General features: G+C 42.3%; 48 protein-coding genes (2 of these 48 cut by a window edge). 33 read left to right on the plus strand and 15 right to left on the minus strand.

Annotated features, from left to right (window positions below; translation table 11 throughout):
- From KCX82_RS15825 to KCX82_RS15860, 8 genes are all read left to right on the plus strand, one after another.
- On the plus strand, positions 1–1,079 hold the end of the coding sequence (locus KCX82_RS15825) for a translation factor GTPase family protein (RefSeq protein ID WP_227019462.1). Its footprint begins 1,597 nt before the window's first position; the window shows 1,079 of its 2,676 coding nt (coding positions 1,598–2,676); the start codon falls outside the window, past its left edge; the stop codon is at positions 1,077–1,079.
- Positions 1,069–2,571, plus strand: coding sequence for a glycosyl hydrolase family 18 protein (locus KCX82_RS15830; protein ID WP_227019463.1), 1,503 nt, complete (start codon positions 1,069–1,071; stop codon positions 2,569–2,571). Before KCX82_RS15825 ends, KCX82_RS15830 begins: the two co-directional genes overlap by 11 nt.
- 170 nt (positions 2,572–2,741) lie before the next feature.
- Positions 2,742–5,360, plus strand: a complete 2,619-nt coding sequence (locus KCX82_RS15835) for a sigma 54-interacting transcriptional regulator (protein ID WP_227019464.1) — start codon at positions 2,742–2,744, stop codon at positions 5,358–5,360.
- Between the two features lie 270 nt (positions 5,361–5,630).
- Positions 5,631–6,128 (plus strand): NADH-quinone oxidoreductase subunit NuoE family protein, encoded by a 498-nt coding sequence (locus KCX82_RS15840; protein WP_227019465.1) that lies wholly within the window; start codon positions 5,631–5,633, stop codon positions 6,126–6,128.
- Between the two features lie 27 nt (positions 6,129–6,155).
- Positions 6,156–9,248 (plus strand): NADH-quinone oxidoreductase subunit NuoF, encoded by a 3,093-nt coding sequence (nuoF, locus tag KCX82_RS23425; protein WP_227019466.1) that lies wholly within the window; start codon positions 6,156–6,158, stop codon positions 9,246–9,248.
- 12 nt (positions 9,249–9,260) lie between these two features.
- Positions 9,261–11,084 carry an NADH-dependent [FeFe] hydrogenase, group A6 gene (locus tag KCX82_RS15850; protein ID WP_227019467.1) on the plus strand — a complete coding sequence of 608 codons (1,824 nt, stop codon included), beginning with the start codon at positions 9,261–9,263 and terminating at the stop codon, positions 11,082–11,084.
- Between the two features lie 19 nt (positions 11,085–11,103).
- The gene (locus tag KCX82_RS15855) at positions 11,104–11,319 is read left to right on the plus strand and encodes a hypothetical protein (protein ID WP_227019468.1); all 216 of its coding nucleotides are present in this window, start codon (positions 11,104–11,106) and stop codon (positions 11,317–11,319) included.
- Positions 11,320–11,676: 357 nt separating this feature from the next.
- Positions 11,677–13,332: a family 10 glycosylhydrolase gene (locus KCX82_RS15860; RefSeq protein ID WP_227019469.1), complete on the plus strand. Its 1,656-nt coding sequence runs from the start codon at positions 11,677–11,679 to the stop codon at positions 13,330–13,332.
- 77 nt (positions 13,333–13,409) lie between these two features.
- Here the strand turns inward: KCX82_RS15860 and KCX82_RS15865 are convergent, their stop codons facing one another.
- Positions 13,410–13,703, minus strand: a complete 294-nt coding sequence (locus tag KCX82_RS15865; protein ID WP_227019470.1) for a hypothetical protein — start codon at positions 13,701–13,703, stop codon at positions 13,410–13,412.
- A gap of 466 nt (positions 13,704–14,169) precedes the next feature.
- Here KCX82_RS15865 and KCX82_RS15870 point away from each other — a divergent pair, with 466 nt between their 5' ends.
- The 5 genes from KCX82_RS15870 to KCX82_RS15890 all read left to right on the plus strand — a co-directional run bounded on the left by KCX82_RS15870 (position 14,170) and on the right by KCX82_RS15890 (position 18,615).
- Positions 14,170–14,604 (plus strand): MarR family winged helix-turn-helix transcriptional regulator, encoded by a 435-nt coding sequence (locus KCX82_RS15870; protein ID WP_227019471.1) that lies wholly within the window; start codon positions 14,170–14,172, stop codon positions 14,602–14,604.
- Between the two features lie 69 nt (positions 14,605–14,673).
- The gene (locus KCX82_RS15875) at positions 14,674–16,314 is read left to right on the plus strand and encodes an MDR family MFS transporter (protein WP_227019472.1); all 1,641 of its coding nucleotides are present in this window, start codon (positions 14,674–14,676) and stop codon (positions 16,312–16,314) included.
- Between the two features lie 174 nt (positions 16,315–16,488).
- Positions 16,489–17,256, plus strand: a complete 768-nt coding sequence (locus KCX82_RS15880) for a flavodoxin family protein (RefSeq protein ID WP_227019473.1) — start codon at positions 16,489–16,491, stop codon at positions 17,254–17,256.
- Positions 17,257–17,287: 31 nt separating this feature from the next.
- Entirely contained in the window at positions 17,288–17,875 is a 588-nt protein-coding gene (locus KCX82_RS15885; RefSeq protein WP_227019474.1) for a TetR/AcrR family transcriptional regulator, read from the plus strand.
- 62 nt (positions 17,876–17,937) lie between these two features.
- Positions 17,938–18,615 (plus strand): DUF998 domain-containing protein, encoded by a 678-nt coding sequence (locus tag KCX82_RS15890; RefSeq protein WP_227019475.1) that lies wholly within the window; start codon positions 17,938–17,940, stop codon positions 18,613–18,615.
- A gap of 75 nt (positions 18,616–18,690) precedes the next feature.
- Here the strand turns inward: KCX82_RS15890 and KCX82_RS15895 are convergent, their stop codons facing one another.
- Entirely contained in the window at positions 18,691–19,650 is a 960-nt protein-coding gene (locus tag KCX82_RS15895; RefSeq protein ID WP_227019476.1) for a P1 family peptidase, read from the minus strand.
- Between the two features lie 188 nt (positions 19,651–19,838).
- Between KCX82_RS15895 and KCX82_RS15900 the strand changes: the two genes are divergently transcribed.
- Positions 19,839–21,353 carry an arylsulfotransferase family protein gene (locus tag KCX82_RS15900; RefSeq protein ID WP_227019477.1) on the plus strand — a complete coding sequence of 505 codons (1,515 nt, stop codon included), beginning with the start codon at positions 19,839–19,841 and terminating at the stop codon, positions 21,351–21,353.
- 10 nt (positions 21,354–21,363) lie between these two features.
- On the opposite strand, the gene KCX82_RS15905 is transcribed toward KCX82_RS15900, so the two are convergent.
- Positions 21,364–21,963, minus strand: a complete 600-nt coding sequence (locus KCX82_RS15905) for a TetR/AcrR family transcriptional regulator (protein ID WP_227019478.1) — start codon at positions 21,961–21,963, stop codon at positions 21,364–21,366.
- A gap of 156 nt (positions 21,964–22,119) precedes the next feature.
- Between KCX82_RS15905 and KCX82_RS15910 the strand changes: the two genes are divergently transcribed.
- On the plus strand, positions 22,120–23,022 hold the full coding sequence (locus KCX82_RS15910) for an ABC transporter ATP-binding protein (protein ID WP_227019479.1): 903 nt from the start codon (positions 22,120–22,122) through the stop codon (positions 23,020–23,022).
- 2 nt (positions 23,023–23,024) lie between these two features.
- The gene (locus KCX82_RS15915) at positions 23,025–24,638 is read left to right on the plus strand and encodes an ABC transporter permease (RefSeq protein WP_227019480.1); all 1,614 of its coding nucleotides are present in this window, start codon (positions 23,025–23,027) and stop codon (positions 24,636–24,638) included.
- A gap of 49 nt (positions 24,639–24,687) precedes the next feature.
- Here KCX82_RS15915 and KCX82_RS15920 read toward each other — a convergent pair whose 3' ends face one another.
- The 3 genes from KCX82_RS15920 to KCX82_RS15930 are packed head-to-tail and all read right to left on the minus strand — an operon-like array spanning position 24,688 to position 27,539.
- Positions 24,688–25,101 carry a hypothetical protein gene (locus KCX82_RS15920; protein ID WP_227019481.1) on the minus strand — a complete coding sequence of 138 codons (414 nt, stop codon included), beginning with the start codon at positions 25,099–25,101 and terminating at the stop codon, positions 24,688–24,690.
- Positions 25,102–25,131: 30 nt separating this feature from the next.
- A complete protein-coding gene (locus KCX82_RS15925) occupies positions 25,132–25,845 on the minus strand; it encodes a response regulator transcription factor (RefSeq protein WP_227019482.1) in 714 nt (237 codons plus the stop codon).
- A 35-nt stretch (positions 25,846–25,880) separates the two neighbouring features.
- Positions 25,881–27,539 carry a sensor histidine kinase gene (locus tag KCX82_RS15930; protein ID WP_227019483.1) on the minus strand — a complete coding sequence of 553 codons (1,659 nt, stop codon included), beginning with the start codon at positions 27,537–27,539 and terminating at the stop codon, positions 25,881–25,883.
- Positions 27,540–27,701: 162 nt separating this feature from the next.
- Here KCX82_RS15930 and KCX82_RS15935 point away from each other — a divergent pair, with 162 nt between their 5' ends.
- The 11 genes from KCX82_RS15935 (at position 27,702) to KCX82_RS15985 (ending at position 39,957) form a co-directional block, all read left to right on the plus strand.
- A complete protein-coding gene (locus KCX82_RS15935; protein ID WP_227019484.1) occupies positions 27,702–29,168 on the plus strand; it encodes a sodium:solute symporter family protein in 1,467 nt (488 codons plus the stop codon).
- 261 nt (positions 29,169–29,429) lie between these two features.
- Positions 29,430–29,597: a hypothetical protein gene (locus tag KCX82_RS15940; protein ID WP_227019485.1), complete on the plus strand. Its 168-nt coding sequence runs from the start codon at positions 29,430–29,432 to the stop codon at positions 29,595–29,597.
- A complete protein-coding gene (locus KCX82_RS15945) occupies positions 29,594–31,174 on the plus strand; it encodes a sodium/proline symporter (protein ID WP_227019486.1) in 1,581 nt (526 codons plus the stop codon). The genes KCX82_RS15940 and KCX82_RS15945 overlap by 4 nt, the downstream gene beginning before the upstream one ends.
- Positions 31,167–31,670 carry a hypothetical protein gene (locus tag KCX82_RS15950; protein ID WP_227019487.1) on the plus strand — a complete coding sequence of 168 codons (504 nt, stop codon included), beginning with the start codon at positions 31,167–31,169 and terminating at the stop codon, positions 31,668–31,670. The genes KCX82_RS15945 and KCX82_RS15950 overlap by 8 nt, the downstream gene beginning before the upstream one ends.
- A gap of 496 nt (positions 31,671–32,166) precedes the next feature.
- Positions 32,167–32,901: an SAM-dependent methyltransferase gene (locus KCX82_RS15955; protein WP_227019488.1), complete on the plus strand. Its 735-nt coding sequence runs from the start codon at positions 32,167–32,169 to the stop codon at positions 32,899–32,901.
- Positions 32,902–33,004: 103 nt separating this feature from the next.
- Positions 33,005–34,684, plus strand: a complete 1,680-nt coding sequence (locus KCX82_RS15960) for a sigma-54 interaction domain-containing protein (RefSeq protein WP_227019489.1) — start codon at positions 33,005–33,007, stop codon at positions 34,682–34,684.
- Between the two features lie 366 nt (positions 34,685–35,050).
- Positions 35,051–36,259 carry a CaiB/BaiF CoA transferase family protein gene (locus tag KCX82_RS15965; protein ID WP_227019490.1) on the plus strand — a complete coding sequence of 403 codons (1,209 nt, stop codon included), beginning with the start codon at positions 35,051–35,053 and terminating at the stop codon, positions 36,257–36,259.
- A gap of 77 nt (positions 36,260–36,336) precedes the next feature.
- Positions 36,337–36,861, plus strand: a complete 525-nt coding sequence (locus KCX82_RS15970) for a hypothetical protein (RefSeq protein ID WP_227019491.1) — start codon at positions 36,337–36,339, stop codon at positions 36,859–36,861.
- A 48-nt stretch (positions 36,862–36,909) separates the two neighbouring features.
- Positions 36,910–38,067, plus strand: a complete 1,158-nt coding sequence (locus KCX82_RS15975; RefSeq protein ID WP_227019492.1) for a thiolase family protein — start codon at positions 36,910–36,912, stop codon at positions 38,065–38,067.
- Between the two features lie 124 nt (positions 38,068–38,191).
- Positions 38,192–38,935, plus strand: coding sequence for a 3-oxoacyl-ACP reductase FabG (gene fabG, locus KCX82_RS15980; RefSeq protein ID WP_405127704.1), 744 nt, complete (start codon positions 38,192–38,194; stop codon positions 38,933–38,935).
- Between the two features lie 131 nt (positions 38,936–39,066).
- A complete protein-coding gene (locus KCX82_RS15985) occupies positions 39,067–39,957 on the plus strand; it encodes a DMT family transporter (RefSeq protein WP_227019493.1) in 891 nt (296 codons plus the stop codon).
- A 6-nt stretch (positions 39,958–39,963) separates the two neighbouring features.
- Here the strand turns inward: KCX82_RS15985 and KCX82_RS15990 are convergent, their stop codons facing one another.
- Positions 39,964–40,548 (minus strand): TetR/AcrR family transcriptional regulator, encoded by a 585-nt coding sequence (locus KCX82_RS15990; protein ID WP_227019494.1) that lies wholly within the window; start codon positions 40,546–40,548, stop codon positions 39,964–39,966.
- Between the two features lie 146 nt (positions 40,549–40,694).
- On the opposite strand from KCX82_RS15990, the gene ppsA reads away from it, so the two are divergent.
- Positions 40,695–43,316, plus strand: a complete 2,622-nt coding sequence (gene ppsA, locus KCX82_RS15995) for a phosphoenolpyruvate synthase (protein ID WP_227019495.1) — start codon at positions 40,695–40,697, stop codon at positions 43,314–43,316.
- A 120-nt stretch (positions 43,317–43,436) separates the two neighbouring features.
- Here the strand turns inward: ppsA and KCX82_RS16000 are convergent, their stop codons facing one another.
- The 3 genes from KCX82_RS16000 to KCX82_RS16010 form a co-directional block, all read right to left on the minus strand.
- Complete coding sequence (locus KCX82_RS16000; RefSeq protein ID WP_227019496.1) at positions 43,437–43,574, minus strand: hypothetical protein; 138 nt, start codon at positions 43,572–43,574, stop codon at positions 43,437–43,439.
- Between the two features lie 79 nt (positions 43,575–43,653).
- Positions 43,654–44,898 carry an aminotransferase class III-fold pyridoxal phosphate-dependent enzyme gene (locus KCX82_RS16005; RefSeq protein ID WP_227019497.1) on the minus strand — a complete coding sequence of 415 codons (1,245 nt, stop codon included), beginning with the start codon at positions 44,896–44,898 and terminating at the stop codon, positions 43,654–43,656.
- A 13-nt stretch (positions 44,899–44,911) separates the two neighbouring features.
- A complete protein-coding gene (locus tag KCX82_RS16010; protein ID WP_227019498.1) occupies positions 44,912–45,682 on the minus strand; it encodes a hypothetical protein in 771 nt (256 codons plus the stop codon).
- Between the two features lie 210 nt (positions 45,683–45,892).
- Here KCX82_RS16010 and KCX82_RS16015 point away from each other — a divergent pair, with 210 nt between their 5' ends.
- A complete protein-coding gene (locus KCX82_RS16015; protein WP_227019499.1) occupies positions 45,893–46,711 on the plus strand; it encodes a helix-turn-helix domain-containing protein in 819 nt (272 codons plus the stop codon).
- 82 nt (positions 46,712–46,793) lie between these two features.
- On the opposite strand, the gene KCX82_RS16020 is transcribed toward KCX82_RS16015, so the two are convergent.
- Positions 46,794–47,693: a PLP-dependent cysteine synthase family protein gene (locus KCX82_RS16020; RefSeq protein WP_227019500.1), complete on the minus strand. Its 900-nt coding sequence runs from the start codon at positions 47,691–47,693 to the stop codon at positions 46,794–46,796.
- Positions 47,694–47,915: 222 nt separating this feature from the next.
- Between KCX82_RS16020 and KCX82_RS16025 the strand changes: the two genes are divergently transcribed.
- Positions 47,916–48,896, plus strand: a complete 981-nt coding sequence (locus KCX82_RS16025) for a M20/M25/M40 family metallo-hydrolase (protein WP_227019501.1) — start codon at positions 47,916–47,918, stop codon at positions 48,894–48,896.
- A gap of 119 nt (positions 48,897–49,015) precedes the next feature.
- Here the strand turns inward: KCX82_RS16025 and KCX82_RS16030 are convergent, their stop codons facing one another.
- Together KCX82_RS16030 and KCX82_RS16035 are read right to left on the minus strand one after the other, a co-directional pair.
- Positions 49,016–49,603 (minus strand): cell wall hydrolase, encoded by a 588-nt coding sequence (locus KCX82_RS16030; RefSeq protein ID WP_227019502.1) that lies wholly within the window; start codon positions 49,601–49,603, stop codon positions 49,016–49,018.
- A gap of 167 nt (positions 49,604–49,770) precedes the next feature.
- Positions 49,771–50,277: a DUF5698 domain-containing protein gene (locus tag KCX82_RS16035; protein ID WP_227019503.1), complete on the minus strand. Its 507-nt coding sequence runs from the start codon at positions 50,275–50,277 to the stop codon at positions 49,771–49,773.
- Positions 50,278–50,510: 233 nt separating this feature from the next.
- Here KCX82_RS16035 and KCX82_RS16040 point away from each other — a divergent pair, with 233 nt between their 5' ends.
- On the plus strand, positions 50,511–53,981 hold the full coding sequence (locus KCX82_RS16040; protein ID WP_227019504.1) for a hypothetical protein: 3,471 nt from the start codon (positions 50,511–50,513) through the stop codon (positions 53,979–53,981).
- Positions 53,982–54,112: 131 nt separating this feature from the next.
- On the opposite strand, the gene KCX82_RS16045 is transcribed toward KCX82_RS16040, so the two are convergent.
- The gene (locus KCX82_RS16045) at positions 54,113–54,406 is read right to left on the minus strand and encodes a YmaF family protein (protein ID WP_227019505.1); all 294 of its coding nucleotides are present in this window, start codon (positions 54,404–54,406) and stop codon (positions 54,113–54,115) included.
- A 90-nt stretch (positions 54,407–54,496) separates the two neighbouring features.
- Positions 54,497–55,969 (minus strand): glycoside hydrolase family 18 protein, encoded by a 1,473-nt coding sequence (locus KCX82_RS16050; RefSeq protein WP_227019506.1) that lies wholly within the window; start codon positions 55,967–55,969, stop codon positions 54,497–54,499.
- Between the two features lie 149 nt (positions 55,970–56,118).
- On the opposite strand from KCX82_RS16050, the gene KCX82_RS16055 reads away from it, so the two are divergent.
- Together KCX82_RS16055 and KCX82_RS16060 are read left to right on the plus strand one after the other, a co-directional pair.
- The gene (locus KCX82_RS16055) at positions 56,119–56,376 is read left to right on the plus strand and encodes an FAD-dependent oxidoreductase (RefSeq protein ID WP_227019507.1); all 258 of its coding nucleotides are present in this window, start codon (positions 56,119–56,121) and stop codon (positions 56,374–56,376) included.
- A 68-nt stretch (positions 56,377–56,444) separates the two neighbouring features.
- On the plus strand, positions 56,445–57,671 hold the 5' portion of the coding sequence (locus KCX82_RS16060) for a TolC family protein (protein WP_227019508.1). The gene runs 138 nt beyond the window's last position; 1,227 of the gene's 1,365 nt are visible here — the first part of the coding sequence; the start codon lies at positions 56,445–56,447; its stop codon lies off the right edge, out of view.

Below are 57,671 nucleotides of genomic sequence, written 5' to 3' on the forward strand. Positions count from 1 at the left end.
TGACCGACGTTGAGAAAATGCATGGCACAAGCGAAATCTCGCAGACTGACGGCGAGATGGCAATCCTGAAGGGAAGCGCACCTGTTAGTACCATGAGAAATTATCAGCAGGAGGTAACTGCCTATACGAGGGGCCTTGGCAGATTGTTTTGCAGCCTGAAAGGGTACGGACCATGCCATAATGAGGAAGAGGTCATAGCGAGTATCGGATATGATGCGGAAAATGATATGGGAAATCCGACAGGCTCTGTGTTCTGTGCCCAGGGTGCAGGGTTTTTGGTGGCTTGGGATGAAGTAAAGGACTATATGCATGTTGAAAGCTATCTTCAGAAAAAAGACGGTTTATCAGGAGAAACACTTCAAAATCCAACCGCGGCCGCAGGGGAGAGGGGGATCAGTTTAGAGGAAATTGATCAGATTATCAATAGAACCTTCTATTCGAACCAGGGGAAGAAATCGGTCTGGAAGAGACGCATTGCAGCCAGCGAAAGGCATTATGAACCTGCTTCAGGAAGACATGATGAACCTGCTGCCTATGCCGGCAGACAGATGGAAACCAAAGAAGAGTATCTCCTTGTGGATGGCTATAATATTATTTATGCATGGCCGGAATTGAAAGAGCTTGCAGATGAGAATATGGGCGGAGCCAGAATGAAGCTGCTTGATTCACTAAGTAATTATCAGGGTATCCGAAACTGTCAGATTATCGTTGTATTTGATGCTTACCGCGTTCAGGGGCATCGCGAGGAAGTAATCGACTATCATAATCTCCATATCGTATATACCAGGGAAGCTCAGACGGCGGACCAGTATATTGAAAAATTTGCCCATGACAACAAGAAGAAATACAGGATAGAGGTTGCAACGTCAGACGGTTTACAGCAGATGATTGTAAGGGGGGCAGGATGTTTCTTATTATCCGCCAGAGAACTGAAAGAAGAGATTGAAGAGGCCAATGAAAGAATCAGGCAGGAATATCTGGAAATGCAGGGAATAGACCGCAATTATCTAATAGATGCATTGTCTCCGGAAGCAAAACAACAGATGGAAGAGCTGATTCGAAAAGAAAATGACAAGTAAACAATTTATTTTTAAACAAGGAAAGGGATGCAGTAAAATGGGATTAAAGAAAAAGAGCAGCAAATTATTTTTTAATACGGTTGTAATTGCGGCGGCAATTTTGATGCTGCTGCCTACTGTCAGCTTTGGCGGTGATAATAGCAGCAATAACGGCAGCGGTATGAAAACCAATAGCACCGATGAGTTTAAGGTGATCGGTTATTATTGCGGGGAATGGTTTGATGTACCGGTGGAAAAGCTGCAGGCTGAAAAACTAACACACATCATGTACGGTTTTTTGATACCTACGGCGGATGGTACCTGCAAGCCCTTTGAGGAGCCGGATGAATTGACGCAGCTGATTGAAAAGTGTCATAACGCGGGTACGGAGGTATACGTTTCTGTGGGTGGATATTCAGAAAAAAACGGACCGCCTCTGGTTTCCGTATTTGAGAAAATCGGGGCAGATGATAAGCTGAGAGAAAACTTTACGGATCAGATTGTGGACGTTGTGCAGCGTTATGGCTTTGACGGTGTTGAAATGGACTGGGAGTATCCGACGTATGCCAGTAGTGCCGATTATGAAAAGACCATTGTGTTGTTGTCAGAAAAACTGAAACCATTGGGAAAGGGCTTATCAACGGCGTTGCCTGGAACAGGTAGTACGGACGGCAAAAATGTATGGGAAGCACTGGCGGCTGTTACAGATAAAACAATTGAGTGCTTCGACTTTATCAGCTTGATGTGCTATGATTTAAGAAACGATCCCAATCACAGTCCCATCTGGTTTGCCAATACATCCATCAATTATTGGAAGACCTATCGAAATGTACCGGCAGAAAAGCTGATCCTGGGCATGCCTCTTTATGCAAGGCCAAGCTGGCAGCAGTACAGATTCTTGGTGGCAATGGATAAGGACAATGCATACAGGGATTATGTTGCTACAGAGCCTTATGAATCCACCTATAACGGTTTGAATACTCTTCGTGAAAAGACGATGATTGCTCTTAGAAAGGCAGGCGGTGTGATGCTGTTTGATGTCAATGAAGATACCTACGATGAAACCAGCGTAGTATCGATGATCGATGACACCCTTACTGCGATGGACGGACTGAACAGGGAGGAAATCAACAAGTATATATGGGTTGTAATCGACAATAAGGCACTGTCATTCAGTTTAAAGGACGGATTGGGGATGCCGTTTATAGATGAGAATAACAGAACCCTTGTTCCGGTACGCAAGCTGCTTGAAACCATTGGTGCAGAGGTCAGCTATATCTCAGATTCCGAAGGAAAGGTTCTGTCCGTTGACGCTGATCTTAATGGAACTCGTCTTCATATCAATATTGGCAGTAATCAGTATTCTGTAAATGGAAAAATATTAAAAATGGACACTTCGGCTATCATAAAGAATGGAAGAACCTACTTACCTGCCCGCCCGGTGCTTGAAGTCTTTGGGTATCATATGTCTTTTAGTGAAGCAGGTAAAAGCGTATATGCAGCGTCAAATTAAAAAGACAAGAAGCCTGCCCTTAGGGGCAGGTTTTTTCGTGAGAAATTTTAAAATGCTTTCGTAAAGAATATCAAATTGGAGTATAATGAATAAAACACATCGTTATGCGATAAAAAAACTTTCTTCAAGGGATCTGCTCTTAATAATAACAATATTAAGAAGGTGATAAGATGTCCGAATCTGTTATCGTTACCGATAGCTCCAAATGCAAACAGTGTTATACGTGTGTAAGAAACTGTCCTGTAAAAGCGGTGAGAATCAAAGACGGAAAGGCTGAAGTAATTCAGTCCAGATGTATTCAATGCGGCAATTGTGTAAAGCACTGCTCCCGTAAAGCAAAGAAAATTAAGAATTATATTCCGGCTACGGAATCGATACTGAGTTCGGGAAAGAAAACCATTGCATTACTGGCGCCTTCCTATGCGGCGGGACTCTATCCTCTTTTCCCCGAAGAAGTGATTCGGAATTTGGGCAAGATTGGATTTGATGAAGTTTGGGAGGCAGCTATCGGAGCAGAATACGTAATCGATGACACTGCCAAATATGCAGAAACCAATGCCAACAAGACCTTGCTCAGTTCTCCATGTCCTACCTTTGTAAATTTAATTGAAAAGCATTTTCCAAAACTCATATCCAATCTGGTTCCTATTAGTTCACCGATGATTGTAACTGGACGAATCATAAGGGAAAAATATAAAGACATAGATGTCAGGATCGTCTTTATTGGTCCCTGTATAGCGAAAAAAGATGAAATCATGCAGGATCAGTATCTTGGGTGCATTGATGCGGCTTTAACCTATGAAGAAATATGTCTGCTGTTTGCAGACATTGATAGAAGTAATAAGGATCATCTCACAGAGAAAACCATTCCATACTATACGGCTTCCCCAAAAGGTAGGCAAATACCCTTTTCGGGGGGGATTATATCAGATTATAAAGGCAGGTTTCCCGAAGATAGCTTGAACTCCTGTGACGGCATTGAAAACTGCATCGAGCTTATTAAACATATAGAGCGATCTGATAGGAGAGGGGAACAGGACTTTCAAATCTATGACGTGCTGAGCTGCAGAGGCTGCATTGACGGAGCTTGTATGGATAACGATCTGCTGATTCAGGAGAGGCGTAAGATCATATCTGATTTTATTGTCAGAAATGACGTGATATCAAACCAAATACCTTTCAGGGAGCATTACGATATTGATAGGGGAAGAACTTTTCATAACAGAATGATCCCTTTGAGCCAGCCCGATGAAAGAAGCGTTCGGGATATTCTTGCAAGAATCGATAAATACAGTGAGGAGGATGAATTAAATTGCGGGGCCTGCGGATATGATTCATGCCGGGAAAAGGCCATAGCAGTTTATCAGGGGATTGCTGAAGTGGAGATGTGTATCCCTTACCTGCTGTCTCAAAAAAACGAGTGTTATCTGAAAATCAGCGATGCCTTTGATACCGTGAATCATTTGAATGAACAGTTAAATGCCATCTTTGAATCTTCTTATGACGGTATGATCGTATGCGATGCAGCGGGCAAAATTGTCAAAGCAAATTCTGCATGGAGGAATATGGTTGGAATCGGGGAAATACCCGATACAGAAGAAGCATTAGAAGGCGGCAGAACGGTCTATCCTTCCGCAGCATTGCTTGCATTAAAAGAGAAAAGAAGAGTTACGTTTTTACAAGAATGCAAAAATGGTCGCAAATTCATTGCAACCGGTAATCCAATCTTTAGTGAAAAAGATGAAATAGTGGGGGTTGTAACCAATATCAGGGACATTGAGGAACTGAGCAGGCTGACTCATAATGTTCTGAAAAAGAATGAAAAAGATACCTCTACTTATTCCGGAATCATCACAGAAAGTAAAGAGTTCGGGAAGGTATTGGAACTGGCTGCGCAAGCAGCGAAATTTAAATCCACTGTACTTCTGCTTGGAGAAACCGGTGTGGGAAAAGATGTAATTGCCAGACTAATTCATAATTTGAGTCCTTTAAAAGAAGGTCCCTTTGTGAAAGTGAACTGCGGCGCTATTCCGGAAAACTTATTGGAATCGGAGTTTTTCGGATATGAATACGGAGCTTTTACCGGTGCCAAGAAAGACGGTAAAATCGGATTTTTCGAGGAATCAAACAGGGGGACGATTTTTCTTGATGAAATAGGAGATCTGCCTTTATCCCTGCAGGTCAAACTACTCCAAGTCATACAGGATAAAAACGTGCGGCGGATCGGTGCTTCAAAAAGTGAATCAGTTGACGTCAGAATCATTGCCGCTACAAATAATGATCTGAAAAAAATGGTGGAGGAGGGAAGGTTCCGGGAGGATTTATACTACCGCTTAAACGTGATTTCAATACATATTCCGCCGCTGAGAGAGAGAAAAGAAGACATCATTCCTCTTGCCTATCATTTCCTGGATGTCTTTAATAAGCAATACGGAACCAAAAAGGAATTTGGCCCGGATGTACCGACAATCCTTGGGAGCTATTATTGGCCGGGTAATGTCAGAGAACTTGAAAATTTAATTGAAAGAATTGTAGTTATATCAAAGGATTCAGAAATCTCCTTAAAGGATATTCCCCCTTATGTCAAGCAGGTTTCGAATACTCAGCACGGCCAGATTATAGTAAATAACATCATGCCGCTTAAAGAGGCTATTTCAGAGGTTGAAAAACAAATTATCAACCATGCGTATAAGGTTTACGGCAATACTTATAAAATGGCGGAGGTATTGGGTGTAAATCAGTCGACGATTGTGAGAAAGTTAAAACATATACAAGATCAGAATAAATGATGATCTACCGGTTAATGCGGCAGTGCATTCATAATGCACTGCCGCATTATTTTTTTATTATTGAATCGAATAGTTAGCTTTAGAGTGATTGGGGTGAAATGAAAGGAATTCGGACAAACCTTATTGGATGCACTGATGCATTAAAATAATTCAATAAAATCCAAGATTGGCAGAAAATGAACCTCCAAATAGCTGGCATAAGTCTTGCTTTACGTTAGATAAATATCAAACTATTCCTTTTGAAGCTCAAACTTAAATGGAGGTGTTTTAATGTCACAGCTTGACCATGAATGTAAGTGCCATAATTTGAATGAGGAAGAAAAGTATGCTTTATTAACCAGAATCATTAACGAATATGAAAAAAATGAGAGCAATCTAATTCAAATTCTCCATATGGCCCAGACAATTTTTGGGTTTTTACCTTATGAAACCCAAAAGTTTATAGCTGAACAAATGGATCTGCCTGTTTCTAAAGTGAGCGGAGTCGTTACTTTTTATTCGTTTTTCTCAACCGAACCCAAGGGTCAATATACAATAAAGGTTTGTCTGGGAACTGCCTGCTATGTTCGAGGCGGAAAAAAGATTCTAGAAAAACTGAAAGAAAATTTGGGGATTGATGTTGGAGAAACCACAAAGGATCTCAAATTTTCACTTGAAGTCATGAGATGTCTGGGTGCATGCGGCTTGTCGCCGGTCATCAGCATTAATGGCAAGATATATAAAAGAGTAAACGCCAATAAAATACAACAAATATTAAAGACATATTAAGGGCGGTGAAGCGTGGTGAATAAAGATATGAATAATAAAATAAGTACCATTCAGGATCTTGATCTGATAAAAAAAGAATTTGAAAATAAAACAGCTCAATACCGGTACAGACTTCTCCTTTGCTCCGGTTCAGGATGTGTTTCCTCGGGCTGTAAGGAGGTAAGAGAGTCTCTCTTAAAAGAACTGGAAAAGGAAGGGATGTTATCCTCTGTAGAATTAAGTCTTACAGGCTGTATCGGTATCTGTGACGTAGGGCCCAGAATGAGCGTACTTCCTGAAGGTGTTTTTTACTGTAAATTAAAACCTGAGGATATGAAAAAAATTGTTAAAACCCATCTATTAGGGGGACAGATCGTAGAAGAATGCTGTTATTCCGACAGAAGCACCGGTCAAAAGGTGCCTTATATGCAGGATATCGACTTTTTTAAAGGTCAGAGCAAGGTCGTGCTGAGAGACTGCGGAATGATTGATTACAGGTCTATGGAAGAATATATTTTCCATGACGGATATTATTCCCTCGCAAAAGTTCTGAATGAATTCAGCTCGGAGCAGGTGATCGATGAGATTAAAAAATCCGGACTGAGGGGAAGAGGCGGAGGCGGATTTCCTACAGGGGTAAAATGGCAGCTTGCAGCAAAATCAAAAGGAGATCAAAAATATGTCATATGTAATGCAGATGAAGGGGATCCCGGCGCATTCATGGATAGGAGCCTTTTGGAAGGGAACCCGCATCTCGTATTGGAAGGAATGACCATTGCCGGATATGCAATGGGGGCAAACAAAGGGTATGTTTATATCAGGGCTGAATATCCGCTTGCGTTGGAGGGATTGGAATATGCCATCAAGGAAGCCCGAGACAGAAATTTGTTGGGGAAAAATATTTTCGGAAGCGGGTTTGATTTCGACATCGAGATCAGAATCGGCGCCGGTGCCTTCGTGTGCGGTGAAGAAACTGCGCTCATGTGTTCGGTTGAAGGCAAGCGCGGCGAACCGAGACAAAAGCCTCCGTTTCCTGCAGAGTCAGGATTGTTTGGGAAACCTACCGTCATCAATAATGTTGAGACACTTGGAAATGTTCCGATCATTATTCGTAAGGGTTCGGACTGGTTTTCAGAATTGGGAACGGAAAAAAGCAAAGGAACAAAGGTCTTTGCCCTGGCTGGGGATATACATAATACAGGTCTCATTGAGGTTCCAATGGGTCTCACCCTTGGAGAAATCATCTATGATATAGGCGGCGGAATACCAAAAGGGAAAAAGTTTAAGGTCGCTCAAACGGGAGGACCTTCCGGAGGCTGCCTCACAAAGGCACACCTGAATACACCTGTGGATTATGATTCTCTGGTTGAGCTTGGTGCCATCATGGGATCAGGCGGTTTGATCTGCATGGATGAAGATACTTGTATGGTAGATGTGGCCAGATATTTTATGGAATTTGTACAGGAGGAATCCTGCGGAAAGTGTGTAGCCTGCAGACTGGGAACAAAGAGAATGCTGGAGATTCTGGAAAGAATCACAACCGGAAGAGGGCGGGAAGGAGATGTGGAACTGCTGGAGGAAATCGGAAAAGTGGTTAAGGATACAGCTTTGTGCGGCTTGGGTCAGACAGCAGCAAATCCTGTGCTGAGTACAATCAAATATTTCAGGGACGAGTACGATGAGCATATCAGACAGAAATACTGCAGAGCGGGGGTATGTTCCGAATTGTTTCTTTCCCCCTGTGAGAATGCATGCCCGGCTAATGTCAACGTGCCTGGCTATATTTCCCTGGTGGCTGTTGGGAGAGTCAAAGATGCCTATAACCTGATACGACAGGAGAATCCGTTCCCATCCGTATGCGGAAGGGTCTGCACGCATCCCTGCGAAAGTAAATGCAGAAGGGGCCAGCTGGATGAGCCCCTGGCAATTGCGGATTTGAAACGGTATGCTGCGGACGAAGCCATGAAGCACCATGATCCATTCACGGATTTGGTGTTTCCTAAAAAATTTAAATCCGTCGGAATCGTCGGTGCAGGTCCATCCGGATTAACCTGTGCTTATTATCTAGGGAGGCTTGGTTACGATGTGACTGTTTATGAAGCGCAGCCTGTTGCAGGAGGTGTGCTGCTGTTCGGAATTCCTGAATACCGGTTGCCGAAAGAAGTTCTGAAAAGAGAAATCGATGCAATCAAGCAGGTTGGCATTCACATTCTAACGGATATCGAAATCGGAAAAGACCTTACCTTTGATGAGCTGAGAGAAAAACATGACGCTGTTTATATTTCCACCGGGACCCAGTTTACCAGAAAGATCGGAGTGGAAGGGGAACAACTGCCAGGTGTCTATCACGGGTTGGACTTCTTAAAAGACGTCAACCTCGGAAGATTCTCATCCCTGAATGGTGTTATTGCAGTCATAGGGGGCGGGAATACGGCTATTGACGCTGCAAGAGTTGCTGTCAGGATTGGAGCCGATGAAGTACATGTTTTATATCGAAGAAAGATGGAGGATATGCCTGCCGATAAACGGGAAGTAGCAGATGCAATGGAGGAAGGCGTTATCATTCATGAACTTGTGGAACCGGTAGAATTTCTCGGAACTGACATGGTAAAGCAGGTCAAGTGTGTCAGAATGGAACTGTCTGGTTTTGACAAGGATGGAAGGAAAAACCCAGTCAGAATCCAAGGCTCCGAATTTCTTCTCGATGTTGATTATGTGATCCCTGCAGTAAGCCAGTACTCTGATCTTCCTTTTATCAGGAAAGATGAGGTTGAAGTAACCAAGATGGGAACCTTCGTCGTTGAAGAGGATACGCTCATGACCTCAATGCCGGGAGTCTTTGCCGGAGGGGACGTAGTAAGGGGATCGGATGTAGTCATCAGAGCGATTGCAGACGGGAAGAAAGCTGCAGGCGCTATGGATCTTTATCTTGGCGGCGGCGGTCAACTAAATAAAGGAGAACCCATTGAACTGCCGGACCTCATAGATGAATCTGAATTGGTAGAACATGAGCGGTTCAAAATGGAATATATCGATATGGATTCCAGAAAACATAGTTTTGAAGAAGTAGCGAGAGGTTTCCACCGGTTAAATGCAATCGCTGAAGCCATGAGATGCTTAAGATGCGACAGAAGGCAATAAGGGGGTGAGAAAATGATCAATCTTACAATAAACAATAAAAGAATAACTGCAGAAGAGGGTACGACCATTCTGGAAGCGGCAAAACAAAATAATATTCTGATACCGAGCTTGTGTTATCTTGAGGGTGTTCATAAAATCGGCTCATGCAGGATTTGTGTCGTCGAGCAAGAGGGAGCTAAAAACCTTCAGGCTTCCTGCATGACGGCTGTCAGTGAAGGCATGGTAATTCACACAAATTCAGACAGAGTAAGAAAAGCGAGAAAGATACTCTATGAATTGATGTTGTCAGACCATCCCAAGGATTGTCTGAAATGCTCGCGCAGTCAGAACTGTGAGCTTCAAAAGCTCGGAGAATTGATACAGGTAGATGAATCAAGGTTTGAGGGAGCAAAATCAAAAGACTTTATCGATGAAACGTCTCCTTCGATAGCAAGAGATAATTCCAAATGTATTCTATGCAAAAGGTGTGTTACGATTTGCAACGAAGTACAAGGGGTTGGCATATTAAATCCCCAGTTCAGAGGATTTTCCACCGAAGTGAGTCCGGGAAGTGAGCTGCCTTTAGGATCTGCTGCATGCACTTACTGCGGACAATGCACGACGGTATGTCCGGTGGGTGCATTGAAGGAAAAGGATTCGACAAAGGCGGTATGGGAAGCCTTGCTTCACACGAATAAAACAGTAATCGTACAAACGGCCCCGGCAATCAGGGTTGCATTAGGGGAGGAATTCGGATATGAACCTGGAACCATCGTGACAGGCAAAATGGTCAGTGCTTTAAAAGAAATGAATTTTGACTATGTATTCGATACCAATTTTACAGCAGATTTGACCATTATGGAGGAAGGCACCGAATTTCTGGGGAGGATTGTAAGTTATCTTTATTCTCAAAAGGTTATTGATACGGAGAAACTGGAAAAATTGGGATTCAAACCCACTGACACTGGTCCGACGCTGCCGATGATTACGAGCTGCAGCCCAGGATGGATCAAGTATATCGAACACTATTACCCTGAACAAATCGAGCATCTTTCTTCCTGTAAATCTCCGCATATGATGCTTGGAGCATTATGTAAAAGTTATTTTGCAGAAAAGATCCAGGTGGATCCCAAGGATGTTTTTGTTGTATCGGTAATGCCTTGTACGGCTAAAAAATTTGAAATCACTCGGCCTGAAATGATCAATAACGGTGTTTCGAATGTTGATGCTGTTCTTACAACAAGAGAACTTGCGAAAATGATTAAAAATTCGGGAATCGAATTTGTATCACTGCCCGAAGGCGTTATGGATCATCCATTAGGACTTTCATCCGGTGCTGCGGATATTTTTGGAGCACCCGGAGGAGTTATGGAAGCCGCTCTACGTACCGTATATGAAATTGTTACAGGAAGGGAACTTCCTTTTGACAAACTTCATGTTGTGCCTATACAGGGGCTTGAGAGAATCAAGACTGCAGAGTTGACCATTGAGGATGCAAAAGAAGAATGGGAATTTTTGAACGGAATCACCGTGAAAGTTGCAACAACCAGCGGATTGAAAGGCGCTTCATTATTGATGGAAGAAATCCAAAGGGGAGAGAGTCCCTATCATTTCATAGAAGTGATGGGCTGCCCGGGCGGATGTATCAGCGGAGGAGGTCAGCCCAGGCCTACGAATGATGAAGTCAGAAAGAAGAGAATACAGGCAATCTACGCTGAAGATGAAGGAAAAGCTCTTAGAAAATCTCATGAAAATCCTTATATAGAAAACCTGTATCAAGAGTATCTCGGGAAACCACTGGGGCATAGATCTCATGAATTGCTTCACACTCATTATACAAAGCGCAGTAAGGTTTGAGTGAAAGGGGGAAAGAAAGATGATAGAAATAGAAATCGAGAACCCGTTGGGAAGACCAAATTATAAACTAAGGGGATTAGATGAAAATCAGGTCGCGGAAGCGGCAAGTGAATTCCAAAAAGCTTTGGATTATATTGATCACCTGCCCTTTAACAGGCAAAACTCTGCGGAGCAAGCCAGATTACGTAAAAATGATATTGAAGACAAGTATCATATTAAGATTGTAATGGAATAAAGGAACAAGCTTATCCGTCCGAGCCTGGTTTGAATTCAGACCGCCGGGCGTGTAAACCCATAAAACAGCAATGCATAGTTGTTTTGGTAAAGACAGGGCGAATAACCATTTTCGGCCCTGTTTTTATATATGTTAGAACCATAGCTGATACTATGGCAGTTGAATGAAATAATAACAGGGGGTTGGGGGTAGAAAAAAGATGAAAAGAAGGTAACTTTATGCTATTATAATGTACGGAACATGATTTCTCTAAGGCATGCAGAAACCCTATCCATAAAATTATATCAACAATATTAAGAAATATGAACTTGAAGTGTGTTTAAAACAGATTTAGCAACAGATGCAGAGAGGTATGGGATGATGAATCAGAAAAAGAGTTTTAGGATTTATGCAAGGGTAACATTGGGGATTGCAACCTTGCTGGTGATCGCGGCAGTTTGCTTTACTCCATGGGGTAAGGCCCCGGTATTTGCGGCGACAGACGTAGGAGTCACGATTGACGGTGAATCTGTGGCATTCCAAAATGGATATGGTAAGCCGTTTATTGATTCCAACAGCAGGACATTGGTGCCGCTTCGCGGTGTCATGGAGGCCTTCGGGGCTAAAGTCACCTGGGACAACGATACCAGAACCGTCAGTGTTGTAAAAAATGGAACAACAGTGCTGGTCCCGATTGGACAGGCATATATTCTGGTAAATGGCGAATTGGTGGTCAATGATACTTCGGCAGTGATCAGGGAGGACCTGACCTATCTGCCTATCAAAGCTGTTCTGCAAGCTTTTGGAGCAGGAGTTGCATGGGACAGCGGCAACAGAACCGTTATTGTCAGAACAGATGGAACCGTTACAGAAGTACCTGCAGTACCAAATCGTGGAGGAAGAGTATCGCGGGATGGTGAGCTTCGTGCTATGTGGATTTCCTATCTTGAGTATATGGAAATGCCAAAAGACAAGGCGGGATTTCAGACGGCCATCGATAAAATGTTTGACAGCTGCGTTGATTTGGGCATGAATGCCGTTATTGTCCACGTTCGTTCACACTGTGACGCAATGTATCCCTCACAATACTTTCCCTGGGCGTCCTTTGCCAGCGGAACACAGGGTGTTGATCCGGGATACGATCCTCTTGAATATATGGTTTCGGCAGCGCACAGCAGAGGACTCGAATTCCATGCATGGCTGAATCCCTACAGGGTAACGGGGTACGGCAGTTATTGGAATCAGGTGTCAGCAAGTAATCCCGTAAAAGTTTGGATTTTTGACAATGATGCTTCCAACGACAGGTGGGCGCTTTTACATAACGGGGAATATTATCTGAACCCTTCGATTCCCCAGGTAAGACAGCTGGTGGTAGACGGAATTCGTGAAATTGCCTCCAATTATGAGGTGGATGGGATCCATTTCGACGATTATTTTTATCCTTCCGTGAATGACAGCAATCCTTCCTCGTATTTTGACAAGCCGGAATATGATGCCTCGGGAAGTACACTGAGCATTGCAGACTGGCGCCGTAATAATGTAAATATGATGGTAAAGGATGTCTATGCGGCAGTGAAGGAGATTGATCCTGATATTGAATTTGGAATCAGCCCTGCGGGCAATGTAGACAATTTACGCAAGAATAACGCTTACTTTGTTGATATTGATACCTGGCTGTCTAATCCGGGATATGTGGATTACATTATGCCGCAGCTTTACTGGGGCTTTGAGAGAAGAGATTCTTCCGGCAATATTGCAGCCTACGCATTCGAGAATAATTTGCAGACCTGGATTCGTCTTGCGGAAAAGGGAAATGCGAAACTATATATAGGCTTGAATATGGCTAATGCAGGAACCAATGTTTCCGATAATAATTCGGTTTCAGAATGGATGCGTTATGATGATATCATTGCAAGACAGGTGCTGGCGGCCAGGGCTACAGGAAAAGTGGACGGTTTTGCATTCTTCCGATATGCCATATTCAATAAGAGCGAAGCGCAAAAAGAGGTTTCCAATTTGAGAGGCAAACTGTAGAATCTGAATATATATTAAGTTTATAAGGGAAAGCAGATAGCGGGTAACGTAAAAAACAAAGCCTGTCTATCTGCTTTTTATAAATTTAAAAAACCTTCGTAGATCATTTCTTTGTTTTCTATCATAAGAAGTTCATTTGTACAGATGAGTTCAGGAACTTTTCTGCATTTAAAAACATGACTGTTCATTAAAATTTCTGAAACAAATTGAGAGCAAAAGTATCGGTTTTCCCTTTTTATAGGCCGCTTGAGCAGGACCCCTAACAGACCAAGAAAATTATATTTGTATTTCTTCTGTTCTTTCAGAAAATGATCAATCTGTTTTTCCAGCATACAATACTGTTTCTCCGTTATTCTGACTCTATAAATCATACACTCGCATTCGGAATACTTCCTGTAGACCCCTTCATATAGGTTTTCTACGACAAACCCGCCTGAGAAGGGATCTTCGGGGTTTGTTCTGCCAAAAGAATACATTTTAGTAAAGCTATTATCGAAACTGATAGAAGAATGCGCATATTTTATACGAGCAAATAGGTAGATCAGTTTAGAAAGCCAAGTTCCCGTTTTTGTAAAAATCAAGTATATATATCTATCATTCATATGATTATAATCCGATCCTTTCTATTGCCAAAGCAGCTTTTCAAAGTTAATAATTCTCCTATCACTAAAACGCATTACGGTAACCATAATCTTCAACGGACTCGTCTCTTTTTTGAGCAAACTATTTACTTATGAACGTTAAAATGTTAAACTAAAATAGTTTAATGTTAAAATATTTAATATTAAACTATTTTCAGGGTAAGTTATTGAATATTTTAGATAAAAGGAGCAGCATATGACCGATCATGAAGAGTTGCTAAAACTGTTTTACAATCTCTTAAAAAGAATGAAAAAAGAGTGGAACAATCAACTTCAAGGAATCAACCATTCTCAATATCTTATTTTAAAAAGCCTGAATCATTCAGGTCCTCAAAAAGCAGCTCAGCTTGCCGAACTGACGCAAACAACCCCCGGAGCCATTACCAGTGCCACGGATAAGCTGGTAGTGGAAGGATATGCGGAACGTAAAGGGGACAAAGAAGACCGGCGGGTTGTGTATCTGGAAATTACTGAGAAAGGGAAAGCTTTTGTAGAATCCCTGACCCAGGAGCAAAACAAGGTTACGATGAAATTTTTTCAGGGCCTTCCGGATGAAGATATTCAGCACCTTATTCGGATTTACCATAAAATATCCAATAACCTTGAACAACTTGAACAACTTGAACAATAAGTTTTTTGGTTACACCAAACCAAACTAATTCAGAGAGACTAATCGAACAGATCAGAGGAGACGAATCGAATGGAGCATTTGACCTATCAGCGCAAAGTTACGATCATGGCTGCAATTATTGCATCCATGTTCTTTTCTTCCATAAATCAAACCATCGTCGGAGTGGCGTTGCCCCGCATTATCGCCAAGTTGGGCGGGATGGAATATTACACCTGGGTTATTACCATATATCTTTTAACTTCAACAATCTCAACTATTTTAGTAGGAAAACTTTCGGATATTTACGGCCGGAAGTACTTCATATTATCAGGAATTGTGATCTTCATGGCAGGCGCATTCCTTGCCGGAACTTCAACGGATATTATTCAGTTAATCGTTTACAGAGGAATTCAGGGAACGGGAGCGGGCATTATCATGGCAACAGCCTTCACCGCCATAGGTGACTTATTTTCACCCCGTGAAAGAGGGCGATGGTCGGGACTTATGAGTGCTATTTTTGGGATGTCAAGTATCCTGGGCCCAGGTCTTGGCGGATATATCGTGGATCACTTCGAATGGCACTGGGTATTCTGGCTCTTCCTCCCCCTTGGAATTCTGGCCTTTTTTATGATTCTATTCCTTTTCCCTAAAGTGGAGAGACAGGAATCACAATCTATCGATTACCCGGGGTCCTTATTATTGACCCTTACCATTGTGCCGATGCTTCTGGCCTTCTCATGGGCAGGTACGAAATACCCGTGGAGTTCAACCATGATCATCGGACTCTTTGCCTTCACCCTTACCGCCTTAGTGCTTTTTATCTTTACGGAAAGGAAAGTAAAGACACCGGTTCTTCCACTGGATATCTTTAAAAACAGTGTGGTTACGATTTCGAATGTCATCGGTTTCATTATGAATGCCGGTATGATGGGAGCCCTTATGTATATGCCGTTTTATGTGCAGGGCGTTATGGGAATTTCTCCTACCTATGCCGGTTATGTTACAATGCCTATGTCTATCAGTATGCTTGCTATGAGTGCTTATACAGGACGACGAATGACAAAGACAGGGAAATACAAAAATTTGGCCCTGACTGGAATGGCCATTATGGTATTCGGAATGTTTTTAATGATCATCATGAAGAATATCCCTGTTGCAGTACTCAGCATGATTATTTTCGGTTCCGGCCTTGGACTTGGCATGCCTGTGTTCATGCTGGCTGTTCAGAATGTGGTTGATTCAAAGGATCTGGGGGTTGCCACCGCTTCCGTTCAATTATTCCGTAATCTTGGCGGAACCATCGGCATCGCTGTCATGGGTACGGTTCTTTCTACAAGCATAGCCAATAAAATGAATGGTTTGATTTCTGCAAGTGCCGGATTAAACTCTTCCGGACTGGACTCGGAGACGACGAAACAGTTGACTCGGTTAATGGATCCCCAGCTGCTTCTTGACCAATCCAAACTGAGCGTGATCCAAAACGGCCTTCCCGAGCAGGCTCAACCAGTCTTTGCTCAACTCCTGGAAGGATTACGACAGGCCCTGGCGACTTCTCTCTCCAATGTGTTCCTGACTGGAACCATTGTCCTTGTGGTGGCGCTGGTTCTAACCTTTTTACTGAAGGAGATGCCCCTTCGTACTACTGTTCATAAAGTAAGTGAACCAAGAATAGAAAATCAGCGAAATCTTCTCAGGATAGAAAATGAATATGACGAACTGACTTCAAGTTAAGCGTAATGTCATTCTGCCATGTTCTTTAAAACCACGAGCTTAGTATCAAAACATTTTGATTGACGGTAATAGAGATCTATGCTACGATATGAATGAATAAAAAAATATTCATTCATATCTTTTTTTGTAAATAAACTAAATGCTTTCTATTTTAAATAAGGGGTGATTCCTCGCATGAAAAAAATTACTGCATTCATAGGGAGTGCACGCAGAAAATCAACCTTTCAGGCAATTCAGGAATTTGAAAGAGATCTAAAGCAATACGGTGAAATCGATTTCGAGTATGTTTTTTTAAGTGAGTATCGACTGGAGTTTTGCCAGGGCTGCAAGGTATGCTTTGATAAAGGGGAGGAATTTTGTCCTCTGAAAGATGACAGGAATGTATTGCTTGAGAAGCTGGAACATTCGGATGGCGTTATTTTTGCTACTCCCAATTATGCCTTTCAGGTATCCGCACGTATGAAAAACTTTTTTGACCGGTTTGCCTATCTATTACATAGGCCGAGATTCTTTGGAAAAACTTTTACGGCAATTGTTACCCAGGGCATTTATGGCGGAAATAACATACTGAAATATCTTGAAAAAATGGGAGAAAATCTTGGTTTTCATGTGACAGCGGGCAGTTGTGTATCGACGCTGGAACCAATGAACGAGCAGCAGCAGAAAAAACTAAAACAGAAGATTCGGAAATCTTCTGAAAAATTTTATAAAGGGCTTGTTCGTTCGACACCGCCGGTACCTACCTTCTTTCGGCTGATGCTGTTCAGAATGTCGAGATCAAGTATTCAGTCTCTTGACGAAAGTTACTTTGATTATTTTTATTACAAAGAGAAAGGCTGGTTTGAGTCTGCTTACTATTATGACATCTCGTTAAGGCCGGTAAAGGAGATTGCAGGTTGTTTCTTTGATCTCCTGGGGCGTAAGATGGGTCAACACAAATAAAGAGGTTTGCAAAGACAGGGAGGGAACAGATTTGAACGATAAAAAAGCGGATATACTGAAGTGTGGAAGAGAGTTGTTCAGTACCAAGGGATTTAAAGATACAAATATAGCTGAAATAACAAAAATGGCCGGTATCGCTACCGGAACTTTCTACAACTATTATCCTTCCAAAGATAAGCTGTTTATGGAGATTTACCTGGAAGAAAACGTGAAATTGAAAAAGGAGATCATGGAGTCCGTTCACTTGGAAGACAGCCCCTTAAATGTCATGAAGGAAATTATGTTTTTAAATCTTCAGGGAATGGCTTCGAATCCTATCTTGAAGGAATGGTATAACAGAGATGTTTTTACCAGAATTGAACAAAGCTTTCGGGAAGAAAAGGGACTTGAAAGTGTTGATTTTCTATATGACAGTTTCGTTGAGATCGTAAAGAAGTGGCAAAGGGAAGGAAAAGTAAGAAACGACATTGAAGCCGAGATGATTATGGCCATATTTTCTTCTTTAGTAACGATAGAAACACACAAAGAAGAGATTGGGATAAAATATTTCCCGCAAGTTTTAGAGTATTTGGCGGAATTTACAATGAAAGGGTTGATGGATTGCTCCGACAAAGAATAAACCTCTCCAAGGAGCGGTCTGTAGGAAAATGTTTTAAGTAAGAAATTTTTGAGGGGTATAACATGAAACCAAAATTAATAACTGCAGTCAATGGCGGCAGAGAGCTTCAAACAAAGATATTCGATCAAAAGATCCTTTTTATCTGCGGTATCCTTTCTTCACTTCTGTATGTCAGTACTGACATACTTGCAGCCATGCAGTGGGAGGGCTACAGCTACACTTCTCAGGCTGTCAGTGAGCTGATGGCTGTCGGAGCTCCGACCAGGCCTTTTGTCGCTACACTTTTCAGTATCTATGATATACTTGTCATTGCATTCGGGATAGGTATTTGTCTGGCAGACAGCCGGAAGCGCGCACGCTTTACGGGAATTCTGCTGATAGGCAGCGGAATCGTGGGACTTGCAACACTGCTCTTTTTTCCCATGCACTTACGCGGTGCCGAAAAGACATTAAGCGATGTTATACACGCTATTTTTACAGGTGTAACCGTACTATTGATTCTTTTTTCAGTAGGTTTTGGAACTGCTTTATATGGAAAGCGGTTCCGACTGTATTCCATTGTGACAATTTTGGTGATCATCCTGTTTGGAGCTTTGGCAGGGATGGAAGGTCCCAAGGTGGCGGCACAGCTGCCGACACCCTGGCTTGGAATTATGGAGCGAATCAATATCTATTCTTATCTGTTATGGGTGTTGGTGCTGGCCGTGAAGTTCTTTCGCAATCAAAGTGTCAAGGCTTAACCAACGGCAGCAAAGCTCCTTCGCTTCCAGTGCTGACAGGGCAAGTCATGTTGCAGCTTTGCTTTGCCGTTTGTATTACGGAGTGCATCCTCCTGATTGTGCTGCCAGTGCTCCCCGTATAATAGCCTGCTCCAGGACTGTAGCAGCAGCTGTGCCAACCTGCGTTATAAGGGCGTCGCTGGAGAGGTTGCTGGTGTGCTGGCCCAGAGCAAGACAGAAGATGGTATCTCCGTCCCACTGCGTATGATTGGGGGAGATGGACCTCGCCATGCCATCGTCGGCGAGCCTTGCCACCCGGTTGGCTTCTGCTTTGGTCAGCCGCGCCGTGGTGGCCACTACCGCGATGGTAGTACTGGTGAAGAATAACGGTGACGGCACATTATGGAGCAATGCCTGGGTCTGATTGACAAAGTCTCCGTCAGGGCGAAGAGCGCCCACGACGATGCGTCCCTGGTCCCATATATCTCCGAGAGCATTGACGACTGCCAGCGCCGCCACCACGGGGCCTCCCGGAATGTGCAGAGAAGCAGTTCCCAGTCCGCCTTTCATTGGCCTTCCGTAGATTTTCCCTATCGTTGCCCCGGCTCCGGCACCTACATTTCCTTCTGCCAGGGGACCCCCATTTGCAGCCTGGCAAGCGGCATAAGCCAGAGCTGCATCAGGCGGAGGAGAACCCTGAGCGTAGGGAAGGTCGAAGATGACCGCCGCAGGGACAAGAGGAACCTCTGCGATCCTTTGTTCAGTAATCCAGCGCATGACTCCGCCAGTTGCAGGTAATCCGAAGAAACTGCCCCCTGTGAGGAGGAGGCCATATACGGGATATTCCGCGGTGCCGGCACGCAGGAAGTCTGTATTCTGGGTGCCGGGGCTGCCACCGCTTACGTCGACACCGGGCACTGCTCCGCTAGGACAAAGTATCACTGTACATCCGGTACGACCGCCTTTGTCCTCAGCGTTTCCCACAAGGACTCCGGGAATATCGGTAAGACCTCCCATCATTTTTATTTTTCTTTCCTGATATATTTGTTTATTCAATGATCTCACCTTTATCATTAAGACTAAATTAGTACATTTCATAATATTCCTGATGTGAAAACCATGTGATAGTTACACCTTGCCGGGCTGAATTTCATATTATATAATGCATAAGATCTCTGTGTCCGGTAAAACCAGGATTGCCTATATTTTACATATAAAGTAAAATATATAGGAGATGAATGGGAATGGATAACCGAATAAATAACTTTAGAGCAGAAATAGCATCACGAAACTATTTAGATCATGCGAGGCCACAGGTATGGAACTTTGTTTCAGCTCCTGCTTTGCATCCCATGAAGGTTACTATAAATGTAAATGAACCGGGTACAGCTCCCGGCTTCCTATTTGTCGCGCCATATACTGCATATGAGGAAATTATGATTGGGCAGACAGGCGCGCTTATTATGGATCAGATGGGTATTCCGGTCTGGTTCAGACCCCTTGGAAGCATCTACGTTCAAAATACGGACTTTAGAGTGCAATCCTACAAAGGCAGGCCGGTTCTTACCATGTGGCAGGGAACTATATCAGGAACTCAGTCTGCAACCCCTGATCTTCCGGCTGGAGATCCTGAGCCTGGGGCCTATTTTCAGATTCTTAATGAAAATTATAACGTGATTCAGAAACTTACTGCAAAGATGGGTTTTACTGCTGATGTTCATGAATTTACGATTACAAAACGAAATACTGCTTTGTTTACTGCTGTAAAACAAGTGCCGGCTAATCTGACTCCCTATGGAGGTCCTCCAAAAGGGTATTTTGATGACTATTCCATTCAAGAAGTCGATATCGAGACAGGACGACTTCTTTTTTTCTGGGATGTACTTGCTCATGTAAATCCGGCCGACTCGATGATACCCGCTTCATCTGCAGTAAGCTCCAATAATATCTGGGATTGCTATCACGTAAATTCAGTAGAAGAAGGGCCGAATAATACACTTTTGATCAGTATGCGAAACATGTGGGCCATATATAATATTGATAAAGAAACAGGAAAGATCATATGGCAGCTTGGCGGAAAACGAAGCAATTTTTCATTTGGTCCGAAAGCCGGTTTCGCCTGGCAGCACGATGCACGCTATAGACCAGGAAACCGGATCAGCTTATTTGATGATGCCTGCTGCGCTTCTTCAAGCTCTCCGCCGGAAGGCCAGGCACGTGGTTTGATTCTTCAGCTTGATTTTCAAAGCATGACGGCATACAAAGACCGAACGTATTATCACGATCCGGCGTTATATGTACCGAGTCAGGGAAATGTTCAAGGATTATCTAATGGTAATCAGTTCGTCGGATGGGGGCAGGAGCCTTATCTTTCAGAATTTGCATACGAAGGTAATACTTCAGAAAATCCTGCTTCAAATTTTTTATACGATATGCAGTTTCCTAATCAAAATCTTTCTTACAGGGCATTCAAGAACAAATGGGTAGGCTTGCCCCTTTATCCGCCAAGTATCGCTGTCAGACAATTATGTGAAGCTGTTATTGTTTATGCATCGTGGAACGGATCGACTGAAACCGCAGCTTGGCAGGTGCTGGCAGGTCCGACTTGCAATACCTTGTCGGTAGTAGTTCCCTGTATCCCCCGTACCGGTTTTGAAACGGATATTCCCGTTCCTTCAGCAGGCCCCTATTTTCAGGTGAAAGCGCTGAATGCACGCGGCCAAATCATTGGTATGTCGCAAATTGCTTCTGTATTATAAATTTGAAGTATTAAGATCCTTCGGAGATAGACTGTCCCGCCAGTCCGTACAGCATTAAATCACATAATTCTTTCAATAAATCTTTATTTCTATTCAGCAGCATATCAGGCTGCTGAATTACATTTTGATACATTCTTAAATAAAGCGTAGCTGCTTCTATAGATAGTTCTCTGCGAATATATCCTTCCCTGCGGCCCTTTTCGATAAATTTGCCTACGATATCAGGATATCTGTGTTGATAAAAATCATCTGCCAGCTTTTTTACCTCAGGGTCGGTATCAAGCAATGCTCTTAGTGCCTCCAGATTGATGTTGTCAATGAAATCATCACTCATGGAGACGGCACGCTTCATTAATTCAGGAAACGGCAGGTCCGTTTCCCATAGTTCTTTTCTTGCTTTCCAGCCGCTTTCAAGAAGGTTCATAACGGTATCCTTCATCAAACCTTCTTTGCTCCCGAAATAATTATAGATGCTGGCAGGGGCGACACCAGCCTTTTCAGCGATCTCCCCGATACTGGTTTTGTCTGTACCATACGCACAAAAAAGCTCTAAAGCAGCAGTGCGTATTTTATTTTTTTTCAACTCTGTTCTTCGTTCGTATCCGTTCATCCTTTTCACCTCAGCTTCATGATACTGTAATGATACTAAATGTTTTATAATGAGTCAATATAAAATATCCAAAACTATTGACGAAAGTCCGGAAATTGAATATTATAGAGATATATAATAAAACGTTATAAAACATATAAAACAGGAGGGATGGACATGAATGTAGTCGATATTCAAAAGCTAACCAAGTCCTTTGGTACCACCCAGGCATTAAAGGGAATTGATCTTACAGTACAACAAGGAGAAGTCCATGGGTTTATAGGACCCAACGGTGCCGGAAAGTCTACGACGATTCGTATTCTATTGGGGATTTTAAGAAAAACATCGGGAAAAGTGACACTGCTTGGAGGAGATCCCTGGCAGGATTCGGTGGAATTACATCGCCGGCTTCTATATGTCCCCGGTGACGTTACTCTGTGGCCCGACTTGTCCGGAGGCGAAACCATTGACCTGCTCGGGAGGCTGCATGGGGGACTGGATATTTCCCGAAAAAAACAACTGCTGGAACGTTTTCAGCTTGATCCGACCAAAAAGAGCGGAACCTATTCCAAAGGAAACCGGCAGAAGGTAGCTTTAGTGGCAGCCTTCAGCTGTGAAGCGGAATTGTATCTTCTGGATGAGCCTACCTCGGGACTTGATCCCCTTATGGAAGTGATTTTTCAGGAATGTGTAGCGGAAGTAAAAAAAGCCGGCAAGACTGTGCTTTTGTCCAGCCATATCCTTTCTGAGGTAGAGACCTTATGCGACCGCGTTAGCATCATACGGCAAGGGAAGATTGTGGAGTCGGGAACCATGTCTCAGCTTCGGCATCTCACCCGCACCACCGTCACCGTGGAAACCGACAGTACGGCCATAGAACTTGAAAAATTGTCCGGAGTTTACGACCTGTCCCGAAAGGGGCTTAAATATCGTTTTTCTGTAGATTCCAATTCCATGACAAAGGTGCTGGAGGCACTGCTGCCTTTGGGCATCAGATCTTTGACAGCCGAACCACCCAGTTTGGAGGAGTTGTTCATGCGGCATTATGGTGATGATCTTCAAGAAAAAGGAGGAGTTTAGAGATGAAAACCAGGAATTTTGCAGGCACCAAAATACTTTTCAGATTATATCTGCGCCGAGATCAGTTCCTGCTGTTTGTTTGGATATTTCTACCCACGATCTTGCTTCTGGCAAATGCGGCTACCTTTATTGCTATGGACAACCATGGACAGGGACTACAGAAGGCTCTTATTGAATTTAACAAGGATCCTTTGATTACAGCACTTCTCGGTCCGGTTATGTCTATGAATCTTCCCGGAGCACTGGTATGGCGGACTGTTTCGCTGCTCGCCTTGTCATTGGGAATGGGTAGCCTGCTTACCGTAATTCGGCACACCCGTACAGATGAAGAAACGGGCCGCAGTGAGTTGATTCGTGCCTGTATCGTGGGCCGCTATGCAAACCTCACTGCCGCATTGATTTTAAGCTACGCTTCAAATTTAACAGCAGGAGTGCTGATTGCCTTGAGTCTCATTGGACTTGGCGGTGCTGTCGGCAGCTCCTTTCTGTTTGGAATGACCATGTCGATAATCGGATGCTTTTTTGCCGGAATAGGTGCTTTTAGTGTCCAGCTGCGGGAAAGCAGCGGAAGTGCCCGAGCCATTGGGGCGGCGGCTTTGGGTTTAGGAGTCATGCTGGCAATTTTAAATAACTTCGGAGGAGGCGATACCTTATTAAGATGGATTACTCCCATGGCATGGCAGCGGGTAACCCGGCCATTTGCCGGCAATCATGAATGGAACTTACTGTTTTTTGCAGCAATTGCAGTGTTACCGGCAATCATTGCTTATGTACTTTGTGCTCGAAGGGATCTGGGATCAGGAGTTCTTTTGGCCCGCTCCGGTCGGCGTGAAGCGGCTCTCTATTTCTCCAGCCCTTTGGCGCTGGCCTGGAGGCTGCATAAGGGCAGTTTCTCCGGCTGGATGGTGGGTACAGTATTGTATATTGCTGTGTTTGCAGCTATCTCTCCCGTTTTATCCAATGCAGGGGGGATGAGTGATTGGCTGACGAATCTGGGCGGTACAGATTGGACGGATGAGGCGGGTTTGGGTTATGTCTTTATCAGTATAGGCATCTACCTGATGTCACTAATGGTAGCTGTTTACGCTATGTCTGCTGTGTTATGTCTGAAAAAAGAAGAAAAGGAAGGCAGAACAGAAATGCTGTTGGATAAGCAAGTCGGCCGAATCCGATGGATGAGCAGTCATTTGGTTGTCGCATTCTCAGGCTCTGCTGCATTGCTGTTGGCTATGGGTACTGCCGGAGGATTGATTTATGGGCTTGCAGCCGATGACTTAAGCAATCACTTTTGGCACATTTTTATGATGAGTATTTCCAAAATACCGCCGGTATGGTTACTTGCAGGTATAACCTCTTTCTTATATGGATTATGGCCTCGAGTTACCGTACTGGGTTGGGTTCTTTGGCTGTCGTTTACCTTATTGGAAGTCGCCTGGGAAGCACAGGTTATTGATTGGTCACTGATGCATATTTCTCCTTTTTCCTATGTCCACTATACGATTCATATTTCGAATTTACCGCTGCTCCCTTTGTTCTGGCTGATTTGCCTTTCTGCCATCTTTATAGGGCTCGGGTTGTTTGGATTCAGAAATAGAGATGCTTTCACGAAAGCATAAATAACAAAAGTAGGTTGTTAATTTTGATTACCAACCTACTTTCCATACATCAGCTCCGGATTCCTTCCGCCCTTTGCCCCGGCGGCGCCACATCCAGTCTTTTTCGCCGCATTGCTTCATACAGAAGCTTTTTGGAATTCACAGAGACGGAATCTGCAAAATTTACTTTATTGTATAAGGAGAGCAAATTGGATCCCCCCAACATCCGTACCACATCAAAAGAGATATTCATCATCTTTGAAAAACTTACGACGTTTTCATCGGTAAGCTCACTATCCAGCTTTTTCCATGCTCGTTTTAAGAGGTGAATGGTAATTGCAAGATAAAGGATTAGGCCTATCAGTATGTAAGGCAATACTGCAACAGCATTTACTTTTATCATGCGAGATAGCCCATCATCGGGTGAAAAATAGTAGAGTCCGGCTAAAATGATAACCAGTAGTATAAATTTGTTCCTGCTCATTGTATCCTCCGCTGTAAAAAATCCTGGTATCTATTTAAATAACGATTGGTTAAATTTATAGCCCACACCGCGTACGTTGAGTATATATCGAGGATTATTCGGATTTTCCTCGATTTTTTTACGAAGATTGCTGATATAAACCATGATCGTTTTGGAGTCGTTTTCCATGCAGTTGGTTTTCCAGACTGTTTCAAAGATCCTGTCTGCAGAAAAAACCTTTCGCGGATTCTCCACCAAAAGTTTCAGAATTTCAAACTCTTTTGACGTCAGCGCGATCTGCCGGCCGTTTACAGACAGCTCATGGGTATCAAAATCTATAATCAGCCCGTCAAATTCATAAATGTTATTCTGATTTTCAGCTGCCAGGTTGGACAGGGAATACTGTCTCCTCAAATGTGCCTTGATCCTGGCCACAAGTTCGCCGGGCATAAAGGGCTTTGTCATATAGTCATCGCCGCCTGCAGACAGGGCTATTATTTTATCAATTTCCTGTGTCTTGCAGCTCAGGAATATGATCGGTGCATTGGATGTTTTTCTGATTTCCAGCGAAAGAGAGGAACCTTCTGTATCCGGAAGCATAATATCCAGGATAATCAAGTCGGGCTTTTCTTTCTTTAACAAAGCTAATGCCTGTTTACCGTTGTGTGCAGCGATGGGAGTAAAATGTTCTTTTGTCAGATAAGCGCAGACCAGCTTGGTGATTTCTACTTCATCATCGATAATTAGTATTTTTTCCTTAGCCATTTTTACAACTCCTTAAAATAAATTGGACCCGCCACCTAGCTAGGCGGGGGCATATTCCCCGCTTCGTTATATAATGGGATAGTGAATATGAATTTGCTGCCGGCAAAATCAGGGTTACTGACTGCTGTTATTTTACCGCCATGAGCGATGATAATCTCTTTGCAGATGGTCAGACCGAGCCCTCGTCCTTTAATTGCCGACGCATTGCTGTCTCTGAAAAACCTGTCAAATATATAGGGCAGCTTATCCGGGGGGATTCCGATTCCGTAGTCTCTTACGGAAACCACGAAGTTTTCCTCGGAAGGATCCAGGTCGAAGCTGATAACAATTTTTTTATGATCTGCAGAATATTTGATAGCATTCACAAGAATGTTCGAAAATACTTGATTAATTCGGTTTTGGTCGGCAATGATCCAATGCTTCTGCAGTTTATTGGAATCGGCAATCAACTCCACTTCGAATCCGGAAGCTTCTATATCTGCCAGGTTTTCCCTGATAAGATAATCCATAATATCAGTGATCGTATAGGTGATAAAGTCGAAGGTAAATTGATGTGTTTCCATCCTTGAAAGCTGATCCAGATCATCGATCAGATTCTTGAGAAGCATGGTCTTGGATGTAATGATTTTCATGGCTTCATTCCGCTCGTTTTCACTGCTGAGGGTACCGTCTTCAATTGCTGTCAGATATCCTGCGATGAGGGTGACGGGAGTCCTGAGCTCATGTGAGATATAGGAAAGCTGCTTGTTCCGGTTTTCTTTTTCATTGATCTGCGTCAGCTCGGCATACTTCAACATAGAGATGTCCCGAAGAATCCCTTCCACCGCAAAAGGTTGCTCCTTTTCGTCCTTTAAAACCGTAAAGTTGATCTCACCCCAAAAGGTCTCGCCGTTCTTTCTGATGATGGGAATGATATGCTTGTCGGTATGTGCAATATTGCCGTGGAATGCATCATCGACGATATCAAAATAATGATCTGTAACAAGCTGGACATAAAGCCTCGGATTGTTGTAAAAATCCGAGGGGTGGTATCCGGTAAGCGTATCAATGGACGGAGAAACATACTCAAAAGCCTCGTAAGGCTTTAGTCTGTAATAAAATATGGCATCCTTGGCATTATCCACAACCGTTCGGTACAGGGCATCCGCAAGGCCGGATTTACTGCTCATGTATTCGATATATATGGTTAGGATACAGAAGTTTACTACATTTGAAAGTATAATTTCGATTACATAAGTGTTGTCTGATAAATGTGAAAAAATAGCTGCAAAGGATAAAACGGTCTTACCGATTCCCCATATCAGAAAGACCAGAAGTGAAATCATCTTTTCCGCGCTGGAAATGTTCCAGTATTTTGCAATGATATAGATTGTAAATGCTGTGATGATGATCTGATATACGGAAATTGGCAGATAAAAAGCATATAGATCAAAGCCGTAGATCATGCAGATAATCGCCAGGAGAACCAAATACAGTGAAAACCGATACCAGTATGCCGGTATTTTAATATGGATAAAAGCATAGGAACCAAAAAGCAAAAGAAGGAGATTAAACATATCAACGACTTTTCTCAGTTCCAGAAACAATATGCTTTGGGTGTTCAGAAAAAACACAAGGCATAACAGACTGACGGAATAAGCAATCCAGGAAAAACCCCAGAATTTCAAGACCGTTTCCTGTTTGTGAGAGAACATGTAAAAGTATGAAATTGAGATTACAAAGGAGAATATTGCAAAAAATAAAAGTAAGTTTAAATACATATTAACCCTCCAATATCTTTCATTATAGTTTATAATGATGATAGAATAAAGCGGAAATTGGAGTTTTTTATCGAAATTGCTCTTATGGAGGACATCATGGTAACCAATGCTATTGTGCTGATGATTGTAAGCGTTTTTGCATTTGTACCTTTGCTGCTGGCAGAGGTTGCGAGAAATAAATCCCTTCCTACGACTCTTGATTTCATCCTTCAGGGAAGAAAGCTCGGTTTGTTCAGCATGTATGCCACCGTTTTTTCGACCTGGATGAGTGCATTTGCATTTATTGGAGCAATCACCTATTTCTACGAGGAAGGGCCCATCTACATGACCACGGTGGGGTGGGATGCTCTCTTCGCGGTGCTGTTTATTCTCGTCGGAAAGAGGCTGTGGTTCTATGGAAAAACTCATAACTATATGACGCCCAGAGATTTTTTCAACGATATATACGGCTCGGAAGCACTGAACCTGATCGTTACGATCATAACCATCGCGGGAACGATGATCTATCTCCAGGTGCAGATTCTGGCTGGTTTTTTAATCTTAAGCGTTTCAACGGAAGGAATTATTTCTCTGCACGTGAGCGGGATCATTTTCTTTGCCATTCTTGTGATTTATATATGGGCCGGCGGACTCAGGGCGGTGGCGCTGACGGACATTTTCTACGGCGCATTGATCGTTGTTGCCATTATCAGCTCGGGAATCTTTCTGATCTATACGGCAGGAGGCGTAAAACACACCTTTGACCTGCTCATTGAAAGTGACCCGGCAAACGTTTCGATCGTAGGCGTGGATGCCGGCAAACGAATCGGCATGTGGCTTGCTTTATTTATCCTGGTTCCTGTGGGGGCCTTTATGGGACCTCAGATATGGATCAGGAATTATGCATCGGCCAGTGAAAAGAACTTTGACGTATTGCCGCTGCTTCTGTATCTGTCCTCTATCATCTGTATCGGGACTCTTTTTGCGGGAAGCGCAGGTACCGTTTTAGCAGGCGAAGTAGAGAATCCGGATTCGATCCTTGTCAAACTGATACGGGAATATGCACATCCTTTCTTTTACACCTTTATTATCGTTGGTATCTATGCTGCCATTTTTTCCACTGCAAACTCGCAGGTGCATGCTTTGTCTGCCGTGTATACCATTGACGTGCATAAGAGATATATCAACAAGAACCTGTCCGACAGAGGGCTGCTGCTTGTGGCCAAATGGACAGTGCTGCTCATATCGGTTATTGCTTATATCCTGATTCTGCTGATTCCTCAGAATATTTTTGATTTAGGCATTGTAGCACTTGGCGGAACAGCCCAACTATTTATCCCTGTAGTGGGCGCGCTGTTCTGGAAGAAATCCTCCTCACGTGGCGCAGTCGTCGGAATCCTTGCAGGGGAAGCCATCTTCTTTCTGAGCGTAGCCCTGGTCGAATGGGATACCAGTCTGAGCGCAATCGCAGGACTGCTATGCAACTTGCTCGTATTTATTGCGGTAGGACGCTGTGATACCAATTATCTGGTAGCGGCAAAGATCGAAAGTTATAAAAATGAATATCATTCGAAATGCAATTAATGACAAAATAAAGAAAATCCAAGGGCATTGGGTATAAAAATGAAATAAAAAATAATGGTAATCCACTCTGACATCGAGTGGATTTTTCTTTTGCAAAGCCCTTCAGGAAGACCCTTAAGAGCAGCTAAAAATTAGGTTAAGTGAACCTAAATGACAGGATATGTTTCATTTAAATAATGCTTCGAAGTATTTCATTATTTTCTGAAATATCATAAAATTGGGTCATATTCTAGCTAGAAAATTTTTGATGGAGGAATCGATATGATTATTGGAATGCCTATTAGTACATTTTTTGGTATCATGATTTGGCCTTTTGTTTACATCATTCTGGCTTTTGTTGTTTACGGTATAATGAAGAAGCAGGATGACGAGATTGACGACACCGAATTTGAACAAAGTGTGAAAGGAAGACGAGGTGCTGCCGAATGAGAGTAGAGGTTATCGTATTAATTTGTTACTTCATAGGAATGGTCGGCATGGGGCTTTATTGGAACCGACGTGCTAAAAACTCCGAAGACTATATGATTGGCGGACGATCCATGGGCCCGCTGGTAACGGCTTTGACACTGCAGACTACGGCCATGAGCGGATTCATGTTCATGGGCGGTCCGTCGGAAGCATATCTGGTCGGATATTTTGCAATATTCTACGCCGTTGGGGATGCAGGCGGCGGCTTAATCAATGTTTCTCTTCTGGGCAGAAGAATGAGAAGACTGTCACAGCTGCTTGATGCCATTTCACCTATTGAATATCTTGAAAAGCGGTATGAATCCGTACCGGTAAAAGTAATCGCCTGTATTATAGCAGTTATTGGACTAGCTTGTTATGTACTTGCCCAGTTCCTTGCAACGGGCAAAACCCTTGTAAGCCTCTTTGGCTTCCCTCTATCTTACGGACTTATTATCGGTTGTACGGTAATCCTGATTTATACCTTTATAGGCGGTTATTTTGCAGTAGCGTGGACAGATGTAATTCAGGGCTTTATCATGATTGGAGCAGTACTCGCATTATTAGTGTTATGTCTGATAGATACAGGCGGATTTACAGGATTGAATACAAAGCTCGCTGCAATTGACCCCACTTATCTCTCCATCTGGGGCAGAGGAAATCAGTATGAAGGAGCCTGGGGTGTTATCGCAGGGGCCGTATTGGTATATTTAATAGGCTACATGGGGCTGCCTCACTGCGTCAATAAACATATGGCTATGGAAAATCCGAAAACGGCAAAGAAAACAGTGGTATATGCGACGATCTGGACACAGCTGTTCTGCTTCTCCCCTTATTTGCTGGGACTTTGCGGAGTTGTTCTCCTTTCTGATTTGCAGGACCCTGAAATGGTTATCCCGACTCTTGCGGGAAAGATGTTCCCGGGTGTTGTTTCCGGAATCGTTCTTACGGCGATCATGTCTGCAATTATGAGTACTGTAGCTGCATTGTTGTTATTGATCGGAACCATCGTTTCAATTGATTTCTACAAGAGATGGCTCAGGCCGGATGCCAGTGACAAGCAGGTTGTGCTGATATCAAAATCGACCATCATAATCACAGGTATTATCGGCATCACCGTTGCTATTTTGAATCCTCCCGGAGTATTCAACCTGGTTGTTGACACATTCAGCTTTATGGCATGCGCATTCCTGCCAAGCTATGTTTGCGCTGTATGGTGGAAAAAAGCGAACGGAACCGGTTCTGTTGTATCTATGATCGTCGGAGGGGCTACCGTTCAGATTTGGTCACTGCTGGATCTGGATGTGGTCACGGGAATGCATCAATTCTTTGCAGGCATCATCTTATCATGGATTGCGATGATTATAGGAAGCCGTTTTGGCAAGCCCACCAGCAGAGAAATGGAGGATCTTATCGATAGGGCAAAAGGAAAGAAAGCCAATGTGTCGATTAAGGTTCAGCTGGCTTCCTCTAAGCACCTTTCAACAGAAAACAAAGCGATATCACAGTTTGTATTCAGAAATCGCTGTGAAATGCTGCCAGGATTGAATAATGATTAAAAGTAAAATGATTCTCAACAGCTATGGCATTGAGGATGCAAAAAATATTCTTCTTCACACAGACCCTAAAATCAACATTATAGGGGCGGACAGAGTCTTTTATCCCTATGTATGGATTCAGTACTCCCTTTTTGTGGGGAAAGGCCGATTATCGAAATTGAATAAAACGTATGATTGCATCATTGACGGAGTGTCGGGCTCAACCTACGAGGGGAAAGGCACGCCAACTATGGCTGCTATAGAGATTGAAGAAAAAGACGCCCTCGAATCGCAGATTACAATGGAAAAGTGCCGTGAAATAGGACATGACTTTGTCATGAAACAGTTTCTTGGGAAAGCGAAGCTCTTGATGGCTCCGGCCATAGAAGTGGTAAAAGAAGTTTTTTTTCATAAAAAGTTTTACATCGTCCATTGCCTGGATGATCAAGAGCGAGACTATTTCATCATGGTGGATGCCATAGACGGCGGATTATCCGTTCTGGACTGCAAAAAATAAAAAACTTACACAAACTTTAACATACCTTCATGGAACAATCTAAAAGTGATACCCCTAATGAAAGCAATTTTATTAGGGGTATCACATTATTTTTTAAAATATTGTTGACCTAATTAGGTCAACGAGGATTTTATAAATAGAAAACTGCAATTGGCATGATGGGATTCAAAAGGCGCAGTATCGTTTGACAATATTCCACAGTTACTATATAATTTTACCATACATTAAATAAAATCAAAGGTGGTGTCTGTTTGGCTATTGTTCTGTAAGGAACACGATAACTGTATAGGCTTGGAAAAAGTGATTATGAATTGCTTTGTTTGCTGTACGGTTTTTTGTTTCATGCAGAATTATGTCAAGCGGAATAGCGATAGAATCGTTACGGAGGCATAGTTTTGTACTATGCCTTTTTCTTTTCTGTATGGAATACGTGTTCCAAATATTTTAAAATTTCGATTTCAATAAATAATACGAATAAACAGAAAGGAAATCACCAATGAACTATATAAAATCTAAAAAATATGAAGATCACTTTATCAAGGAAAATATTATGGGTCCCAATCCCATAAAACTTTTGGAGGAATTACTCGAGATCCATCCGATCCCCCAAAGCGCAATCGTACTCGATTTGGGATGCGGACGCGGTGTGACATCAATCTTTCTGGTAAAGGAATACGGACTTCGTGTATTCGCAACGGATTTGTGGATCAGTGCAACTGACAATCAAAAGCGGTTTGAGGCCATGGGACTTACTTCGGAGCAAATTATCCCAATCCATGCGGATGCACATGCCTTACCTTATTCGGAGGAATTCTTTGACGCAGTGGTAAGCATAGACTCCTATCATTATTTTGGATGCAAGGAAGAATACCTTGGGAAGCATTTGCTCCCCCTTGTAAAGCAAGGAGGGTATTTGCTTTTCGTCGTTCCCGGGCTGAAAAAGGATATTCATGATAACATTCCCCACGAAATGCTGCTTTCCTGGACACCGGACGATATAGAGACTTTGCATGATGCCGCATATTGGAAAAGGATTCTGGAGGCAACAGATGGCATTGAAATCTTATCTGTCTTTGAAATGGAGGGCTTTGACGAGTGCTGGAATGATTGGCTTCTCTGTGAAAATGAATATGCCATCTCTGACCGTAAATCCATGAATGCAGGTGCAGGAAACTATATGAACTTCGTTGCAATGATTATACGAAGAAAAGAAATAGATCGTTCAGTATAAAATAATAGCAGGGAAGCGGTAAATTGAAACACCGCTTCCCTATGCCTCATAATGATCCAGTATGCCAAACAGGCCGTAAGCAGCCATTTTAACGGAGGGAAAAATGATAACAATAAGTAAGGATTTCATGGAAAGCATGCCCATTGCTCTTATTCTCACAGATGAGCAAGGCAATATTTATAAAATGAATGAGGCTGCCGTGAAAATTCAAAAAAGTATGGGATTATCATCAATTCATTCAATTGCAGAGATCGATCCAAAATTTGAGGCAAAGGCATTGGAGGGTCAGGAACAGAGTCAATGGACCCATTGCATAAACAATTGTTTGATCCAGATTAACCTTTATAAAGTAAGATACGAAGAAAGCGATTCCTACTATTTATATGTTTACAATCAGTTGAAATATAAAATGAATGAAATGGATCAAGTAATGGATTTTATCGATGATGTAGTGATTATTTTTAATAAAGATCTGGTGCTGGAAAAAATAAATGATGCTTTTCAGAGGCATACAGGAATCGACGGTAAAGCATACATTGGAAAAAGTATATTCGAAATTGAAAATGACAATATGTTGGAGGATCCATTGGCACCTAAGGTTGTTGAAGCAAAGGAAATCTTAAGTAAAAAAGTGAAATATAGTAATGGAAGTGTTCTGACACTTACAGGTGTACCTATTTTAACGAAAGAGGGAGACATTAAGAAAGTTATTATAACGGGCCGGGACATTACGAAGATCATAGATCTGGAAGAAAAATTGAAAAAAGCAGAGAACCAGAAAAAGAAATATTATACCAAGCTGAAAGAATTGGAAGAATATCTGGGCGCAAACGAGGTCATATATTCCAGTGATGAAATGCAGAAAATATTAAATATAGCCATTAAAGCGTCTAAAACGGATTCGTCCATTTTTATATGGGGGGAATCAGGTGTAGGAAAAGAAGTCATGGCCAGACTGATTCATAATACCAGCAGTAGAAAGGACAAACCCTGCATAGCCATTAACTGTGCGGCAATCCCAAAGGAACTATTGGAGTCTGAATTTTTTGGATATGAAGAAGGGGCTTTTACCGGGGCAAGGAAACAAGGGAAAAAAGGACTCTTTGAAGAGGCTGATGGGGGGACAATATTTTTAGATGAAATTGGAGAACTTCCCATTGAAATGCAAAGCAAGCTCTTAAGGGTTATTCAAGAAAATGGATTCACAAAAGTAGGCGGGAGCAAGTTTATCCCTGTCAATGTAAGATATATTTCTGCTACAAACCTCACCCGCGATCAGCTTTTGAACCATAAAAGATTCCGGCAGGACTTGTTTTTCCGGCTCGGCGTTATCCCCATCAGAATACTCCCGTTGCGGGAAAGAAAGGAAGATATCTTTCCACTGGTTCACCATTTTCTGAAACATTTTAATTATAAATATAATTTAAACGTATCTATTTCAAAAGAGGTAATGAAACACCTGTACCGGTATGATTGGCCGGGTAATGTAAGAGAATTAAAGAATATCATTGAGCGTCTGGTAATCCTGGCAGAAACGGATGTAATCGATGAAGAAGAATACCAATTGATCATTAAATTTGATATTTATAATCATGATACCGGTGGAGGTATCGTAAATGATTCAGTAATGCCCCTAAAAGAAGCCTACAAAATTTTAGAGGAAAACATGATAAAGAGGGCGTTGAGTGAACATTCAAATGTAGTTGAGGCTGCAGAAAGATTGGGAATAGCGCCATCCACTATTTACAGAAAAATAAAAAAAGGTGAGATTCATTTAAAATAATTTTTTCAAAATGAAACAGGGTGATATTTAAAATAATTTTTGCATAATAAAACAGGTGATAATCAAAATAATTTTTGCATAATGAAAAAAATTTTTATCTTGCAAAAAAATAATGATATAGAAAATCAAAACCGATAAACCGTATAAAAAACAAAAGCTTTTTTGCCCGGTGCAAAAAATGCTTTTGTTTTTTTTTGACTTCATTCAGGAAGAACCCAGAGATTTCAATGGATAAACGTAGAAAAAATTCTCTGGCACGGATATTGCGTTAGTAGAGAGCGAAAGGTAGAGCTCAGTATTGTCTATAGGATAATTACTGAAATCAAAGATTTTTATGAAAGATACTAGAAAGTAGGAGGAATTTAAATGAAACCATTGGAAGGAATTCGTGTTATTGACCTGACAACCTATCTTGCCGGTCCCGGGGCTTCCAGAATTCTGGCCGATCAAGGAGCCGATGTAATCAAGGTAGAGCCTCTGGCTGGTGATCCTGCCAGAATCCAGGGAAGATTACTTACTTGCCCGATTAAGGATGATGAGAATCCGCAGTTCGATATGGAAAACGCCAATAAAAAATTTATTGCAGTCAATTTAAAGGAAAAAAAAGGATTGGAAATCATCCACAAATTGCTTGAAGATGCAGATGTTTTAGTTACAAATTATCGAGAGGATGCCCTTGTAAAATTAAAGTTGACCTATGAAGAGCTGTCCGTAAAATACCCGAAACTTGTTTATGGGCACATTAATAGTTTTGGTGAGAAGGGACCGGATGCAGCCAGGCCGGGATACGATTTCGTAGCATATTTTGGCCGTTCCGGATTTTCACTGGATACGGTAGTAGATGGAGGGATCCCGCTGGTCAATATAGGAGGGGCAGGGGACCATCCCACGGGCGTTGCTTTGGCTCAGGGGATTGCAGCCGCTCTTATAAAACAGCAGCGAACAGGAAAAGGTGACAAAGTATCCGTTTCCCTTTACCATACTGCGATTTGGACACTAGCAACACTAATTGCATCCACACAGTATAACGCAAAATACCCGGTTCAATATAGTGAGCCCCCTCTTTCCCCTGTTGTGGGGCATCCGTACAAAACTGCGGACGGGAAATGGATGTTGATCATGCTATTTGATTTTAATAAATATTGGGAGCCCTTCTGCAAATCAATCGGCCGTGAAGACTTTCTGACAGACCCTAAATTTAACACGCCAATGGGTGCAAAAATAAATCAGCTGGAACTTGTTGAGATTTTGTGCGGAATTATTGGATCTGAACCCTATGATGTGTGGGCTAAAAAGTGGGAAGCTGAAGATATTCCCTTCGAAGTTTTGAGACATATGAGTGACGTTCCGAAAGATGAGCAGGCAGTTGTCAATAACTTCCTGCATCCGATCCATTATCCATCCGGTAAGACCGTATATTTGCCGACACCGCCTATACAATTCAAAGAAATGGGTGAGCCGGATTATAAGACCTCTGAAGGTATCGGAGCAAATACATGGGAAATTCTAGAGGGTTTAGGTTATGGTCCTCAGGAGATTATGGAAATGAAAGAGAACAAACTTATTCCATCATGATGAAATATCTACATAGACAGCTGATATGAAATTGCTGGAATTTAGTTTCTAATAAAAATTAAAAGGAGATGATTATTTTGGAAGGGAAAAATAAAATTACAAGACAGCATTTCGTTGTTACCACATTGTTCGTAGCATGGCTTGTTACTAGCAACATTCTATTTATGGTATTGAATATCCATCATACATGGCCGGCGTTTTTTATCTGCATATTCTTCTTTGCATATGGCTTAAACCCCGGCAGAGTAAAGGAAATTTATGCAGGAGCAGTATCGGGCCTGATTTTTGGATATCTGCTGCCGTTCTATTTAGGGGCCATGGCTCCAGTACTTGGAGTAAAAGCAGCTTTAAATGTTTACATTGCTCTCGTCCTTTTTATCATATTAATATTAGGTCCTGTGGCACACACCCTTGTTAATCCGGTTTCGTTCACCTATGCGCTTATGTGCCTGATACATATTGAGGAAATCCATGAAAAAATAGTGGAATGGGGTCTCATGACAATTTTGGGCGGAACTTTCATTATTGGTGGAATCTATGGTATTGGTGCAATGATGAAAAAGATAGAAAGCAAGAGAAGCCGCGTGAGCCAGACGGAATAGTACTGAATTCAGGAAGCTTAAAACAGATTTTATGGAGGTGTCAACAATATGAGAGAGGCAGTAATTGTAGCTTTTGGCCGGTCCCCTGTAGGAAAAGCGCCGAAAGGAAAACTTAAGAATACAAGTCCGGTAGATGTTGCAGCGCAAGTTGTAAAGGGTGTTTTAAATAAGGTCCCTCAGCTAAATCCTGAGGAAATTGACGATTTTGTACTTGGATGTGCATTTCCTGAAGCAGAGCAGGGATTTAACATTGGAAGAATTGTAGCGCAAAGAGCAGGTTTGCCGGATTGCGTACCCGGTCAAACGGTAAACAGATTCTGCTCCTCCGGACTTCAAACCATTGCTGCCGCAGCAAACAGCATTATGGTCGGCCAAGCTGAGGTCGTTCTGGCCGGGGGAGTAGAATTTATGAGTACGGTACCTATGGGGGGACATCACATTTCCCCCAATCCGTATCTTATGAAGAACAGACCGGAAGTATATATGTCTATGGGATTAACGGCCGAAAATGTAGCGGAACAGTATCATATATCACGGCAAATGCAGGATGAGTTTGCCGTAGAAAGCCATAGGAGAGCGGCAAAGGCACAAGAGGAAGGTAAATTTGATGATGAAATTATTCCGATAGAAGCGGTAAATGATGAAAACGAAACCTTTATCTTTCGTAAGGATGAAGGTGTAAGAGCTGAGACAACGGCAGAAAATCTGTTAAAGCTGCCAACCGTCTTTAAGGCAGATGGCACCGTAACCCCGGGAAATGCTTCGCAAATGAGTGATGGTGCGGCGGCCGTACTGCTTATGTCAGGAAAAAAGGCAGAAACATTAGGCCTAAAACCTTTGGCGATATTCAGATCATTTGCCGTTGCGGGAGTCGGGCCTGAAGTAATGGGAATCGGACCTGTCAAAGCAATTCCAAAAGCATTAGAAATCGCAGGACTGGATAAAGAAGATATCGATGAATATGAACTGAATGAAGCATTTGCCTCACAAGCAATTGCTTGTATTAAGGAACTTGGACTGGATCCGGAGAAAGTAAACCCAAATGGAGGTGCCATTGCGTTGGGCCATCCACTGGGATGCACGGGATCATTCTTAACTGTAAAGCTGCTTTCGGAAATGAGACGCAGAGACGATAGATACGGTGTTGTAAGTATGTGTATCGGAGGCGGCATGGGAGCAGCCGCCGTATTTGAACTGATAAAGTAAGATTTTATGTAAATGAACCGATGACCTTTGACTACAGGCATGGGATTCAGGTATTGCCCTAGGCCTTTAAAGGTTTAGGGCGAAAAATAAAATAATATTGTTGATAACTGGAAAGGGGAAAATCATGATGAAATTAGAAGGAAAAGTTGCTTTAGTTACAGGATCAGGAAGAGGTATTGGAAAAGCAATTGCAATGACTTTGGCAAATGAAGGCGCAGACATCATTGTAAATGATGTCAATCTGGAAGATGCCGAGGGCACAGCGTCAGAAATCAGAAAAATAGGCAGAAAAGCTGTTGCTATTGCTTCAAATGTTGCCGACAGAAATCAGGCAAGAGAAATGTTTGCTAAAATTAAAGAAGAATTTGGAGTATTACATATTTTAGTGAATAATGCAGGCATCACTCGAGACGGATTATTATTAAAATTAACTGAAGAGCAGTGGGATCAAGTGGTAAGTGTTAATCTGAAAGGGGTATTTCATTGCTGTCAGCTTGCAGCCGGGTTCATGGTCGAACAAAATGAAGGAAAGATAGTCAATTTAACTTCAATTGCCGGGCAGATCGGGAATGTCGGACAGGTTAACTATGCAGCTACGAAAGCAGGTGTTATTGGTATGACGAAAACACTGGCAAAGGAACTTGCAAGAAGTAATATCAATGTGAATGCAATTGCACCCGGATTCATCAGAACACCTATGACGGATCAAATCCCTGAAAAAATAAAGGAATCATTGATCAAAACAATTCCTTTGGATAGAATTGGAGAACCAGAAGACATTGCAAAAGCAGTTAAATTCTTAGTAACCGATGATTCTTCCTATATTACTGGACATATCCTTTCCTGTAACGGAGGGATGTTTATGTAATATGTAATATACAGTAAGGGCTAAAACTTTTAGCCCTTACTGTTTTACCGACGCATTTCATAATCTTGACAAAGTCCGTTATGTATGTCAGAATTTTTTTATCAAACCTATTCTGGTAAAAGGAAGAAATTATGCGAAACCATACATACGGCTACATCTATGCAATTCTTGCAGCATTCTTTTTTGCGCTGATAGCGATCATTGGAAAGGGTCTTGTCTCCGGCGGCACCCATCCCCTTCAGGTCACATTTTATCAATATGTTTTTACGATCCTGATTCTTGGTATCTGGCTTTCTGCTCGAAAATCAAGTGCATTGCGCTGCAATGCGAAACAACTGCGCAGCTTTGCGCTGCTAGGCGTGATAGGAGGAGCAGGTACGAACCTGTTATTTTATTCTGCTTTGCAATACCTTGATGCGGGCATCAGTTCGATGCTGTTATTTGTACACCCCGTTTATATCACCATATTTTTTGCTGTTACCAGAATCAGAACCATGAAGCCATTAAACTATTTTTCCGTGTTGCTTGCAGTCAGCGGCGCGGCCATCGTTCTCGATATTTTTTCCGGCGCCCTTCGCTTGTCTCCTATAGGGATTTCTCTGGGGATACTTAGCGGTGTATCCTATGCATTTTATAACATTTTTGCAGACCTGAAGCTAAAATCAGAGGATCCCAATATCATCAATTTCTATGCCTGTATTTCGGCAATGATTTTTACGCTGGTACTGCTGCTCTTTAGCGGTATTGGCTTTACTGTGGATTATAAGGATTTACCCTCTATATTTGTTCTGGCAGGTTTTTCAGGTATCCTCCCGGTCTATTTCATTTTTAAAGCATTACAATATATCGGATCGGAAAAGGTTTCCGTTATTGCCTCGGTGGAATTGCCGATGACACTCATTATGGCGTTTACCTTCCTGGGGGAACGTATGAGACCAATTCAACTTTTTGGTGTCTTGCTCATCATCATATCAACGATACTGCTTCATTATCATGAAAAGGAAAAAAATATTGAACAATGATAAGTTTTACTTCCCGATCAAGCCGTAAAAGAATAATGTGGTGATGTCCTGAAATAAACGCTGGCTGTGCTCCAAGCCTTGAAAGGCATCGGAATGCTTGCTTCCTCTGAACATATTGATATAGAGTAAAATAGCCTCGTTGGAAATATCATGTTTGATAGTACCTTCTTCTTTCCCTTTTTCAATCAACTTTAACATCAATGGATAGAATTTATTTTTCACAAAATCATTGGCTATCTGCCTTATCTCCGGATCTTCAGACATCATGGAATTCAGAAAATCCGGATTTAACGCGGCAAGCTCACTTGTTTTTTCTGATATAAATAATTGTAATTTTTCTGTAAAAGGCAGATCGCTTTCGATTGCCTCCGTATATTCCTGAAGAGTGCTGTTCATTACCGTCAAAAGTACATCCCGCAGCAGTTCATCCTTACTGCCGAAGTAGTTGTATATGGTAACCTGTGATACTTTTGCTTTCTTCGCAATTTCAGAAACGCTGACCTTTTGAACTCCATATGTTGAAAACAGTGTAAGAGCAGCCTTACGGATATTTTCCTTTTTCCTTTCTTTTCGTCGTTCAAATCCATCCATACATAATCACCTCAACTTAAGGGTACTATATATTATGAACTATATCAATAAAAATATTTCAAAAATATCTTGCAAGAAATTAAGGATGAGTATATTATGAAATATATAAAGTATTTTATTTCATAATTTTTAATGAGGTGATGATAATGCTTAAATATGTATTGGAATTTAATGAAATAGATAAAACCAAACTGATGGTGGTGGGGGGCAAAGGTCTGAATCTTGGAGAACTGTCAAGAATTGAAGGAATTTCGGTTCCGAAAGGATTTTGTGTTACCACGGAAGCCTATGCAGTTACTCTTAGAGAGAATAGGGAATTCCATCACTTGATGGAGGAACTTTCTTACCTTAAGGTAGATGACAGAGAAAAAATCTCTGAAGTCAGCGGTAAAATCCGTAAGGTAATCGAGGAAGCAGAGATGCCTGCAGATGTTAAAAATGAAATTGCAGATCGCATCTTACAATTTGGAGAGCACAATGCCTATGCAGTGCGCTCCAGTGCGACAGCCGAGGATTTACCGACGGCTTCCTTTGCAGGTCAGCAAGACACTTATTTAAATATTAAAGGCAGGGAAGCAATTTTGAAGCATATCAGCAAATGCTGGGCATCGCTGTTCACAGAACGTTCCGTCACCTATAGAATACAAAATGGCTTTGATCACCGAAAAGTATATTTGTCTGTTGTGATTCAGCAGATGATTTTCCCCGATGCATCAGGCATTCTTTTTACAGCCGACCCCGTTACCTCCAATAGAAAGGTGCTGTCTATAGATGCAAGCTACGGACTTGGAGAAGCCTTGGTTTCCGGTCTCGTAAATGCAGATAATTATAAGGTACGTGAAGGTAAGATTACGGTCAAGAAAATATCGGTTAAGAAATTGGAAATCCGCGGCCTGGATGATGGCGGTACTGCGGAACGGATCATAGAAGCTTCTCAGCAAAACAGACAGACCTTGGAAGATGCACAAATCCTGGAACTTGAGACCATAGGCAGAAGGATCGAGAAATATTTCGGAAGTCCCCAGGATATTGAATGGTGTTTTCGCGATGGAGCGTTTTTTATCGTACAGAGCCGTCCCATTACGACACTGTTTCCAGTGCCTGAAAATGATGGTAAGAATCGAATTTATGCATCAATGGGACATCTGCAGATGATGACAGAAGATATCAAGCCCCTGGGTATGTCATTCTGTAGGTTTTTATCCTTCTGGTTCGGTGAAAATCTGAAAGCCGCCGGCGGCAGACTTTACCTTGACGGTACTTACGATTTGTCTTCCCCCATAGGGAAAACGATTCTGATTACAAGTACCGGCAAGGCTGATATATTGATGAAGAATGCCCTTTTAAATATTATGAAACGCCAGGATTTCGTGAAAGATATGCCTCGGGGAAAAGGCTCCATTAATGCAGCCAGCGGCGCATTGGCCTGGATATTGCCGGCTGTTAAAAACTACCGAAGAAATGATGAAACAACTGCTCCGGATTTGATTGCCTTCAATGAAGAGCTGATACGAGACATGGAGCAACAGATAAAAAAGCTGTCGGGAAACGACCTCTTTGAATTTATTTTAGAGGATACCAGGAATTTGAAAACAGTGCTGACGGGACCGCAAAATATGAGCATGATGGTAGTTGGCGGTTATGTCTCCAATTGGATCACGAAAAAAACGGAAAAGTGGCTGGGTGAAAAGGGCGCTGTTGATACCTTATCAAAGTCCATCCCTAATAATGTTACTTCTGAAATGGGATTGGAGCTGATGGACGTATCGGATGTTGTCCGAAAATATCCTGATGTTCTTGACTATTTCAAGCGTGCAAAAGATGAGAGCTTTTTCGATGACTTAGCTCTGTTGGAAGGCGGATCCGAAGTAAGTAAGTCCATAAAAGCATATCTTGATAAATACGGCTCCCGCTGTTCCGGTGAGATTGATATCACCAAGGCACGATGGAGCGAAAAACCTACGACTCTGATTTCGATGATCCAAAGCAACATCAGGAATTTTGAGCCCAATGCAAGAAAAGCAAGGTTTGAGCAAGGACGTAAAGAAGCAGCAGCGAAAGAAGAGGAAATCATAAAGCGTCTGGAGCAAATGCCCGGAGGCAAACAAAAATCTAAGAAAATGAAAAAAATGATCAGTGTTCTGCGTAATATGGGCGGCTTCAGAGAATATCCCAAGTATTCCTTCATAAAACGCTTCCTGATTTATAAGGAAGCCCTTATGAAAGAAGCCGAAATATTAGTGGAAAAGGGAGTAATCAAAGAAAAAGAGGATGTCTGCTATCTGTATTTTGATGAGTTTAGAGAAGCCGTACGTACAGGCAGCCTGGACTACAGCATCATCACCGGAAGAAAAGAGGATTATCAGGTTTTTGAAAAACTGACACCGCCCAGGGTCATGACCTCTGAAGGTGAGATCATATCCGGCGAATATAACACCGGCAATATTCCTGACGGCGCTTTGGTAGGAGTACCTGTTTCAGCAGGTATCATCGAAGGTAGAGCACGTGTTGTTTTGAAAATGGAGGATGCCAATCTCGAAGAAGGAGATATATTGGTAACCTCTTTCACAGATCCCAGCTGGACTCCGCTTTTTGTTTCTGTCAAGGGACTTGTCACTGAAATCGGCGGGCTTATGACCCATGGGGCTGTCATTACAAGAGAATATGGCCTTCCTGCGGTAGTTGGAGTGGAAAATGCCACAAAACTCATAACGGATGGGCAGTTAATCCGAATCAACGGAACTGAAGGATATGTGGAATTTCTATGATCCAAGGCGTCTATCTGTAAGAATTGAGACCGTTTTATGTGCAAAATCACTATAAATTTAACTGCTAAGGCAATGAAAAAATCATGCTTTTCATATAGAGCATGATTTTTTCGTTAACTTTTATTTCGTTTGATAATCATTACCGGCTTGAAATGCTGATCCTATTTTTTCATTTAAATCAAAATATCCTGCGTCCATCATTACGATTGGCTTAATCTTCAGCGCATTGGGTCTATCGTTCTCCAAGCAGTCCGTCAACGGTGGAACCTGCTAAAACAGTAATGTAAATATCTACCAACCTAGGATAAAGAAAAACAGGTTTATTCATGATCTTCGCTTATTTCCTTAAAGTATGGAATGCATCTTCGGCTATTTCTACGGACTTTTTGATATCTTCCTCCGTCAGGGCAGCATTTATAAAATGATTATGGTGGGAGGTCAGGAAAATTCCACGTTTTACGCATTCGGCGATCCATTGTTGATGTAGAATTAAAGAATCATCATCAGCAAGTCTTAAATAGAACAGGGAAGGAGGACCGGATGCTATCAGATGAAACCCATTGTTCGCTGCTGCCGCTGTTAAGCCTTCTGTCAGTTTGGTGCCCAGATCGTGAAAGAGCCTGGGAGCATCCAATGATTTCAGCTTATTGATACAGGCAATCCCCGCTGCGAAGGGAACGGCACTCATCCAATAGCTTCCCGTAAAAGTCAGGCTGCTGACCACATCCCTCAGAGATTCCTTTCCGCAAAGGGCAGAAACATTATAGCCGTTGGCCAGTGCTTTACAAAAACAAATCAAATCAGCCTGAAAGCCGAAATAGTGGTCTGAACCGGCTAGATCCAGACGGAAACCTGCTCGGACGTCATCGATGATCAGAACAACCTGATGGTCGTCACAGAGCTTCCGAACCTTCTGCCAATAGCCATCATCCGGAAAATAGTTATCATAAAAGTTGCCGTGCATATAAGGCTGTGCGATGAGCCCTGCAATCTCTCCCTTATGATCCGAAAAAAGTTTTTCCAACGCCGGAAAATCATTAAAGTTCACGTAAAGATTATTCATCACATCTTCTTCCAGAATGCCCGGATAATCTAGTTTCTGGGTCCAAGGGTAAACACCGTGATAATAACCATAAAAGAAGACAATTTTCTTACGGCGGGTAGCGGCCCTTGCGGTTATTACGGCCAGGGAAGTGACATCACTTCCGTTCTTCGCAAAGAATGCCCAGTCCGCACTGGCTACCGTATCTACCAGAAGTTCTGCAAAATCAACCATAATGGAAGAGGGAATGGTTACACAATTTTCTTTCTTTAACTGTTCCAGTGCTGCAGAATCAACATCGGGATCAGAGTAACCGAGAACGTTGGGACCGTATCCGCACATGTAATCAATATAATCATTTCCGTCTAAATCCCAGAAATGAGAGCCTTTCGCCCTGGAAGAAAAAAGAGGAAAAGCATCATGGGGAATATAGCAGCCTTCCGAGGGTCCCTGATGCCCATAGATGCCGGAAGGGATTACTTTTAAAGCCCGCTTGAAGGCCTCATGACTTTTGGGGTATTCATAAACAGGAAACTTCATACCAAAAACCTCCTTAAACACTCAAATACTGACTGACACGGTCCAAGATACGGTTCATATTATCAATCATGTTGACCATGCCTTGCATCGCAATACTGCCGTCGCATATACAGGCCATGGAGCTTGCTTCACCGTTCAGTAATTTTCTGGTGATCTCCAGACTTGAAAAAGTCATGGCAGCTCTTGGCTTTTCACAGGGCCTTTTTATGGCAGTCAGATGGTGGTCTTTGATATTGATTGTTACTCCCATGACGTTTGAAACATCAATGGCAATATCTCCATCGGGCATGAAACCGGCGCTGAATCTACCGCTCTTATCTTCATTTCCCACCTGGGCAATGGCCGCTGCTGCTGTATACAAAGTCAGTTTGGTACTGATCTCCCGGAACGCAGGAGCCTCTAAATCCTCTTTTGTTGGCCTTAAGTATTTTGTCAGTAAATCTGTCAGTGGTACAAAGGTTTTCGTTAGAAAATGAATTTTTGTAAATCCTTTAGACGGTATCGGGGTTACAGTTCCATCAATAAGTCCATTGAATTTTTCACAAGAGGAAAAGGGGAGCTTGATTGTGCAATAATCACATCCTTCCTTGATTTGGCAGCGGTCTGCTGCAAAGGATATGGTTGCACTTGGGCCGCCTTTTACCGCAAACCCGATTGAAACAGCTTCTTGATCTTTGATATACTCCTTTGCTTCCGGAACCAGATCACATAAGTTTTCCAAAGTACCAAGTACGGCAAATAAATTGACATAAGCCAATGTCCTGCTATCTGTTTGAGTCAACAAACGATACACCTCCTTTAATTGTTTACAGTCAGCTTTTAGATGCTTTCTATATAGCATAAATGGCTTCTTTCTGTATAGTAAAAAAGGGAATAACAGGATATCCATAGGAAGGCCTTTCATTGACATCCTGATATGGGCGAGTATATAATGAAGACGGTTGGAATATATTTACTGTGGACTATCAAAATGCCTTTTTTCAGGAGCGTTGATATGTATCATTGCTGTAAACCAGATAATTATATTCCCTATCAGCCAGGTTTTGAACAGAAAATTCATTACCGTAATTTTGTAGTGCCTAACGGGTACCCTCTATATGGAATCGTATCTGATTTTTATCAATTTGATTCCACTTCATCCATTGGTGAGGTCTGTGTGATCCCCGACGGATGCATTGATTTATTGTTCCGCTACGATAGAAACGGAGTAACGATGACACTGGAAGGATACCACCGCAAAAAAGTAGTGATCCCAATCAATCAGGTGGGAAGTGCTTTTGGGGTTCGGTTTGTTCCCGGGGGGCTTATGAATGTTATAAAGGTACAGACTTCCGATTTAATTGGGAGCCAGATACCTCTGACAGATGTGGTGAAAAAAGACCTCCTGCTGGATTTGATGGAGAATGCTCAAGATTTCGGTGAGCGTATTGATTTCATTTCAAGATATCTGTTAAATCGAATACATAAAAGCTACGGTTCGGTTGATATCGTACGGTATTGCACGGAAAAGATCATTACACATCAGGGGAATGTTTTAATACGGGATTTGTCTAAAGAAACCGGATATACGACCAGATATTTAAGAAATTTATATCATCAGCATGTTGGTATTTCGCCGAAAGAACTGTGTGAGATTATACAGTTTCAGGCTTCTTTTATGAGGCTTGCTATCTTACTTAAAGGGAACAGGAACGTTTCCCTTTGTGACATCGCCCTGCAGGCAGGATATTATGACCAGTCCCATATGAATAAATGCTATCAGAAAATGGTGGGATGCCTGCCGCAGAAGTTCTATTCTGAGGTAAATCAATGAAGGCGCACTAGATGTCGTAGGATTTTAAAGGCAGTTCCCCTTCGTTTGTTTTCTAAGAGAAACTGCCTTCATCATTTCGATTCTATTCGGGCTGATCAAATAAAGTCGTACTCAAATATTTTTCACCGCGATCGGGGAACGCTACAACAACACAGCCTTCCTCCATATCTTTGATGCATTCCAAAGCGGCAATCATGGCGGCGCCGCTGCTCATCCCGACAAAGATACCTTCCTGCAGTACGATGGCCCGGGCCATGTCAAATGCCGATTCGGATTCGATCATCACGGTCCGGTCAATTTTAGTTGGATCGTAGATTTCCGGAACGATAGCTTCCTCCATGTTTTTCAATCCCTGTATGTAGTGACCCCGGACCGGATGGGCTTCAACAATCTGAATATCGGGGTTTTTATTCTTGAGCCCCATACCGACGCCCATGATGGTTCCCGATGTACCTAATGCTGAGACAAAATGGGTTACTTTCCCCTCTGTGTCCTCCCAGATTTCATTAGCAGTGGTAAAATAGTGGGCAAGCTTATTGTATTCATTGGAAAACTGGTTTGGCATAAAATATTGATCCGGATATTTTTCTACCAGTTCATGAGCTTTTCTAATGGCCCCGTCGGTTCCCAGGGAAGATTCGGTCAATACAATTTTGGCGCCGAAAGCCTCAATCATTTTGCGACGTTCAATGGAAACCGCCTCACTCATGACGATTACCACAGAATATCCTTTTACTGCGCCGATCATGGCAAGGCCGATTCCTGTATTGCCTGAAGTAGGTTCAATGATCGTTTTCCCGGGGGTCAGCGTACCGCATTCTTCTGCCTGCTCGATCATTTTCAGTGCGATACGATCCTTTATACTTCCTGTAGGGTTAAAACCTTCTATTTTAGCGTACAGCGGAATATGCGGCTTTGGATTTAACCGGTTTATTTTTACTAATGGAGTATGTCCTATGGTATCAAGAATATTTTCATACATTTGTCTTATCCCTCCTGTTTGATATTACTACTATATCATTTATATGTGGCATTGAGCAATTTATAGCGCTAAATTTGTCATAGAGTTTTTTAATAGATAAGAAACTGTCTTTTTTTCATGGTCAAGTTATACAAAATTCAACATGAATTTTATAGATGACATGCTATAATTCCTTTATTCTGGTGTATGTCCGGAAAAATTTTTCAAGAAGGGAAGATTTTCATGTTCAGAAAAACGAAACTGTTGTCATTGATCCTGATATTGATGCTCGTGATAACTTCTGCGTTTACTTCCGCAGTTTTTGCGAAAGGAACGGAGGCAAAGATTCATAAGCCTGGTGAGGTAGCCTTTCAGCATTTGCAGGTTTTGTCCGATGAAATAGGACAAAGGGTTGTCGGAACCAAAGGCGAAAGTGATGCGAGAGAATACATCTGCAGTCAATTCCAACGAATCGGCTATGATACCGTTATTCAGGATTTCACTTTTACCAGAAAGGGGAAAGAGTATTCATCCTCTAACGTAATAGCGGTAAAGCCAGGCAAGTCTTCCGAAGTGGTGATTGTAGGCGGGCATTATGACTCTGTAGCCGTTGGCCGGGGTGCCGATGACAATGCATCGGGTATCGCAGTCATTTTGGAAGTGGCTGAGGCCCTAAAGAAGATCAAAACACCCTATACGATCAAGTTCGTAGCTTTTGGAGCAGAAGAGATGGGGCTGCAGGGGTCTAATTACTATGTTTACGAAATGAGCGAGGAAGAAATCAAGAACACAGTGGCCATGATCAATCTGGATAGTCTGGCAGCAGGTGACAAAATGTATGTTTACGGCGATGAAGGGGAAGACGGATGGGTCAGAGACCAGGCATTAAACATTGCAAAAAAGTCCAAACTGAACCTTGAGACAAATCCAGGACTCAATCCTGACTATCCGGAAGGGACTACAGGGCTTTGGAGTGACCATGCCCCTTTTGCAGGAAAGGGCATACCGTACGGTTATTTTGAGGCTACCAACTGGGAACTCGGAGATTTAGACGGTTATACTCAAACCGTGCTTGACGGTGAAATATGGCATACAGAAAAGGATATGATCAGCTATATCGAAAAAAATTACCCTGGCAGAATAGAAGAACGATTGAGTACATTCAGCCAGGTCTTATCCGACTTATTAAAGTTCATGAACAAATCCGGTATTGCAAAGAACTAGAGTTCAGGGTTACATAAAAAGAAAGCTCCAGAGCTGCATCTTCCAAAGCAGAAAACATCTTGGTTAATTGTGCCTTTCTGCAGGAATTGCGCTTGGAGCTTTTTCGTAAAAATTTTTCGTTATTTTGTTGGTGGCTTATAGAAATGGATTCCTTCGATCTCGCATACAAATTCCATTTTCTGCTCAATGGTCTTGTCTTCCGTAAAATCCGGATCAACGAAGTAATAAGTATCCTCTGTCAGTTCTTTCACACCGGTTCCTTTCAAAACTGCATAGGCAGCCTGAATGGAATCCGGCTCGATTTCTTTTTCATAAGCAGAACCGTCGTAAATCGGGGTAAACTGATATGGAGCAGTCATGATAGCCAACAGATCATCGCCATAATATGGGCCGGTCCATCGATTCATCACCACCTGTCCGACAGCAACTTTGGCTTTATAAGACAAGCCGTAAGCTTCTGCATTGATCAAATGGATTAAGATATCCGTTTCTTTTCGGGTGACGGCTCCGCCGCCATTTGCATCAGGAAAGAGATCGTCCGGTGCGTCGGAAGCATCATTCGACGACGCTTCTACATAGGACTCCTCAACAGAGACTATATTTTCTGCTTCTCCAGCAGTTGCCTCCATGAATAAGCTGAATGTCAATACGGCCAAAATACATATCAATAATTTTACAAGATGGGCCGTTTTTTTTTCCTTTGTCATTTTTTAACCCCCATATCTCTCAACACAACTCTTACTAGAAGTCTATTGCGAAGGATATGAGGAAAGACCTTTTTTAACAAAATTTCATTTATTTTATTTTCAGGAACTGCGGAAATGCCATATAACTACATTACCATGGCAGCGATTACGGCAAATTAATTCGTTTATTATTTTAACTTGTGATTTTCTCTCGTCTTATGCTTCCTCGGCTCAGACACAACGATAAAAGATTCCGGCTCATAGGATTCTATTGCTTTGATCAACTCCATTTCCTTATGTCTGGTAGTCAGAATATCAAATTTATAGCGGGTACCGTCAATACCGGTACCCTCAAATACTGTGAAATGAAAATCACAATCCCGCAAATGACAGATCAGATCCTCATTTTTTCTTTTGATATTTACCGTTACAATGATATTTCCTATGGCCAGTTTCTTTTCTATAAATCCGCCAAGGCAGATTCCGATTCCGAATCCGCAAGCGTATGTCAGCATGGTTAAAAAATCTTTTTGCCCCGTTAACACCAAACTCAGTCCGAAAATATAGATGAGTGATTCCAGGAAACCAAAAATAGCAGCAATGGAACATTTATTGCGAACCATAAAATTGGTTCGCAATACCAATAACGGAATATAAATCAATTGTATCATAAAAACTAATAATACTTTTTCCATAGACCCACCTTAACTTTTTATTTTAAGAATACTATTTCACCATGGAAAAGTAAAAATACTATGAAGTCCGCTTTAACATAAATTACAAGTTTGCTGACCCAAATTGCCCGTTTTAGGATGGCACTCGTGTTTGTGTTAAAAAATTGTCAAATTCATAAAATCAACCTTGATAATTGGGAGAACAAAGGGTATACTTATAAAAATAAACTTTAAAAACCAATTAGGAGGTTAAGATGTCAATTCGGAAAAAACTCGGTATAGAATACGGAAATATCGATCCTATCACTACGCGTGAAGACAGGATCCAGTACATCAACTTTAAATTGGCATCCCTCGGTCTGCCCATTTATCGTTCCAGTGATACACAGGATGAAACAAACACTTATTTCATCGATTTGTTAGAAGACATTATCAAGGACTATAAAGAGAAAAAAAGAATGGTGGATGTGAATGAAGTAGGTATTTATAAACGCATCAACCAATTTTTCAGCCAATATTTTCAGGATAGTCCCAACCCGCCAAAAGCAGTGGGTGACTCCCTCACGCTGGATCATTACGGTTTGGCCAGAGAAATGTCCCTGCCGCCTGACGGCAATACTTTCAGCAATGAGTACATTAGCAGTTACCGCATAAAACAAGGGGTACTGCATAACCCGAGAAACGATAGACGTACCACCGAAGGATCCTTTCATATTGTCGAAGGAGGTCTTCCGATTCCTTATGACAAGAAGGCTGTACCGAAACAAACTTTTTTAAAGCTTTATGAAGCAGCAGTGAATCCGCCGGAAGATATGAAGCTGCTGCCTTTCACCATCAATCAGGAGCAGCCGGCAAAGACCTTTGTTTCGTTAATGATCAAACCTCTGGTGTCGCCAAAAGTACCTGGCGTTCTCGATGAAAAGAGAATGGAAGTACTTTTTGTAGCGCCTGGAAACTTTGTATCCAATCTGGATTTCATTGAATCCGTTTTCGGAAACATGGGAGATCCCAGCTTTCACAGCAATGACTCAGGACTTGACGTAGACAAATGGTCTGGACATACAGGCTATATATTGCTTGCGCCTCACCTGTCTAAAATGAGAAAAATCGATCTGGGTCTTCCGCATTATAACGATGCTACCGAAAGACAGCGCCGTGACGGCATGTGTTATAAAGAGGAGAGCGATTTATACAACGACGGCAATGCTTTCAAGCTCACTTGCCGTGACAGCAGCGGCGTAGCAGTAACTCTGATAGCTGATAATTATTATGGCTATTCCAAGAAGGAGATCAAAACACAGATCGGCTTTGCTGCAAATCTCTTTGGCAATGTGGAAGAAGAACATGCAGGCGGTACCATTGCATATCCTCAAAAAAATCTCGGTGTACATTATAACGCCATAGAAGATAACAGTCTCGAAGGATATTGCTTTGACGAGGTAATCGAGAAGTACGGAGATAAAATGGATCTGCAGGAGGATCACTACGGGATTGATAAAATAAATAAACAAATTATCTACCTGCCTGAAAACATTAAAATTGATCTATATAAAAATGAAATAAAATGGACTTACGAGGAAAAAGTCAGAACACTGAAATTATTACCGGATTACTTCTACGTATTGCCAAACGGTGAAAAAATCTACATTGAGAAGCATCCGGAGGCCCCTGTTTGGAAGCTGATCAGCACGGAAGCCAAGGGAACTTTCTGTCATAAGCCCTGTACCGTTTCGGGCGGAGGCAAATCTGAAATTTCCAAGTCTATCAGTAATTCCATCATTTATGGCACCTATTACGTAAATGACCTGGAGAAAGACCTTGATTATGTAGAACGCATTCTCAACTATGATTACAGGTGCCGGTGGAGAGACTACCCGGATAGAACGCGGCCTTCAAGACCGATCTTGTCCATAGACCGTACGTTAGGATCAGTCATTAAACTGCTGACTCCATCCTCGGCTTATACGGACGAATTTAACGCCTATATTGAAGCGATTCCCAATCATGTAAAGGCATTGGTTTTCATGGTGAAGAGATTCTACCGTCAATCCTGGGGAAACAACTGGAGAGAGCATTTTACCGTGGATTTTATAAACGGCAAGCCCGGAAATGAACTGAAATTTGACAACAGAAGAATCAGACCAAGTTATTTGCGTGTTGGTTTCAGAGATGATCAAGCTTGGAGAATCTTTAAGCTGCGCATGGACTTTATGCCCAGCGAAAAGATTCAAATGGAAGACGATATTACCGCTTCGGTCTTGATTCCGAACGATCAATTGCCCTATATCAATACTGATTATACCAATGGCAGTTATAAATTTGCGGCAAACTGTGAATACCGGTTCTTCCAGCGTCCGGATGATGCGGTTCACAAGGGCTATGACCTGCAGGCTGAAAAAGATTTGTCAAGCGGCAATCTTTTTGCAACCAATTATCAACCGCTGACCAAAGAAGATGTGGAAGAAATTAAAAATGATGTAATGGGATATATTGCCTACACAGAACCTGTTAAGACACACATTGAGGATTTTTTGAAATGCAGTGATGAATACTGTGTTGTCTCTTCTGAAACAAGAATTGTAGAAGGCTCAAGAAGTAAAAATCCAAGATATCTGGAGCATCGTTCAGACTTCAGAAATCCTCTTAAGCTGTATCTGGCTGAGGTTGGCGAGCGCTTCTCAAGAAAGATTCCTCTGGAACAGCCGGTCTTAATGCCGGTAAATGCCATTCTGCCGGGTCGCAGGAATAACCCGCCGGGAGAAGAGGGCGGCAAGAAGATCCTGCCGTTAAGTGTATATAATCCTATTCATTACCAGGAGCTTCCGGAGCTGTTTATGGATTTCGTCAGCAGTTTAACCGGGAAATCGCCTTCCACAACCGGTGCAGGCTCTGAAGGCGCATTGACAAAGGGCCCCTTCAATATGTTACTGCCGGTTTACGATTTGAATAATGCACTGCTGTCCTATATTTTAGGAGATTACAATGCCTTTACCACTCCGGCCGGGCACATCGGAGCCAATGTTCGGGTGGATCACGACATATCCATGCTGGTGCCTGAAATCTGGTCCAGGCTGAAAGAAGCGGAACGAAATCCTGCCAAATTGATTCAGGAAGGTTCCTTTGAAAAGCTGGAAGACTTCGAATATAACGGTGTGATGGTTCCGGTAAGTCGTTTGGGATATCGTATGACAGACATATTCTGCTATAAGTATCTCGGTAAGATTTTCGATGAGCCGCAAACCATTTTCAGTGAGGACATTCTGAAGCCTGAAAAGCAGAGCATGGAGGATTTTGTAGATGGTGTGCTGAACATTGCCAACGGTCACAAAAAAGCTGCCCTCAACTATTTTGAGGATGGCAGCGCCGAGGATGCCATTCCGCCGATCAAAGCCATATTGCATATTATGGCTTACGGTGAATATGAAGGTCATACACTGGAATCCAATGAGGTTCGTGATCTGTTTAAAAAAGAGACTGTGATGTCCAGTGACTGGTATGCGGAAAGACTGAAGAATAAACAACGCATTGATGTAAACCTGATTCAGAGAAAGATTCAGAATCTCGAAGCCTTTATTGCCGACCCGATCAATGCATCAGTTATCAAAGAATTCCATTATGATACAAGGCTGCAGAATGCAAAGGATACCTTGCAGTATTATCAAACAGATGCGTACCGGGAAGAACTGAAGGGTTCCATTGGTGCGGCAGCCATTGCAGTGGACTGAACGTAAAAATCAAATTAAAAAAATCATAATAAATATATAAAAGAAAGACTATGGAGTTGAAAAATTCACATAGTCTTTTTCTTGTATATAATTTTATATTATATACTTACAGCTATTTTTTTTATTTAAAACTATTTATCCAGATTTAGAGATGTATAACCTGACATTTGATGTGTATGCATATCAGCTCTACTGGTAACACCCTTGTAAGAATGAAAGTGGCCGCCTTCATACTCTATTTCAGGTCCTGTTTGAATCTTGTAATGATGATCGTGGCCGTCATTTACTGTAGTGTCACCTTCCATAGAGTGAATATGACCGGGCTGATCAGGATCTACACTGGTATAACCCGAGTACCCATGCTCATGTCCATCATTAATTGATGTATTCCCGTTATAATAATGGGAATGAAGTTCATTCATCATATTTATTCCCCCATGTTTTCGGTTTTTGAATTTTTCTTCATATTATGATGATTTGAATAGGATTGTGTTTAATATTTACACCCTTTTTCGTTATTTAAGACCATCATAAACTGAGTTCAGGAGTACTTTGTTGGAGTCCTGGCTGAGCTCCCAAATCATGGCTCCGCCCAAACCTTTCGATTTAATGTAATCCGTTTTTATTCCGATAGACTGGGGATCTTCATAGCTGATAAATACGGTACCGTTAAATAACCAGGGAACCATGGATTGGGAATGAAAGTATCTGGTATATCCCGGTTTGTTTAGATAATTGGTAACAATGGAATGGTAGCTGATGGAGCTTGCTCCTGAAAATCTTTGGTACAGCCCGTTATTCGCATTATTTACAGAGGAGTACAGGTAGCCGTAAAATGGAATGCCGACGACAATTTTATCCTTTGGGAAGGAAGCCTGGTACCAGGCATTCAGGCTGGAGTCTACACTTGCTTTGTATTGCGGCGTTACATCGCTGTTGGTGTATAACGGTGCATGCAGGTCTGTATAAGAGTCCCAGGTTCCATGAAGGTCATAAGTCATGATGGTAGCATAGTCCAAATACTGGTGGATCAGGGAAAGCTCCGTATTGTTGGCATAGGAACCGCCTGCACCTCCGGCGATGGTAAGGAGATAATGTTTATTGTCCACGGCTCCGCGTGCATCTAGTTTTTCACGGATTTTCTTAAGCAATAACGTAAAGTTTTGCTTGTCCTCAGCACGCTTGGCGTTTGTAGTCAATCCTCCGCTGACAGGGTATTCCCAATCGAGGTCAACACCATCAAAGCCGTATTGTGTGATGAATGTCACACAACTGTCTGCAAAGGCAGTTCTGGATGCATCTGTCAGGGCCGCATCAGAAAATTTACCTGACCAGGACCAGCCGCCTACGGAGATTAAAGTCTTTAAGTTCGGATTGGTGGTTTTTAAAGCATTCAGCATTTTAAAATTATTAACGTCAATGTCTGGATAACCAAGTGTAATTTTAAGATCCGGCCCGATATTCGCAAATGCGTAGTTGATATGGGTTAGCTTCGTCGCATCGATTTTGTCCGGTGTGGTACCGGTATAGGTCGCCCAGGCGGCATAGTATCCGACGATTCTATTACTTAATGGTTGAGGTACAGGTGTGGGCGGAGGTAAAGGGGTTGTGGCTGTGGTGGTAACTGAAATAACATTACTTGATACTGAAATGTTTCCTTTTGCATCCTTTGCCTTTACATAGAATTGATAGGTGGTTGCCGGCGTAAGACTGGCTGCGGTATAGGAAGTGGCTGTTGAGGATGAAAGGTATGTATTATTGCGATAGATATCATATGTTTTTACGCCGATATTGTCCGTTGATGGGTTCCATGAAAGGGTAACTGAGGTTTCGTTTACAGATGTTGCCCGTAAATTAGTGGGGGCCGTTGGTGCTGTCTTATCCGGCTTCGCTCCAAAAGCATAATGGTTGCTTGCATAGCTGAAGACCAGCAAAAAAACCAGGGTTAAAGCGAGAATTGTTTTGTACATATTCTGTTTTTTAATCATTGAAAAGCCCTTCCTCTTTCATATTTTATGAGGCAAGTATATCATAACCCCTTTCCCTTGAGGATGAACAATATATGGTAAATAGAACTGCCTTTTGAATCGATCCTTCTTTGGAGGAATCGGAAATTTATAGTAAGGAGAATTACGATTTGGACAAACATTACGATATTATAATCATTGGAGCCGGCCCGGCCGGAAGTATGACTGCCTTTCATCTCGCCGGACATTTTAGGGTACTGGTGATTGAGGCACATGCTCTGCCGCGGTATAAATCTTGCTCGGAAGTTTTGATCAAGAAATCGGTAGAGTTTTTGAAAAATCATTTTGGCTGTATCCTGGATAGGACCTTTTCTATTATACAATTTATATACAAGTGTTTAAAATCTTTACACTTATATATAAATTGAATATTTTCATTTTTTCACTTTAGCGGTATCTTATATCAAGAAATAAAAAGCAATAAGGGGACGAGAAAATGAAAAGCAAATTACTATGCATTATGCTGGCGGCAGCAATGATATCAACAGCAGCAGTTCCTGCATTTGCCGCCGAGTCCGGCAGCGTAAAAAATCAGGAGACAGCAACCGGAAGTTCTGTCACAACTGCCGCAAATTCAGCAAGTACAACAACGGACACTGCAAATTCGGTCAGCACAACAACAGACACTGCAATTACTGCAGGCACAACAACGGAAGAAGGAATAACCGTAAAAGAACCGCTGAAAAAACTGTCGCTAAATGAAGCGCTTAAGATCATGACCACTACCGGCACCAGAGCGGAGACTGCGAATTTAAACAAACAATCGGATATGGCGGTGGCAAAAGGATATTCCGAGAAGTACAGCGACATTAAAAAAGCGCTGAATGATATCGATTACCTGGAATCCCTTCCTTTGCCCTATCAGCAGGCAGCTTTAGCACAGCTCGGCGCATCCAGCATCGTAGAGCTTGCCTATGACGCCCAGGTAGCGGGTGCGACGGAAAATAATAAAAAGATTATGGCACTCAGAAGAAACTTTGCCAATAACAACACGGAAAACAACTATCAGGCGGACCTGAATCAAATCAGGCAGGATACCATCAATATTTACAATACGGTGCTCCTTGCAGAGGACAACTATAAAATTGCCAAGGATAACCTTAAGGCTCAGCAGAGAAATTTGCAGAACGTACTTGCGAAGAAGGAAGTAGGTCTGTTGACGAAGAAGGATGTGCTTCAGGCACAGAGTGCCCTGACCGATGCAGAGAAAGAGGTAAGAGCAGCAAAAACCAAGATGGAGTATGCTCGCATGAGCTTTAACTATTTATTGGGATATCACGTGCTTCAGGAAGTGGAATTTACAGATAAGCTGACAGAAAGTACCGGAGCGGCAATTGATACGGAAAAAGCTGTAAAGAACGCGCTGGACAACAGGAATGAGATCAGAGGAGCCGATTTCGCAAAAGATATTTATAAAATACTATTTGATGATATAGCAGCTTATCCGAAAACGTCAGCCACCTATCTGAATGCGCAGATCAAATATCTGAATGCTGAAAAAACTGCCAAGGATGCCAGAGTGCAGATCGAAATCGACATTCGAAACAAGGCTGCGGAAGTTGCCGACAAAAAGGCGGCTCTGGATGCTGCACGATCGCTTCAAAGCTACGCCCAGGAGGGATTAAGACTGATAACACTGACCAATGAAGAAGGGCTGAGCACG

It is taken from the genome of Sinanaerobacter chloroacetimidivorans (assembly GCF_018128545.1).
In the GTDB taxonomy this organism is placed as follows: domain Bacteria; phylum Bacillota; class Clostridia; order Peptostreptococcales; family Anaerovoracaceae; genus Sinanaerobacter; species Sinanaerobacter chloroacetimidivorans.

Bases quoted from the DNA above. Each gene is read 5' to 3' on its own strand.
- KCX82_RS15870 (WP_227019471.1), top strand. From the start codon at position 14,170: ATGACCGATCATGAAGAGTTGCTAAAACTGTTTTACAATCTCTTAAAA.
- KCX82_RS15830 (WP_227019463.1), top strand. From the start codon at position 1,069: ATGACAAGTAAACAATTTATTTTTAAACAAGGAAAGGGATGCAGTAAA.
- nuoF (WP_227019466.1), top strand. From the start codon at position 6,156: ATGAATAATAAAATAAGTACCATTCAGGATCTTGATCTGATAAAAAAA.
- KCX82_RS15865 (WP_227019470.1), bottom strand. From the start codon at position 13,703: ATGATTTATAGAGTCAGAATAACGGAGAAACAGTATTGTATGCTGGAA.
- ppsA (WP_227019495.1), top strand. From the start codon at position 40,695: ATGCTTAAATATGTATTGGAATTTAATGAAATAGATAAAACCAAACTG.
- KCX82_RS15920 (WP_227019481.1), bottom strand. From the start codon at position 25,101: ATGAGCAGGAACAAATTTATACTACTGGTTATCATTTTAGCCGGACTC.
- KCX82_RS15975 (WP_227019492.1), top strand. From the start codon at position 36,910: ATGAGAGAGGCAGTAATTGTAGCTTTTGGCCGGTCCCCTGTAGGAAAA.
- KCX82_RS15990 (WP_227019494.1), bottom strand. From the start codon at position 40,548: ATGGATGGATTTGAACGACGAAAAGAAAGGAAAAAGGAAAATATCCGT.
- KCX82_RS15880 (WP_227019473.1), top strand. From the start codon at position 16,489: ATGAAAAAAATTACTGCATTCATAGGGAGTGCACGCAGAAAATCAACC.
- KCX82_RS16005 (WP_227019497.1), bottom strand. From the start codon at position 44,898: ATGAAGTTTCCTGTTTATGAATACCCCAAAAGTCATGAGGCCTTCAAG.
- KCX82_RS15875 (WP_227019472.1), top strand. From the start codon at position 14,674: ATGGAGCATTTGACCTATCAGCGCAAAGTTACGATCATGGCTGCAATT.
- KCX82_RS15835 (WP_227019464.1), top strand. From the start codon at position 2,742: ATGTCCGAATCTGTTATCGTTACCGATAGCTCCAAATGCAAACAGTGT.
- KCX82_RS15890 (WP_227019475.1), top strand. From the start codon at position 17,938: ATGAAACCAAAATTAATAACTGCAGTCAATGGCGGCAGAGAGCTTCAA.
- KCX82_RS15855 (WP_227019468.1), top strand. From the start codon at position 11,104: ATGATAGAAATAGAAATCGAGAACCCGTTGGGAAGACCAAATTATAAA.
- KCX82_RS15960 (WP_227019489.1), top strand. From the start codon at position 33,005: ATGATAACAATAAGTAAGGATTTCATGGAAAGCATGCCCATTGCTCTT.
- KCX82_RS15940 (WP_227019485.1), top strand. From the start codon at position 29,430: ATGATTATTGGAATGCCTATTAGTACATTTTTTGGTATCATGATTTGG.
- KCX82_RS15905 (WP_227019478.1), bottom strand. From the start codon at position 21,963: ATGAACGGATACGAACGAAGAACAGAGTTGAAAAAAAATAAAATACGC.
- KCX82_RS15850 (WP_227019467.1), top strand. From the start codon at position 9,261: ATGATCAATCTTACAATAAACAATAAAAGAATAACTGCAGAAGAGGGT.
- KCX82_RS15930 (WP_227019483.1), bottom strand. From the start codon at position 27,539: ATGTTCTCTCACAAACAGGAAACGGTCTTGAAATTCTGGGGTTTTTCC.
- KCX82_RS15955 (WP_227019488.1), top strand. From the start codon at position 32,167: ATGAACTATATAAAATCTAAAAAATATGAAGATCACTTTATCAAGGAA.
- KCX82_RS16015 (WP_227019499.1), top strand. From the start codon at position 45,893: ATGTATCATTGCTGTAAACCAGATAATTATATTCCCTATCAGCCAGGT.
- KCX82_RS15935 (WP_227019484.1), top strand. From the start codon at position 27,702: ATGGTAACCAATGCTATTGTGCTGATGATTGTAAGCGTTTTTGCATTT.
- KCX82_RS16030 (WP_227019502.1), bottom strand. From the start codon at position 49,603: ATGACAAAGGAAAAAAAAACGGCCCATCTTGTAAAATTATTGATATGT.
- KCX82_RS15950 (WP_227019487.1), top strand. From the start codon at position 31,167: ATGATTAAAAGTAAAATGATTCTCAACAGCTATGGCATTGAGGATGCA.
- KCX82_RS15915 (WP_227019480.1), top strand. From the start codon at position 23,025: ATGAAAACCAGGAATTTTGCAGGCACCAAAATACTTTTCAGATTATAT.
- KCX82_RS15910 (WP_227019479.1), top strand. From the start codon at position 22,120: ATGAATGTAGTCGATATTCAAAAGCTAACCAAGTCCTTTGGTACCACC.
- KCX82_RS15900 (WP_227019477.1), top strand. From the start codon at position 19,839: ATGGATAACCGAATAAATAACTTTAGAGCAGAAATAGCATCACGAAAC.
- KCX82_RS15965 (WP_227019490.1), top strand. From the start codon at position 35,051: ATGAAACCATTGGAAGGAATTCGTGTTATTGACCTGACAACCTATCTT.
- KCX82_RS15985 (WP_227019493.1), top strand. From the start codon at position 39,067: ATGCGAAACCATACATACGGCTACATCTATGCAATTCTTGCAGCATTC.
- KCX82_RS16020 (WP_227019500.1), bottom strand. From the start codon at position 47,693: ATGTATGAAAATATTCTTGATACCATAGGACATACTCCATTAGTAAAA.
- KCX82_RS16050 (WP_227019506.1), bottom strand. From the start codon at position 55,969: ATGATTAAAAAACAGAATATGTACAAAACAATTCTCGCTTTAACCCTG.
- KCX82_RS16040 (WP_227019504.1), top strand. From the start codon at position 50,511: ATGTCAATTCGGAAAAAACTCGGTATAGAATACGGAAATATCGATCCT.
- KCX82_RS15945 (WP_227019486.1), top strand. From the start codon at position 29,594: ATGAGAGTAGAGGTTATCGTATTAATTTGTTACTTCATAGGAATGGTC.
- fabG (WP_405127704.1), top strand. From the start codon at position 38,192: ATGATGAAATTAGAAGGAAAAGTTGCTTTAGTTACAGGATCAGGAAGA.
- KCX82_RS15840 (WP_227019465.1), top strand. From the start codon at position 5,631: ATGTCACAGCTTGACCATGAATGTAAGTGCCATAATTTGAATGAGGAA.
- KCX82_RS15860 (WP_227019469.1), top strand. From the start codon at position 11,677: ATGATGAATCAGAAAAAGAGTTTTAGGATTTATGCAAGGGTAACATTG.
- KCX82_RS16045 (WP_227019505.1), bottom strand. From the start codon at position 54,406: ATGATGAATGAACTTCATTCCCATTATTATAACGGGAATACATCAATT.
- KCX82_RS15925 (WP_227019482.1), bottom strand. From the start codon at position 25,845: ATGGCTAAGGAAAAAATACTAATTATCGATGATGAAGTAGAAATCACC.
- KCX82_RS16025 (WP_227019501.1), top strand. From the start codon at position 47,916: ATGTTCAGAAAAACGAAACTGTTGTCATTGATCCTGATATTGATGCTC.
- KCX82_RS16035 (WP_227019503.1), bottom strand. From the start codon at position 50,277: ATGGAAAAAGTATTATTAGTTTTTATGATACAATTGATTTATATTCCG.